The organism is Azospirillum sp. TSH100 (assembly GCF_004923295.1).
Classification (GTDB): Bacteria; Pseudomonadota; Alphaproteobacteria; order Azospirillales; family Azospirillaceae; genus Azospirillum.
In genome coordinates, this window is sequence record NZ_CP039635.1 from 1,082,501 (window position 1) to 1,138,177 (window position 55,677).

The 55,677-nt window shown below is 66.7% G+C and carries 55 protein-coding genes and 2 rRNA genes (2 of these 57 only partly in view); 29 read left to right on the forward strand and 28 right to left on the reverse strand.

What is annotated here, in order from left to right; genetic code table 11:
• The 4 genes from E6C72_RS17470 to E6C72_RS17485 all read left to right on the forward strand — a co-directional run.
• Nucleotides 1-1,367, forward strand: a 23S ribosomal RNA gene (locus E6C72_RS17470) (it extends 1,380 nt beyond the left edge of the window).
• A gap of 148 nt (nt 1,368-1,515) precedes the next feature.
• Nucleotides 1,516-1,631, forward strand: a 5S ribosomal RNA gene (rrf, locus tag E6C72_RS17475).
• A 218-nt stretch (nt 1,632-1,849) separates the two neighbouring features.
• Nucleotides 1,850-2,938: a bifunctional DNA-binding transcriptional regulator/O6-methylguanine-DNA methyltransferase Ada gene (gene ada / locus E6C72_RS17480; RefSeq protein ID WP_109865255.1), complete on the forward strand. Its 1,089-nt coding sequence runs from the start codon at nt 1,850-1,852 to the stop codon at nt 2,936-2,938.
• Complete coding sequence (locus E6C72_RS17485) at nt 2,935-3,633, forward strand: 2OG-Fe(II) oxygenase (RefSeq protein ID WP_247876140.1); 699 nt, start codon at nt 2,935-2,937, stop codon at nt 3,631-3,633. The genes ada and E6C72_RS17485 overlap by 4 nt, the downstream gene beginning before the upstream one ends.
• Before the next feature lie 4 nt (nt 3,634-3,637).
• Here the strand turns inward: E6C72_RS17485 and E6C72_RS17490 are convergent, their stop codons facing one another.
• From E6C72_RS17490 to E6C72_RS17505, 4 genes are read right to left on the reverse strand one after another with little or no spacing between them, the layout of a single operon-like run.
• Nucleotides 3,638-4,453, reverse strand: coding sequence for an ABC transporter permease (locus tag E6C72_RS17490; protein ID WP_109865254.1), 816 nt, complete (start codon nt 4,451-4,453; stop codon nt 3,638-3,640).
• Entirely contained in the window at nt 4,450-5,214 is a 765-nt protein-coding gene (locus E6C72_RS17495) for an ABC transporter ATP-binding protein (RefSeq protein ID WP_109865253.1), read from the reverse strand. Before E6C72_RS17495 ends, E6C72_RS17490 begins: the two co-directional genes overlap by 4 nt.
• Nucleotides 5,215-5,237: 23 nt before the next feature.
• A complete protein-coding gene (locus tag E6C72_RS17500; protein WP_109865252.1) occupies nt 5,238-6,215 on the reverse strand; it encodes a YVTN family beta-propeller repeat protein in 978 nt (325 codons plus the stop codon).
• Entirely contained in the window at nt 6,212-7,447 is a 1,236-nt protein-coding gene (locus tag E6C72_RS17505; RefSeq protein WP_247882126.1) for an ABC transporter substrate-binding protein, read from the reverse strand. Before E6C72_RS17505 ends, E6C72_RS17500 begins: the two co-directional genes overlap by 4 nt.
• Before the next feature lie 240 nt (nt 7,448-7,687).
• Here E6C72_RS17505 and E6C72_RS17510 point away from each other — a divergent pair, with 240 nt between their 5' ends.
• The 6 genes from E6C72_RS17510 to E6C72_RS17535 all read left to right on the forward strand — a co-directional run bounded on the left by E6C72_RS17510 (nt 7,688) and on the right by E6C72_RS17535 (nt 13,570).
• Nucleotides 7,688-8,563 carry a transporter substrate-binding domain-containing protein gene (locus tag E6C72_RS17510; protein ID WP_109865251.1) on the forward strand — a complete coding sequence of 292 codons (876 nt, stop codon included), beginning with the start codon at nt 7,688-7,690 and terminating at the stop codon, nt 8,561-8,563.
• A gap of 43 nt (nt 8,564-8,606) precedes the next feature.
• A complete protein-coding gene (locus tag E6C72_RS17515) occupies nt 8,607-9,461 on the forward strand; it encodes a quinoprotein dehydrogenase-associated SoxYZ-like carrier (RefSeq protein WP_109865250.1) in 855 nt (284 codons plus the stop codon).
• On the forward strand, nt 9,458-10,411 hold the full coding sequence (locus E6C72_RS17520) for a quinoprotein relay system zinc metallohydrolase 1 (protein WP_109865249.1): 954 nt from the start codon (nt 9,458-9,460) through the stop codon (nt 10,409-10,411). The genes E6C72_RS17515 and E6C72_RS17520 overlap by 4 nt, the downstream gene beginning before the upstream one ends.
• 237 nt (nt 10,412-10,648) lie before the next feature.
• Nucleotides 10,649-12,418: a methanol/ethanol family PQQ-dependent dehydrogenase gene (locus E6C72_RS17525; RefSeq protein ID WP_109865248.1), complete on the forward strand. Its 1,770-nt coding sequence runs from the start codon at nt 10,649-10,651 to the stop codon at nt 12,416-12,418.
• A gap of 207 nt (nt 12,419-12,625) precedes the next feature.
• Nucleotides 12,626-13,054, forward strand: coding sequence for a cytochrome c-550 PedF (gene pedF / locus E6C72_RS17530; protein WP_211100498.1), 429 nt, complete (start codon nt 12,626-12,628; stop codon nt 13,052-13,054).
• A 57-nt stretch (nt 13,055-13,111) separates the two neighbouring features.
• Nucleotides 13,112-13,570, forward strand: a complete 459-nt coding sequence (locus E6C72_RS17535) for a cache domain-containing protein (RefSeq protein WP_109086321.1) — start codon at nt 13,112-13,114, stop codon at nt 13,568-13,570.
• 120 nt (nt 13,571-13,690) lie between these two features.
• Here E6C72_RS17535 and E6C72_RS17540 read toward each other — a convergent pair whose 3' ends face one another.
• Nucleotides 13,691-15,487 (reverse strand): tetratricopeptide repeat protein, encoded by a 1,797-nt coding sequence (locus tag E6C72_RS17540; protein WP_109086322.1) that lies wholly within the window; start codon nt 15,485-15,487, stop codon nt 13,691-13,693.
• A gap of 244 nt (nt 15,488-15,731) precedes the next feature.
• Between E6C72_RS17540 and E6C72_RS17545 the strand changes: the two genes are divergently transcribed.
• From E6C72_RS17545 to E6C72_RS17560, 4 genes are all read left to right on the forward strand, one after another.
• Nucleotides 15,732-16,649, forward strand: a complete 918-nt coding sequence (locus E6C72_RS17545; protein WP_247882128.1) for a L,D-transpeptidase — start codon at nt 15,732-15,734, stop codon at nt 16,647-16,649.
• Between the two features lie 102 nt (nt 16,650-16,751).
• Entirely contained in the window at nt 16,752-17,621 is an 870-nt protein-coding gene (locus tag E6C72_RS17550) for a branched-chain amino acid ABC transporter permease (protein ID WP_109086324.1), read from the forward strand.
• The gene (locus E6C72_RS17555) at nt 17,618-18,637 is read left to right on the forward strand and encodes a branched-chain amino acid ABC transporter permease (protein ID WP_199228766.1); all 1,020 of its coding nucleotides are present in this window, start codon (nt 17,618-17,620) and stop codon (nt 18,635-18,637) included. The genes E6C72_RS17550 and E6C72_RS17555 overlap by 4 nt, the downstream gene beginning before the upstream one ends.
• Before the next feature lies 1 nt (nt 18,638).
• Nucleotides 18,639-19,367: an ABC transporter ATP-binding protein gene (locus E6C72_RS17560; RefSeq protein WP_109086325.1), complete on the forward strand. Its 729-nt coding sequence runs from the start codon at nt 18,639-18,641 to the stop codon at nt 19,365-19,367.
• Between the two features lie 14 nt (nt 19,368-19,381).
• On the opposite strand, the gene E6C72_RS17565 is transcribed toward E6C72_RS17560, so the two are convergent.
• The 4 genes from E6C72_RS17565 to E6C72_RS17580 form a co-directional block, all read right to left on the reverse strand.
• Nucleotides 19,382-20,080 carry a family 16 glycosylhydrolase gene (locus E6C72_RS17565; protein WP_247875764.1) on the reverse strand — a complete coding sequence of 233 codons (699 nt, stop codon included), beginning with the start codon at nt 20,078-20,080 and terminating at the stop codon, nt 19,382-19,384.
• Between the two features lie 254 nt (nt 20,081-20,334).
• On the reverse strand, nt 20,335-21,501 hold the full coding sequence (gene rodA, locus E6C72_RS17570) for a rod shape-determining protein RodA (protein WP_109086327.1): 1,167 nt from the start codon (nt 21,499-21,501) through the stop codon (nt 20,335-20,337).
• 191 nt (nt 21,502-21,692) lie between these two features.
• Complete coding sequence (locus tag E6C72_RS17575) at nt 21,693-22,886, reverse strand: GGDEF domain-containing protein (protein ID WP_109086328.1); 1,194 nt, start codon at nt 22,884-22,886, stop codon at nt 21,693-21,695.
• Nucleotides 22,887-23,069: 183 nt separating this feature from the next.
• Nucleotides 23,070-23,699, reverse strand: coding sequence for a TetR/AcrR family transcriptional regulator (locus tag E6C72_RS17580; protein WP_247875765.1), 630 nt, complete (start codon nt 23,697-23,699; stop codon nt 23,070-23,072).
• Between the two features lie 236 nt (nt 23,700-23,935).
• Here E6C72_RS17580 and E6C72_RS17585 point away from each other — a divergent pair, with 236 nt between their 5' ends.
• The 3 genes from E6C72_RS17585 to E6C72_RS17595 all read left to right on the forward strand — a co-directional run bounded on the left by E6C72_RS17585 (nt 23,936) and on the right by E6C72_RS17595 (nt 27,374).
• Nucleotides 23,936-25,042: an HlyD family secretion protein gene (locus tag E6C72_RS17585; RefSeq protein WP_109086330.1), complete on the forward strand. Its 1,107-nt coding sequence runs from the start codon at nt 23,936-23,938 to the stop codon at nt 25,040-25,042.
• Nucleotides 25,043-25,202: 160 nt separating this feature from the next.
• Nucleotides 25,203-26,756 carry a DHA2 family efflux MFS transporter permease subunit gene (locus tag E6C72_RS17590; protein ID WP_109086391.1) on the forward strand — a complete coding sequence of 518 codons (1,554 nt, stop codon included), beginning with the start codon at nt 25,203-25,205 and terminating at the stop codon, nt 26,754-26,756.
• 93 nt (nt 26,757-26,849) lie between these two features.
• Nucleotides 26,850-27,374, forward strand: a complete 525-nt coding sequence (locus E6C72_RS17595; protein WP_109086331.1) for a hypothetical protein — start codon at nt 26,850-26,852, stop codon at nt 27,372-27,374.
• 30 nt (nt 27,375-27,404) lie between these two features.
• Here the strand turns inward: E6C72_RS17595 and E6C72_RS17600 are convergent, their stop codons facing one another.
• Nucleotides 27,405-28,619 carry a homoserine O-acetyltransferase gene (locus E6C72_RS17600; protein WP_247875766.1) on the reverse strand — a complete coding sequence of 405 codons (1,215 nt, stop codon included), beginning with the start codon at nt 28,617-28,619 and terminating at the stop codon, nt 27,405-27,407.
• Between the two features lie 113 nt (nt 28,620-28,732).
• A complete protein-coding gene (locus E6C72_RS17605; protein WP_109086333.1) occupies nt 28,733-29,053 on the reverse strand; it encodes a heavy metal-binding domain-containing protein in 321 nt (106 codons plus the stop codon).
• Nucleotides 29,054-29,231: 178 nt separating this feature from the next.
• Between E6C72_RS17605 and E6C72_RS17610 the strand changes: the two genes are divergently transcribed.
• The 6 genes from E6C72_RS17610 (at nt 29,232) to E6C72_RS17635 (ending at nt 33,402) form a co-directional block, all read left to right on the forward strand.
• Nucleotides 29,232-29,867, forward strand: coding sequence for a hypothetical protein (locus E6C72_RS17610; protein ID WP_109086334.1), 636 nt, complete (start codon nt 29,232-29,234; stop codon nt 29,865-29,867).
• A gap of 289 nt (nt 29,868-30,156) precedes the next feature.
• Complete coding sequence (locus E6C72_RS17615; protein ID WP_109086335.1) at nt 30,157-31,131, forward strand: YqaJ viral recombinase family protein; 975 nt, start codon at nt 30,157-30,159, stop codon at nt 31,129-31,131.
• Entirely contained in the window at nt 31,119-31,988 is an 870-nt protein-coding gene (locus tag E6C72_RS17620) for a hypothetical protein (RefSeq protein ID WP_247875767.1), read from the forward strand. Before E6C72_RS17615 ends, E6C72_RS17620 begins: the two co-directional genes overlap by 13 nt.
• Before the next feature lie 74 nt (nt 31,989-32,062).
• Complete coding sequence (locus E6C72_RS17625) at nt 32,063-32,338, forward strand: hypothetical protein (protein ID WP_109086336.1); 276 nt, start codon at nt 32,063-32,065, stop codon at nt 32,336-32,338.
• A gap of 33 nt (nt 32,339-32,371) precedes the next feature.
• Nucleotides 32,372-32,632, forward strand: coding sequence for a hypothetical protein (locus E6C72_RS17630; protein ID WP_085083685.1), 261 nt, complete (start codon nt 32,372-32,374; stop codon nt 32,630-32,632).
• 134 nt (nt 32,633-32,766) lie between these two features.
• Nucleotides 32,767-33,402 (forward strand): LysE family translocator, encoded by a 636-nt coding sequence (locus tag E6C72_RS17635; RefSeq protein ID WP_109086337.1) that lies wholly within the window; start codon nt 32,767-32,769, stop codon nt 33,400-33,402.
• A gap of 3 nt (nt 33,403-33,405) precedes the next feature.
• Here E6C72_RS17635 and E6C72_RS17640 read toward each other — a convergent pair whose 3' ends face one another.
• From E6C72_RS17640 to E6C72_RS17660, 5 genes are all read right to left on the reverse strand, one after another.
• Nucleotides 33,406-35,766, reverse strand: coding sequence for a Tex family protein (locus E6C72_RS17640; protein WP_109086338.1), 2,361 nt, complete (start codon nt 35,764-35,766; stop codon nt 33,406-33,408).
• A gap of 372 nt (nt 35,767-36,138) precedes the next feature.
• Nucleotides 36,139-36,582: a periplasmic heavy metal sensor gene (locus E6C72_RS17645; RefSeq protein WP_109086339.1), complete on the reverse strand. Its 444-nt coding sequence runs from the start codon at nt 36,580-36,582 to the stop codon at nt 36,139-36,141.
• On the reverse strand, nt 36,579-37,007 hold the full coding sequence (locus E6C72_RS17650) for a hypothetical protein (RefSeq protein ID WP_109086340.1): 429 nt from the start codon (nt 37,005-37,007) through the stop codon (nt 36,579-36,581). The genes E6C72_RS17645 and E6C72_RS17650 overlap by 4 nt, the downstream gene beginning before the upstream one ends.
• The gene (locus E6C72_RS17655; protein WP_109086341.1) at nt 37,004-37,579 is read right to left on the reverse strand and encodes a sigma-70 family RNA polymerase sigma factor; all 576 of its coding nucleotides are present in this window, start codon (nt 37,577-37,579) and stop codon (nt 37,004-37,006) included. Before E6C72_RS17655 ends, E6C72_RS17650 begins: the two co-directional genes overlap by 4 nt.
• A 439-nt stretch (nt 37,580-38,018) precedes the next feature.
• Complete coding sequence (locus E6C72_RS17660; RefSeq protein ID WP_109086342.1) at nt 38,019-38,993, reverse strand: nitronate monooxygenase family protein; 975 nt, start codon at nt 38,991-38,993, stop codon at nt 38,019-38,021.
• Nucleotides 38,994-39,404: 411 nt separating this feature from the next.
• Between E6C72_RS17660 and E6C72_RS17665 the strand changes: the two genes are divergently transcribed.
• From E6C72_RS17665 to E6C72_RS17680, 4 genes are read left to right on the forward strand one after another with little or no spacing between them, the layout of a single operon-like run.
• The gene (locus E6C72_RS17665) at nt 39,405-41,624 is read left to right on the forward strand and encodes an ATP-binding protein (protein ID WP_109086343.1); all 2,220 of its coding nucleotides are present in this window, start codon (nt 39,405-39,407) and stop codon (nt 41,622-41,624) included.
• A 4-nt stretch (nt 41,625-41,628) separates the two neighbouring features.
• Nucleotides 41,629-42,102 (forward strand): response regulator, encoded by a 474-nt coding sequence (locus E6C72_RS17670; protein ID WP_109086344.1) that lies wholly within the window; start codon nt 41,629-41,631, stop codon nt 42,100-42,102.
• Complete coding sequence (locus E6C72_RS17675; RefSeq protein ID WP_109086345.1) at nt 42,102-43,595, forward strand: sensor histidine kinase; 1,494 nt, start codon at nt 42,102-42,104, stop codon at nt 43,593-43,595. The genes E6C72_RS17670 and E6C72_RS17675 overlap by 1 nt, the downstream gene beginning before the upstream one ends.
• On the forward strand, nt 43,592-43,960 hold the full coding sequence (locus E6C72_RS17680; RefSeq protein ID WP_109086346.1) for a response regulator: 369 nt from the start codon (nt 43,592-43,594) through the stop codon (nt 43,958-43,960). The genes E6C72_RS17675 and E6C72_RS17680 overlap by 4 nt, the downstream gene beginning before the upstream one ends.
• Here E6C72_RS17680 and E6C72_RS17685 read toward each other — a convergent pair.
• Nucleotides 43,926-44,393, reverse strand: a complete 468-nt coding sequence (locus E6C72_RS17685) for a PAS domain-containing protein (RefSeq protein WP_247882130.1) — start codon at nt 44,391-44,393, stop codon at nt 43,926-43,928. The two genes, E6C72_RS17680 and E6C72_RS17685, sit on opposite strands and share 35 nt — an antisense overlap.
• 305 nt (nt 44,394-44,698) lie before the next feature.
• Here E6C72_RS17685 and kdgT point away from each other — a divergent pair, with 305 nt between their 5' ends.
• The gene (gene kdgT, locus E6C72_RS17690) at nt 44,699-45,715 is read left to right on the forward strand and encodes a 2-keto-3-deoxygluconate transporter (RefSeq protein WP_109086348.1); all 1,017 of its coding nucleotides are present in this window, start codon (nt 44,699-44,701) and stop codon (nt 45,713-45,715) included.
• A gap of 85 nt (nt 45,716-45,800) precedes the next feature.
• On the opposite strand, the gene E6C72_RS17695 is transcribed toward kdgT, so the two are convergent.
• The 8 genes from E6C72_RS17695 to E6C72_RS17730 all read right to left on the reverse strand — a co-directional run bounded on the left by E6C72_RS17695 (nt 45,801) and on the right by E6C72_RS17730 (nt 52,777).
• Entirely contained in the window at nt 45,801-46,325 is a 525-nt protein-coding gene (locus E6C72_RS17695; protein WP_109086349.1) for a copper chaperone PCu(A)C, read from the reverse strand.
• 172 nt (nt 46,326-46,497) lie between these two features.
• The gene (locus E6C72_RS17700) at nt 46,498-46,887 is read right to left on the reverse strand and encodes a DUF2946 family protein (protein ID WP_247875771.1); all 390 of its coding nucleotides are present in this window, start codon (nt 46,885-46,887) and stop codon (nt 46,498-46,500) included.
• A 181-nt stretch (nt 46,888-47,068) separates the two neighbouring features.
• Complete coding sequence (locus tag E6C72_RS17705) at nt 47,069-47,746, reverse strand: ABC transporter ATP-binding protein (protein ID WP_247875772.1); 678 nt, start codon at nt 47,744-47,746, stop codon at nt 47,069-47,071.
• A 34-nt stretch (nt 47,747-47,780) separates the two neighbouring features.
• Nucleotides 47,781-48,548, reverse strand: a complete 768-nt coding sequence (locus E6C72_RS17710) for an ABC transporter permease (RefSeq protein WP_247875776.1) — start codon at nt 48,546-48,548, stop codon at nt 47,781-47,783.
• Nucleotides 48,549-48,551: 3 nt separating this feature from the next.
• On the reverse strand, nt 48,552-49,559 hold the full coding sequence (locus E6C72_RS17715; RefSeq protein ID WP_109086352.1) for an ABC transporter substrate-binding protein: 1,008 nt from the start codon (nt 49,557-49,559) through the stop codon (nt 48,552-48,554).
• 110 nt (nt 49,560-49,669) lie between these two features.
• The gene (locus E6C72_RS17720) at nt 49,670-50,374 is read right to left on the reverse strand and encodes an ABC transporter ATP-binding protein (RefSeq protein ID WP_109086353.1); all 705 of its coding nucleotides are present in this window, start codon (nt 50,372-50,374) and stop codon (nt 49,670-49,672) included.
• Nucleotides 50,375-50,418: 44 nt separating this feature from the next.
• Entirely contained in the window at nt 50,419-51,156 is a 738-nt protein-coding gene (locus E6C72_RS17725) for a sulfite exporter TauE/SafE family protein (RefSeq protein WP_109086354.1), read from the reverse strand.
• Nucleotides 51,157-51,160: 4 nt separating this feature from the next.
• Nucleotides 51,161-52,777 carry an acyl-CoA synthetase gene (locus tag E6C72_RS17730; protein ID WP_109086355.1) on the reverse strand — a complete coding sequence of 539 codons (1,617 nt, stop codon included), beginning with the start codon at nt 52,775-52,777 and terminating at the stop codon, nt 51,161-51,163.
• 180 nt (nt 52,778-52,957) lie between these two features.
• On the opposite strand from E6C72_RS17730, the gene E6C72_RS17735 reads away from it, so the two are divergent.
• Nucleotides 52,958-53,467 carry an RT0821/Lpp0805 family surface protein gene (locus tag E6C72_RS17735; RefSeq protein WP_109086356.1) on the forward strand — a complete coding sequence of 170 codons (510 nt, stop codon included), beginning with the start codon at nt 52,958-52,960 and terminating at the stop codon, nt 53,465-53,467.
• 4 nt (nt 53,468-53,471) lie between these two features.
• On the opposite strand, the gene pseG is transcribed toward E6C72_RS17735, so the two are convergent.
• The 3 genes from pseG to E6C72_RS32310 form a co-directional block, all read right to left on the reverse strand.
• Nucleotides 53,472-54,554 carry a UDP-2,4-diacetamido-2,4,6-trideoxy-beta-L-altropyranose hydrolase gene (pseG, locus tag E6C72_RS17740; protein WP_109086357.1) on the reverse strand — a complete coding sequence of 361 codons (1,083 nt, stop codon included), beginning with the start codon at nt 54,552-54,554 and terminating at the stop codon, nt 53,472-53,474.
• A 149-nt stretch (nt 54,555-54,703) separates the two neighbouring features.
• Entirely contained in the window at nt 54,704-55,429 is a 726-nt protein-coding gene (locus tag E6C72_RS17745) for a nucleotidyltransferase family protein (RefSeq protein ID WP_109086358.1), read from the reverse strand.
• Nucleotides 55,430-55,599: 170 nt separating this feature from the next.
• On the reverse strand, nt 55,600-55,677 hold the 3' portion of the coding sequence (locus E6C72_RS32310) for a tetratricopeptide repeat protein (RefSeq protein ID WP_136700801.1). It continues 1,521 nt past the right edge of the window; 78 of the gene's 1,599 nt are visible here — the last part of the coding sequence; its start codon lies off the right edge, out of view — the gene reads right to left on this strand; it ends in the stop codon at nt 55,600-55,602.

Genomic DNA, 55,677 nt, shown 5'->3' on the forward strand with positions numbered 1-55,677 from the left:
TATTCGTGGGCCTGGCGGAGGTGACGGATTGGAAAGCGTGTACGATCTTATCGGATTGATCGTGCTGTGGACCGGTTCCAGGAAATAGCCCCGCCTTATAGACCGTACCCCAAACCGACACAGGTGGACTGGTAGAGTATACCCAGGCGCTTGAGAGAATGGTGTTGAAGGAACTCGGCAAATTGCCCTCGTAACTTCGGAAGAAGAGGGCCCCGTTTGGACGCAAGTCCAGGCGGGGGGCACAGACCAGGGGGTAGCGACTGTTTACTAAAAACACAGGGCTCTGCGAAGCCACACAAGGCGACGTATAGGGTCTGACGCCTGCCCGGTGCCGGAAGGTTAAGAGGAGAGGTGCAAGCCTTGAATTGAAGCCCCGGTAAACGGCGGCCGTAACTATAACGGTCCTAAGGTAGCGAAATTCCTTGTCGGGTAAGTTCCGACCTGCACGAATGGCGTAACGACTTCCCCGCTGTCTCCAACACCAACTCAGCGAAATTGAACTCTCCGTGAAGATGCGGAGTTCCCGCGGTCAGACGGAAAGACCCCGTGCACCTTTACTACAGCTTTGCAGTGGTGCTAGGGACTTCATGTGTAGGATAGGTGGGAGGCTTGGAAGCCTGGGCGCCAGCCCGGGTGGAGCCAACCTTGAAATACCACCCTTGAAGTCTCTGGCATCTAACCGTGGCCCGTTATCCGGGTCCGGGACCCTGCATGGCGGGTAGTTTGACTGGGGCGGTCGCCTCCCAAAGTGTAACGGAGGCGCGCGATGGTGGGCTCAGAGCGGTCGGAAATCGCTCGTCGAGTGCAATGGCATAAGCCCGCCTGACTGCAAGACTGACAAGTCGAGCAGAGACGAAAGTCGGCCATAGTGATCCGGTGGCTCCACGTGGACGGGCCATCGCTCAACGGATAAAAGGTACGCCGGGGATAACAGGCTGATGACTCCCAAGAGTCCATATCGACGGAGTCGTTTGGCACCTCGATGTCGGCTCATCACATCCTGGGGCTGGAGCAGGTCCCAAGGGTTCGGCTGTTCGCCGATTAAAGTGGTACGTGAGCTGGGTTTAGAACGTCGTGAGACAGTTCGGTCCCTATCTGCCGTGGGTGTCGGAGTTTTGCGAGGATCTGTCCCTAGTACGAGAGGACCGGGATGGACATACCTCTGGTGCACCGGTTGTCACGCCAGTGGCATGGCCGGGTAGCTAAGTATGGACGGGATAACCGCTGAAAGCATCTAAGCGGGAAACCCACCTCTAAACCAGAGCTCCCTTGAGAGCCGTGACAGACCATCACGTCGATAGGAGGCATGTGGACGGGCAGCAATGTCTGAAGCTAAGCCTTACTAATCGCTCGATCGGCTTGATCTCGACCCCACAAACCGCGCCATGCGCAGCAGCAAGCCTGCTCACAAAACAGCAGCTTGACAGCACGCGCCGCAGTTCGATACTCCTCCCTCACTTGCACTGAACAAGCTACAAGCTTCGGAAAAACAGCGTCGGTCTTGAGCCTGGGTGACCTGGTGGTCATGGCGAGGTGTCAAACACCCGATCCCATCCCGAACTCGGCCGTGAAAAGCCTCCGCGCCAATGGTACTGCGTCTTAAGACGTGGGAGAGTAGGTCGCCGCCAGGTCACTCAGCCTCAAGAGACGCTCAACCAAACGCACTAAGCTTGCACATCTTCATGGCACAGACGAAACGCCCCGGCCCAAAAAGCCGGGGCGTTTGGCGTTTGGGATGGATCGCCGCAATTTGGAAGCAAGCGGCGGAGTGTGCCGGTCAGCTGGGTGGTCCAGATTGCTCCCTCATCACACCACGGAACCTGTAAGGTTCGTGCAGGGAGAGGGACAGATGACCGTCGCAACCGACATCGCCACCCATGACGCCATCGATCTGGAGGCGGACCGTTGGGCGGCATTGCGCCGCCGTGACCCGGCCGCCGATGGGCGCTTCGTCTATGCGGTCCGCAGCACAGGCGTCTATTGCCGGCCGAGTTGTGCCGCGCGGCCGGCGCGGCCGGAGAATGTCGCCTTCTATGCCACCAATGCCGAGGCCGAGCGGGCGGGATTCCGGCCCTGCAAGCGCTGCCGGCCGGATGGCCCGAGCCAGAGCGACCGGCGGGCCGAGGCCGTCGCCTCCGCCTGCCGCCTGATCGAAAAGGCGGAGGAGACGCCACGATTGGAGGAACTCGCTGCCGCGGCGGGGATGAGCCCGCACCACTTCCACCGCATCTTCAGGCAGGTCACCGGCATCACCCCGCATGCCTATGTCCAGGCTCATCGCGCCGCCCGTGTTGTCGATGCTCTGCAACAAACCGGCAGCGTGACCGAGGCAATCTACGAGGCCGGCTATGGCTCCTCCGGGCGCTTTTACGAGACCGCCGGGGCACGGCTGGGGATGACGCCCACCAGCTACCGTAAGGGCGGCGCGGGGGAGACGATCCGGTTCGCGGTGGGGGCGTGCTCGCTCGGCTCGATCCTGGTGGCTGCGACGGAGCGTGGAGTCTGCGCGATCCTGCTCGGCGACGATCCCGACATGCTGCTCCGTGATTTGCAGGACCGCTTCCCCAAGGCGGAGTTGATTGGGGGTGACCCTCATTTCGAGGTGACGGTGGCGCAGGTGGTCGGATTCGTCGAGGCGCCGGAAGCAGGTCTCACCCTGCCGCTGGACATTGGCGGCACCGCCTTTCAACAGCGGGTGTGGCAGGCTTTGCGCGCCATCCCGGCCGGTCGGACCACAAGCTATGCCGAGGTTGCCAGCGCCATCGGCGAGCCGGCGGCGGTGCGGGCGGTGGCAAGGGCCTGTGGTGCCAATCCGCTGGCGGTGGCGATCCCCTGCCATCGGGTGGTGCGGTCCGATGGTGGCCTCTCCGGCTACCGCTGGGGCATCGAGCGCAAACGCCACCTGCTGGCCCGCGAGCGCAAGGAGGCGGCGCAGTGACCGTGATCGAGGATCTGGACTGGATGCGCATCGAGGCGGAACTGGAGTCGGTTGGCCATGCCGTCGCAGGGCCATTGCTGGATGCGGAAAACTGCAAGGCGTTGGCAGGGCTTTATGAACAGGACATACCCTTCCGCAGCCGGGTGGTGATGGAGCGGCACGGATTCGGCAAGGGCGAGTACAAATATTTCGGCAACCCGCTGCCGGATCCGATCACGGCCTTGCGCGGACCGCTCTACCGCCGGCTGGAGCCGGTCGCCAATCGATGGGCTGCCGCGATGGGGCTCGAGACCCGCTATCCGGCGGAGCATACCGAGTTTCTGGAACGCTGCCATGCCGCGGGGCAGACGCGCTCCACGCCGCTGCTGCTGAAATACGGTCCCGGCGACTACAACTGTCTGCATCAGGATCTGTATGGCGAGACGGTGTTTCCGTTGCAGGTCGCCATTCTGCTGTCGGTACCGGGCGCGGAGTTCACCGGCGGCGAGTTCGTCCTGACCGAGCAGCGGCCGCGCATGCAATCGCGCGCTACTGTGGTACCGCTGGGGCTTGGAGAGGCGGTGATCTTTGCGGTGGACCAGCGTCCGGTTCAGGGCACCCGCGGCGCCTACCGCGTCCGTCATCGCCATGGGGTCAGCCCGGTGCGCTCGGGCGCGCGCTACACGCTCGGCATCATCTTTCACGACGCGGCGTGAGGCGTCACCCCGCCGCCGACGGCGCCCGCGATCCCATGCCGCGCACCGGGGAATAGCCACGCACCGCAAGCGCCGCGAACAGCAGGGTGGCGCCGGTGACGACCGCAAGCGCCAGCCCGTCGATCCGGCCATAGAGCGCGAAGCGGATCAGCTCCACCCCGTGGGTGAAGGGGTTGAGGCTGCACAGCCACCACAGCAGCGGCCCAGCCTCTTCCATGCGGTAGAGCGGGTAGAGAGCGGAGGACAGGAAGAAGAGGGGAAAGACGACGAAGTTCATCACACCGGCGAAATTCTCCAGCTGGCGGATGGTGGAGGCCAGGACCATGCCCAGCGCCCCCAGCATCAGCCCGTTCAGCAGCAGGGCCGGCAGCACGGTCAGCGGCGCCCATACCGGAAGGTCGATGCCATAGAGCCTGACGATCAGCAGGAAGGCTGCCACCTGAAGGATCGACACCACCACCCCGCCGAGCAGCCGCGCCACCAGCAGGAAGGCGCGGGGCAGCGGGCTGGTCAGCAGGATGCGCATGCTGCCCATTTCGCGGTCGTAGACCATCGACAGCGAGCCCTGCATGCCGTTGAACAGCTGGATCATGCCGATCAGTCCCGGCACGATATAGACCTCGTAGGGGATGTAGGTCTCGTAGGGCGGGATTATGGCAATGCCGAGCGCGGCGCGGAATCCGGCGGCGAAGACGAACAGCCAGACCAGCGGCCGGACCAGCGCGCCGAGGAAGCGCTCTCGTTGATGGATGAAGCGGAGCACCTCGCGGGCGACGATGCCGCGGAAGGCGATCCCCCAAGTTCCGAAGCGACCGGTCATGCTGCGGCCTCCACCTCGGCGGTGGGGCGGGCGGCGGTCAGCCGGTCGAAGCTTTCCGCCACGGTGGCGCAGCCGGCCTCGGCATTCACGGTGGCAACCGGCCCGCTGGCGCGCACCCGGCCGCGGTGCAGGACAACCACATGATCGGTGGCGGGATCGATCTCGTCGATCAGGTGGGTGGCCCACAGTACGGCGATGCCATCTTCCGCGCACAGGGCGTGGACATGGCGGATCAGGGTGCGGCGGGCGGGGATGTCCAGTCCGACGGTGGGCTCGTCCAGCAGCAGCAGCGTCGGGCGGTGCAGCAGGGCGCGGGCGATCTCCACCCGCCGGCGATGGCCGCCGTTCAAGGCGCGAACCTTCTCCCCCCGGCGTTCGAACAGGGACAGGCGGGTGAGTTCGGTTTCGATCCGCCGGTCGGCCTCGCGCCGACCTATGCCATGCAGGGCCGCGAAATAGCGGAGATTCTGCAGCACCGTCAGGTCGAGATCGAGCGTCGGCTGCTGGAACACCACGCCCAGGTGAGCCAGGGCGTCGCCCGGCGCCCGCGCGATGTCGTGGCCGTGGATGCGCACATGACCGGCGGTGGCCCGCAGCAGGCCGGTTGCGAGCGCGAACAGCGTGCTTTTCCCCGCCCCGTTGGGCCCAAGCAGGCAGGTGAAGGCGCCGGGCATCACGCGGAAGCCGACATCCTCCAGCGTGAAGCGGCTTTCGCCATAGCCATGGCGCAGCCCCTCGACCTCCAGTGCCGGCACCGTCATTCCGCCGTCCTTTCCCTGTACCCTCAGCCCTTGACCGCCACGCCCCAGGGGTAACGGCCGACCTTGACGGTCTTGGTCACCTTCAGGCTTTCGACGTCGATCACCGACACGTCACCGCTGACCCCGTTGGTGGTGTAGAGCATCTTCTGGTCCGGCGTCAGCGCCAGATGCCAGACGCGGCGGCCGACCAGCAGGTAATCCTTCACCTCGAAAGTCTTGGCGTCCACCACCGCGACATGGTTGGCTGGCCCCAGCGCGACGAAGGCATAACGGCCATCGCCGGTCAGCTTGACGCCCACCGGCTGGATGCGGTCCTTGGCGACGCCCTTGATGTGGAAATCGATGACCTTCTTCACTTGGCGCGTGGCGGTGTCGATGACGCTGACGGTGCCGCCGATCTCCGACGACACCCACAGCTGTGAGCCGTCCTTGGTAAACTGGGCGTAGCGCGGGCGGGGGCCGACCAGCGTGTTGTCGACCACCGCGCGCTTTTCCATGTCGATCCAGTGGACCATGCTGGTCGTCTCTGAGGTGTTGACACCCCAGCGGCCGTCGGGGCTGACGTCCATCCCTTCCGGCTCCACCCCGACATCGACCTGGAAGGCGACCTTACGGGTCGACACGTCGACCACGGTGACGATGTTGCTGTCCTCGTTGGCGATGATCAGGCTCTTGCCGTCGGGGCTGAGGGCGAACTGTTCGGGGTCCTCGCCGGAGGGCAGGTTATGGACCACCGTCTTGCTGGCGAGGTCGAAGACCTGCACCGTGTGGTCGTCGCTGGCGCAGATGAACAGCTGGGTACCGTCCCTGGACAGGGTTATGCCGCGCGGGCGCTTGCCGACCTTGATCGTGTCGGTGACCGCCATGGTCTTGCCGTCGATCACCGACAGCGTGTTGTCCTTTTCGTTCGACACATAGATGGTCTGGGCCGAGGCAGCCGACGCCAGTGTGGCGGCGATCAATGCGGCCAAGGAAATGCCAGTGAAGCGGGCGGCGGTCATGGCGTGGTTTTTCCTCGCGTCTTGCAGAGCGTTTCCGGTTGGTCGTAGCCCAGGCTGTCCAATTCGGTCCGTGGGTGGAGGAAGCCCTCCTGCGGCGATACTGACACCAGCGAGCGGTCGGCGGCGAGCAACACCGGCTGGCGCAGCTGGCCGTCCCAGGGTCGCAGGCTGAGCGGTGCGCCGCGGAAGGCGGACATGGTGAAGTCGGGCGACTGGATGAAGGAGATCAGGCGGTCGGGGTCGGCGGTGCGGGCGCGGGCGGCGGCCTCACCCACCACGCGGACTGCGGTCCAGTCATTGTGGTCGCGCGCCGTCATCGGTCGTTTGGCCAAAGCCTTGAAGCGGGATTGCAGCTGCGCCGCCCCCCATTGCTCGTGGGTGCGGTGCCAGACGGTGGGGACCAGCCCCTGGGTGCCGGCGACCGGGCGGGGGTCGGCGGTGCGGTAGGACAGGTAATCGCCGAACTCGCCGACCTCGTCGGCGACGACCAGCACGTCATAGGCCTTGGTCTGGGTGAAGACCGGGATTTCGGATTCGGCCGTGCGGTTGACGTCGCTTTCGGCGGTCCAGTTCTTTTCCGCCACGATCTGGGCACCGAAGCGCTTGGCGGCGCGGCGGACGGCATCGGCATAAAGCTTATCCTCCGGCCGGCGGCCGGTGACCAGGAACCAGCGCGGCCAGCGCTTCTTTACCAGATATTGCCCGAGCGCGTCGGCGAGCATCGCCCGGCTGGGGGCCACATGGACTAGATTCGCCGCGCAGGCGCTGCCGCGCAGGGCGTCGTCGGGGGCGGTGGCGTTCAGCAGCAGCAGGTTCCGCGCCTCGGGCAGCCTCGACAGCGCCTCCACTGTGGCGCCGGGGGCGTCGATGATGACGAAGCGGTCACCGCGGTCGGCCAGATCGCGCAGGGCGGCGGCGGCATCACCGTCCGGCGGCACCTCCACGCTGTCCAGTACAAAGGATTGCTTCAGGAACTTGCCGGTCGTGTTGTTGTCGGCGATGGCGAGCGTGGCGCCGGCCAGACCATCGTCGGCCGTCGGCTCGTCCGGGTTGGCAACGGAGGGCGGCGGTTCAGGGGTCTGCGACAGAAAGCCGATTCGGATCTCGCTGACGGTTCCCGCTGCGGTTTCGGTGGCCGCACCGGCTCCCTGCGTGACGGCCAGCAGGACGGTGCCGAGTACCGCCAGCGATACGCTGCGGAGAAGGCGGGACAGGAAGGGCTTGGTCATCATATCCGTCGGAGCGCCAACAGTTTGGCTCACAGCCTATCGGGTGAACTCTGCTGGCGGAATGCGACTATCGATGCATGGACAGGAAGGAGAGCGGCTGTGGCGGCAATCCGGCGGAGTGCCGGGCGGGGCCGCGGCATCTTGTACGAAAGTCCAATTATTGGCATGGCGGAGTGGTGCCTATCCTGGAAGCCCGTTGTCCGCCGCCTCTACCAGACGACTCCACCACTGCTGGAACCTGTCATGGCGTTTATGACCCGCCGCCGATTCCTGTCCGGACTGGCCACCAGCTGCGCATCCCTCGGGATCATGTCCCCGCTTGGCGTCAAACAGGCTGCCGCCCGGCCGCTGGACGAGGTGATTGAGCGTGGACGGCTGCGCGTGGCGGTTTATCGCGAGTTTCCGCCCTTCTCCTTCCAGCGCGATGGTGTCCTGGTCGGGATCGACGTCGATCTGGCGCGGACCATCGCCGAGAAGCTGGGCGTCAAGGCCGACATCTACGAGCAGATTCCCGGAGAGACGGTGTCGGACGACCTGCGCGTCGCGGTGTGGCGCGGCAGCCTGTTCGGCGGCGAACTGGCCGACATCATGATGCACATCCCATATGACAAGCGGTTTGGGTTGATGAATCCCGAAGCTGTGCTGTTCGGACCCTATCACCAGGAGGTCTTCGCGCTTGCCCGCGATCCGCAGCGGGTGCGCTCCGCCGTGCTGGCGACCCTGCCGGACGAGCCGATCGCAGTGGAGATCGACAGCGTTCCCGACTTCTTCCTGCTGGGCTTGCAGGGCGGGCGTCTGCGCAGCCGCATCATCCATTGTCCGACGCCCGAGGCCGCCATCGCGAAGCTGACCATCGGCGAGGCTGCAGCGGTGTTGGCGCCGCTGAGCCAGATACAGGCGGCGCTGGGGGCGAAGATGGAGCAGTTCCCGGTCACCACCGTGACCCTGCCGGGCATGATGACCTCCAACTGGAACATCGGCATGGCAGCCAAGGAAAACTCCCGTGACCTTGTCTACAGCATCGGCGATGTGGTGACGGCCCTGACCGAGGACGGGACGATCGCGAAGATCTTTGCCGCCTACGGCGTCACCCACACCCCGCCGCCGCTTGTGGAGTGAATCCGGGGGGCAAGCGGACGGATCGGCTGTCGGGAGGGGATAGATGAGATACGCGCTGCACCAGATGGCGCTTACCGGTGCGATGCTTGCCGTTGCCGGCTCCGCTTTTGCCGCAAGCTCTCCGGCCGACCCGCTGAACTCCGTGATGTGGGACGCGTTGCGCGACCAGTATTTCGCCGGGGCGCCGGTTGTGTTCGACAACGCTGTCAAGGTCACCGCCCCTGCGTCGGCGGAGGATACCCGCGCGGTGCCGCTCTCCGTCGATGCCACGGCGCTTGGGCGGGTGGTGGAGATGGTGGCGATCGCCGACCTTAATCCATTCCCACTGGTGCTGCGCTACCATCCGGGCAATGCTGCGCCCTACATCGCAACCCGGATCAAGATCCAGCAGGCCACCGCCGTGCGTGGTGCGGCGCGGACGACCGACGGGGTGTGGCATGTCTCCGGCGTTATGGTCGATGCGGCCGGCGGCGGGTGCAGCGCGCCGCCGGCGTCCTACGCCCAAAAGGACTGGGCCGACCATGTCGGCGAGGTGCAGGCCCGGCTGTGGCCGGCGGCGGAGGATGGGGTGGCGCGGCTAAGGCTGCGGATCCGCCATCCCAACGACACCGGGCTGGTCGATGGCATCCCCGCCTATTTCGTCGAGACCTTGCAGGTGGATGCGCAGACCCCCGGCGGCTCGCCGACGCTGGCGCGCATCGACAGCCTGGAGCCGGTGTCGGAGAATCCGATCTACTCGCTGGATGTCCGCCCGCCGCCGGACGCTACCGCGCTGATCCTGCGCGGCCGGGACAACCAGGGCGGCGAGATCCGGGCGACCATCCCGATGCCGCCGCCCGGCGCCAAACCGGCGATGTCGCTGAAACCTGTCGGGCAGCCGTGGAGTGTCGGGCAATGAGCGTGCCGCTGCTGCGCCGGCTGGTGCTGTCCGCCATCCTCGCCACCGGGCTGATGTCGGGTGGGGCAAATGCCGCAGGGACGCTGACCTACGATCTGAAGCCGACCAGGATCGCCCCCGACACCTATGTCTTCGAAGGCTCGACCAAGCATTTCACCCGTGCCAACGGCGGCAACATCCTGAATTCCGGCTTCATCGTCACGGCGGACGGGGTGATCGTCATCCAGGCCGGTCCATCCCGCCGTTATGGCGAGGAGATGCGCGCGGCAATCCGCAAGGTCACCGAAAAGCCGATCCGCAAGGTCTTCGTCAGCAACCTGCACCCGGATTACTGGCTGGGAAACCAGGCCTTCGCCGATGTGCCCATCGCGGCGCTGCCCGGCACCATCGCCGGCATCCAGGAGGAGGGCAACGGCATCGCCGAGAACATGTACCGTTTGGTCGGTGACTGGATGCGCGGAACCGAGGTGACGCTGCCGACCGAGCCGGTCTATGGATCGACCGTGAAGTTCGGCGACCACCGCCTGCGGCTGATCCCACTGACCGGCCACACCGCTGCCGACCTGATGATCCTCGACGAGACGACCGGCGTGCTGTTCGCCGGCGGTGTCGTCTTCTGCGACCGCACCCCGACCACGCCGCACGCCACCGTCGCCGACTGGCTGAAGGAGCTGGATGCGGTCGATGCGCTGGACATCCGGCTGCTGGTGCCCAACCACGGCCACATCCGTCCCGACAAGGCCTGCGTCGCCCAGACCCGCGACTGGCTGACCTGGCTGGACGGCACGCTGCGCCATGCCGTCGAGTCTGGGCTCGACATGGCGGAAGCGCTGGACCTGCCGATTCCCGATCGGTTCCAAGTGTTGGATGTGCTGCGGGAAGAGTATCGCCGCTCCGTCGCCCATCTTTGGCTGAAGATCGAGCAGGCCGCTCTGCCGCGGGTCAATTGACGAGGTGGTGACGTGGAGGGGAACTGACGCTTACGCCTGCTACTATCCGACAATTTACCCAACCGATCATCCGTCTACACTGCCGAATATCGTAGAGCGACGCGGTCCCTTCGGCCGCCAAAAGCTTGAAAAAGCCGCCCCGATTCCGTTCGCACCGCCGGACCAGCCCGTCCGGCGGCAACGGGCGGGTCTTGCCCGGGCGGTGCCGTCATCATCAGTTTTGGGAGGCAACCGCACATGAAGCGCCTGGTTACAAGTCTCGCCCTGGCAGCCTCGCTGACCGCGTTCAGCGCCACCGGCGTCCTCGCCGCCGCCGACGCCGCTGGTGGCCCGTCCAGCGACGATCTGCTGAAGAGCGCCACCAACACCGAAGCGGTCCTGACCTATGGCATGGGGCCGCAGGCCCAGCGCTTCAGCCCGCTGACCGACCTAAACGCCGACACGGTCAAGAAGCTGGTCCCGGTCTGGTCCTTCTCCTTCGGCGGCGAGAAGCAGCGCGGCCAGGAAGCCCAGCCCATCATTTATGACGGCACCATCTACGTCACCGGCTCCTATTCCCGCCTCTATGCGGTCGATGCCCGCACCGGTCACAAGAAGTGGGAATACAACCACCGCCTGCCCGACGGCATCATGCCCTGCTGCGACGTGGTCAACCGCGGCGCTGCGATCTACAAGGACAAGATCTACTTCGCCACGCTGGACGCCCGCCTCGTCGCGCTGAACCGCGAGACCGGCAAGGTGGTGTGGAACAAGAAGCTGCAGGAATACAAGGAAGGCTATTCCAACACCGCCGCTCCGCTGATCGTCGACGGCAAGATCATCACCGGCAATTCCGGCGGCGAGTTCGGCGTCATCGGCATGGTCGAAGCCCGCGATGCCGAGACGGGCGAGCTGGTCTGGCAGCGCCCGACCATCGAAGGCAACATGGGCACGCTGAACGGCAAGGACTCGACCGTCACCGGCAAGACCAACGCCAGCTGGCCGGGTGACATGTACAAGACCGGCGGCGGCGCCACCTGGCTGGGTGGCACCTACGATCCGGAAACCAAGACGCTGTTCTTCGGCACCGGCAACCCGGCGCCCTGGAATTCGCACCTGCGTCCGGGCGACAACCTCTACACCTCCTCCACGCTGGCCATCAATCCGGACAACGGTGAGATCAAGTGGCACTACCAGACCACGCCGCATGACGGCTGGGACTTCGACGGCGTGAACGAGTTCGTGTCCTTCGACCTGAAGAAGGACGGCAAGGTGATCAAGGCCGGCGGCAAGGCCGACCGCAACGGCTTCTTCTACGTCATCGACCGCAACACCGGTAAGCTGATCAACGCTTCGCCCTTCGTCACCAAGATCACCTGGGCGAAGGGCATCGACATCGAGACGGGCCGTCCGATCTACATCGACGACAACCGTCCTGGCGCTCCGGCGACCGGCGACGCGCATGACGCCAAGGGCAAATCGGTCTTCGCCGCCCCGGCCTTCCTGGGCGCCAAGAACTGGATGCCGATGGCCTACAACCCGCAGACCGAGCTGTTCTACGTCCCGGCCAACGAGTGGGGCATGGACATCTGGAACGAGCCGATCACCTACAAGAAGGGTGCCGCCTATCTCGGTGCCGGCTTCACCATCAAGCCGCTCTATGACGATTACATCGGCGCCCTGCGCGCCGTCGATCCGAAGACCGGCAAGATCGTCTGGGAATACAAGAACCCGGCCCCGCTGTGGGGCGGCGTGCTGACCACCGCCGGCAATCTGGTCTTCACCGGCACGCCGGAAGGCTATCTGAAGGCCTTCGACGCCAAGTCCGGCCAGGAGGTCTGGAAGTTCCAGACCGGCTCCGGCGTGGTCGGCAGCCCGGTCACCTGGAAGATGGATGGCGAGCAGTATGTCGCCGTCGTGTCCGGCTGGGGCGGTGCGGTGCCGCTGTGGGGCGGCGACGTCGCTAAGCTGGTGAAGGACATCAACCAGGGCGGCTCGCTCTGGGTCTTCAAGCTGCCGAAGGCCTGATAGCAGGCAGACACAGGCGCAAAATCGGCGGACCGGAGCAATCCGGTCCGCCCATTCCCGTTTTCGGGACTCGCATAGTCATATCAAAGCATCCATTTGATGGTGTCCTACCATAGTCCAATTATTCGTAGGTTGCTCTGCTGATAACATCTGATCATGCGAAGCAAAAGCCGCATGGCGGCTAGAAACAGAGGGAACGTCTTTCTCATGAATGCACGGATTGTTCGGCTTGCAGCCGCGATTGGTCTGATCGGCGCCGTCTCTCTTCCCGGTCTGGTTTTCGCCCATGGCGATGTTGTCCCGCAGCCGGTCGACACCAGCGGGCTGGAAAAGCTGGGCGACAAGTGGCGGGACAGCAACCCCTACCGCGGCAACCCGCGCGCCATCGAGATCGGTTCGTCCGCCTTCAACCAGAACTGTGCACGCTGCCATGGTCTGGGCGCGGTGTCCGGCGGCATCGCCCCCGACCTGCGCTACCTCGAAAAGGGCGATGCCGGCGACGAGTGGTTCAAGGAGCGCGTCACCAACGGCTCGATCCGCAACGGCGTGACTTACATGCCGCAATTCGGTGAGGCTTTGGGCCAGGAGGCTCTGTGGTCGATCCGCTCCTGGCTGGAAACCGTGCACGAGGACTGACCCCCTGCCGGATCCTTGGCTCCTTTCCTCCATTCCTCTCTTCCAAGGTGGTCATCCATGATTCGCAGAACCGCATCCCTGGTCGCCGTCGCGGCCGCCCTGCTGACCGCACCGGCCTTCGCCGCCGATCACGCCACTCCGGAACAGGCCAAGTCGCTGGTCGCCGAGGCCGTTGCCTATCTGAAGGCCAAGGGGCCGGATGAGGCGGCCAAGGCCTTCCAGGATCCCAAGGGCAGTTTCCGCCGCGGCGAGCTGTATGTCTTCGTCTTCGACACCGATGGCCGTTACGTCGCCTCCGGCGCCAACCCGAAGCTCGCCGGCTCCGACGCCGCCCAGTTGAAGGATGCCGAAGGCAAGCCCATCGTGCAGGCGATGATCACCGAGACGAAGGACAAGCCGAACGCCGTCATCGACTATGTCTGGTTGAACCGCCAGAGCAACAAGGTCGAGCACAAGCATTCCTACGTCACCCGCGATGGCCGCTACATCGTCGGTGCGGGGACCTACGACCAGTGATCGTCTGATCCTTCGGCCACCATCGAGGCTCTCAAACAGTTCCGCCCGGCTCCTGCACGAAGACTTGCTTCGTGCAGGGCCGGGCGGAAGGCGTTTGGGAGGGCGGGGGAGGGGGCGGCTTCAGAACAGCCTCTGCGCCTCGCGCGCATAGTGCAGCAGCTTTTCCGCCGACCGTGCGCGATCCGCGGTTTCGGCAAAGCGGGTGCGTGCGGCCTCGACCGCCTGCGCCCGTGCGGTGCTATCCTGTCCAAGCGTCACGGCGCGTTCCAGGAAGGCGGTTTCGTCGGCGACTGTCATGGCCGCACCGGCGATCCCGGCGATATCGCCTTGGGCATAGGTCACCACCGGCAGCCCGTCGGCCAGGGCGAAGGCGGCACTGCCGCCGCCGCCCTGTCGCGGCGGATTCAGATAGGCGGTCGCCACGTCGTACAGTCCGCGAATGGCCTCGACATTGCCAAGCGCGCGCATTCGTGCCGCGTTGCGGGCGGCGGCAATGCGGCCGGGCAGTTCCGTCACCGCGCCGGCAAAGGCGACATGCCCATCGGGCACACGGTCGAGCAGGCGGTCGAGCGTCTCCACGAACTCCGGCCCGACCTCCTGGTCCAGGCGGTTGCCGACGACGACATAAAGCGGACCATCCGTGGGAAGGCCGAAATCGGCGCGGCTGCGGGTGGGACCGGCATCCGGCAGGGTCCAGCCGAAGGAGAAGGGACGGAAGCGTGCCCGCGCCTCCTCCGGCCAGCCGGCGGCGCTGTCTTCCGGCGCATAGCCCAGCAGAAGCGTGGCGAGCGAGGGCGGCAGGCCACTTGAGGTCGGCAGGAACACCACTGGTCGGCTGCGGGCGAACAGGTCTGCCACCGTGTTGGAGCCGCCGAAGGCGACGATCACGTCCGGGTCGAAACGCTCCACCGCATCGACAATGGCGGTCAGTTTTTCCTCGTCGAAACGCGGCTGGGGGAAGGACAGCATGCGGACCTTCGCGCCATGGGCGGCCAGGGTCTGTTCACCGTCATACTCTTGCGTGACGTTGTAGCTGTATTCGGGAACGAAGCCGTTCTCGCCCTCCACAGCCATGGCGTTGGGGTTGACGATCAGCACCTCGCAGCCATGGTCGTCCTGCAGCCGGCGGGCATAATCGAAGGCGTCGGCGGTCGGCTGGTGCCCCTCGCCCAACATCTGGTTGGTGATCAGCGCCACCCGCTTTACCGCGGCGCGCGGCGCCGCGCGGCGCAGGCGGGAGTCCAGGCCATAACGGCGGGCCGTTTCCTCCACCAGAAGCCGGTAGAAGCGGCGGAAGTCGCCCTGGGTGAAGGCACCGATGTCGCCCTTGCGTGCATCGCCCTGGAACAACCGCATGGCGATGCCCCAATAGGCGTAATGCATCGACGGCACGGAGAAGCGCAGAGGGTCGTCCAGCGCGGCGGTCACCAGATTGCTGTAATAGGCGATGTCGCCGGTCAGCAGGAACAGCAGCGACTGGCGCCGCATCACGTCGCCCATGGTGTAGCGGGCATCGACCTCCGCGGCGGCGGCGGCGCGGATGTCGTCGTCGTAACGGCGGATCAGGTTGGCCAGCGCGCCGACATTGCCCCAGCCATCCCCTTCGTTGGTCAGCAGGGTCAGGGCGCGGGCGAAACTGAGGGCCGCCTCGCGATAGCGGCCGGAGGCATGCAGGGCGTGGCCCAGATTGGCGTGGAACAGCGGGGAACCGTCGTCGCCGGCCACGGCCTGGGCGATGCGGTCGACCGCCTCCTCCGCCCGGCCTGATTGCAGCGCGATCACCCCCAGCAGATGCAGGGCGTCCGGATGGCCGGGCGAAGCGTCCAGCACGTCGCGGTACAGCCGTTCGGCCTCCGCTGTGCGGCCGGCGCGGTGGTGTTCCGTGGCGACGGCCAACGTCTGCTCGATCTGGTCCATGATGCGCGTCCTTGCTGTCCGGGGCGGCCCCGTTCCCCGGCGACCGTCGTCCCATGCTGTTTACCCTGTTTTAGGGGACACGCGATCAACTTTCAGCATGCATGGATTTACGACCATCCGGGGAGACCGCGGCTGCGGCATCGTCCTCCGACCGACAACAGCCGTCACCGGCATCCTGGCACGGTGTCTTTTTCTGGCTTTCCTCATCGTCGTCGCGATGAGCGGCGCAGAAGATGCCCTGGCGATGGACGCCGCATCGAATGGCCCATCCATCGCCATCAGCCTTGCCGACCGGCGTCTCTACATGACAGGCCCTGATGGTGGCACCCGCAGTTTCCCGGTCGCCATCGGCCGTCCCGGCGTGCCGATTCCCGTTGGCGACAGCAGCATCCGGCGCAAGCGCCGCGACCCGACGTGGCGGCCGACCGCGAACCAGCGGCGCGACAATCCCGCCCTGCCGCGGGCGATTCCGCCCGGGCCGCACAACCCGCTGGGCAAATTCGCGCTCGACCTTGGCTGGCCGGCCATCGCCATTCACGGCACCAACGATCCGGAGTCGATCGGCACGCGGGCCAGCGGTGGCTGCTTCCGCATGCTGCCCGAGGACATCGAAACCGTTTTCGCGTTGGCGGAGGTCGGCACGCCGGTCCGGGTGGTGCGGGACTCGTTGGGGGGAGGCGCGCCGGAGCTGCCGGTCTCCCGGCCGGTCAAGGCGGTTCCGGTAGCGGTTCCGGCCGCTGTCAAGGCTGCGCCGACCTCTCCGCCGCCGCCGGCATCGCCTCCCCCGGAGGAACCACCACCGGCACCGGTCGCCGATCCGCGCTGCGGCACGGTGACGGCGCCGCTGCGCCGGATGATCTGCGACGTTCCGGCGCTTGCCCTGCTCGACGGCCGGGCCCGTGGGACGCAGGAGCGGTTCCTGGCCGGCATCGCCGATCCGGCGGCCCACGCCGCCGCGGCCTATGAGCTGATCCAGGACGAGCGGCGCTTCCACGAGCGGATCGCCGCACTCTGCTGGATTCGCAGTGGAACCGAAGGCGATCCGGCGCTGGCCGCCGCGGCGCAGTCCTGCCTGACGACAGCTCTCGACCGCCGGTTGAGCGATGTCGCGGAGCGGACCGCGGCCTTGCGCGGCGGCACCCGGATTGCCGGCCGGCCATAGCGGGAAGGGACGAATCGCATTGCCGGCGGTCATTCTGGCTTGCCTGCATCCCCCTTGGGCTGCTAACCCGCAGAACCCAACCGTTCGGACAATCCGCCGCCCATGCCGATCGACTATTATCTGAACATCGCGGCTTCCGGCCTGCTGACCGGCCTGGTCTACGGGCTGGCGGCGCTGGGGCTTTCGGTCATCTTCGGCGTGGTGCGCGTCGTCAACTTCGCCCATGGCGAAATGATGGTGGCGGGCATGTACGGCGCGGTGCTGCTGGGCGGCTGGCTGGGTCTCGACCCTCTGCTGTCGGCTCCGATCATGGCGGCGCTGCTGTTCGCCTGCGGTTGGCTGCTCCAGCGCGGCCTGGTGAACAAGTTCGTCGAGCGGCCGGAGCACATGCAGTTCATTCTTCTGCTGGGCATCGCCACCATCCTGGTCAACGCCATGCTGATGCTGTTCGGCCCGGATGCCCGCAACGTCCAGGTGCCCTACAGCTTCGACACGGTGGAGATCGGGCCGATGCTGCTGGACGCCGTCCGGCTGCGCGCCGGGGCGGCGGCCATCGTGGTGGCGGCGGTCCTGTTCGCCTTCTTCCGCTTCAGCCGAACCGGGAAGGCGATCCGCGCCTGCGCCGACAATCCGCTGGGCGCCCGCGTGGTCGGTCTGAACATCGACGGCCTCTATGCCCTGACCTTCGGCATCGGTGCCGCGGTGGTCGGGGTGGCCGGCGCGCTGATGACGCTGCTGGTCGATGCCCGGCCGCAGCTGGCGCCCGAATACACGCTGCTCAGCTTCATCATCGTCATCGTTGGCGGGCTGGGCAGCCTGCCGGGCGCGCTGCTGGGCGGCGTGCTGATCGGCATGTCGGAGGCGCTGGCCGGCTTCCTGCTGACGCCGTCCCTGAAATCCCTGTTCAGCTACGGGGTGCTGATCGTGGTTCTGCTGCTGCGCCCGCAAGGGCTGTTGAGGAAACGGTCATGAGCGGGCCATCGGGAATGATGCCTTCGGGAGTGACTGGACGCGGCATGATCCTGCTGGTCCTGTCGGCACTCGGGCTGGCGGTGGCGCCCTTCATCGCCGACCGCTATCTGGTGTCGGTGCTGACCACGGTGCTGTGGTTCGCCTATGTCGGGCAGGCCTGGAACGTGATGATGGGCTTTTCCGGCCTGCTGTCGCTGGGCCATGCGCTGTATGTCGGGCTCGGCGCTTATGTCAGCGCCGCGCTGTTCGTCCATTTCGGCATCGGCCCCTGGGCCGGCATGGTCGTGGCGATGCTGGTCGCGGTGGTGGCTGGCTGCATCATCGGTTTCCTCGGTTTCCGCTTCGGGGTGAAGGGCGTGCATTTCGCCCTGCTGACCATCGCCTTCGCCGAGGTGGCGCGCATCGGCTTCGACCACATCACCTGGGTCGGCGGCTCCGGCGGCTTTTTCCTGCCGGTGGAAGCCGGGGCGAGCGACCCGCTGAACCTGCGCGGCTCGCCGGTGCTGTTCTATTACGTGGCGCTGGCGCTGGTCGTCGGCGCACTGTTCATGTCGCGCGCGCTGCTCCACAGCCGCCTGGGCTACCAGTGGCTGGCGGTGCGCGAGGAGCCGGACGCGGCGGAGGCGTCGGGCGTCGACCTGTTCCGCGCCCGCATGACGGCGGTGGCGGTGTCGTCCGCCCTGACGGCGCTGGGCGGGGTGTTCCAGGCCTTCTATTTCAACAACCTGTTCCCGGAACAGGTCTTCTCCATGGGCCGCTCCATCGAGATCATCCTGCCGGCCATCGTCGGCGGCATCGGTACGCTGGTGGGCCCGATCCTGGGCGCCTTCATCCTGACCCCGCTGGGCGAGGCGCTCACCTTCCTGATCGAGGCCGGCGGGCTGGACCTGCCCGGTCTGAAGCAACTGTTCTATGGTGCGGCGCTGGTGGTGATCGTGGTGTTCCGGCCGGAGGGCGTGTGGCCCTGGCTGGCCCGCCGCCTGCGTCTGGTCCGCCAGCCGGGGGAGGGCGCCTGAGATGACCGCCTTGCTTGAGGTCGAGCGTCTGTCCAAGCGGTTCCGCGGGCTGAAGGCGGTGTCCGAGGTCAGCTTCACCGTGCCGGAGGGGCGCATCCTGGCGCTGATCGGCCCGAACGGGGCCGGCAAGACCACCACCTTCAACCTGATCGCTGGCGTCTTCCCTCCCGACGAGGGGCGGGTGACGCTGAAGGGCCGCAACTTGACCGGGCTGAAGCCCGACCGGGTCTGCGCCGCCGGGATCGGCCGCACCTTCCAGATCGTCAAGCCCTTCGGCCAGCTGACGGTGGAGGATAATGTCGTGGTCGGCGCGCTGGCCCGCGAGCGGTCGGTGGAGGCGGCACGGGTGCAGGCCCGCGCCGTGCTGGAGCGGCTGGAACTTGCCGATCAGGCCAATCGGCCGGCCCGCAGCCTGACCCTGCCCGACCGCAAGCGGCTGGAGGTCGCCCGCGCGCTGGCGACCCGTCCGACCCTGCTGCTGCTGGACGAGGTGCTGGCCGGGCTCCGCCCGACCGAGGTCGACCGCATGGTCGAGGTCCTGCGCGACCTGAACAGGCGCGAAGGGCTGACGATCCTGATGATCGAGCATGTCATGCGGGCGGTTATGGCGCTGTCCGACCGCGTCGTGGTGCTGGACCATGGCGAGAAGATCGCCGACGGCGCCCCGGCTGAGGTCGTCGCCGACCCCCGCGTCGTCGAATCCTACCTGGGCGCCGAAGCTCTCGACTGAGCGGCTCCCCCCCTTTAGTTGCTGAGGTTGGCCGGGTCCTCGCGGTAGGTGACGGAGGCGACCTCGGCGGCCAGGGGATGGCCGGGATAGCTGAAGCGGCGCAGCCATTCGGTGTCGCCTGACGCGCTCCAGAAGCGCAGCATCAGACGGCCGGGCATGCGGGGCAACTCACCCAGCTTGCCGGACACCTGATGGACCGGCTTGCCGTCGACGGTCCAGACGATGCCATTGGGCTTCCAGTCGAAGCCGTAGCTGTGGAAGCCCTTGGCAGCGTCGAAGCCCAGATCGACCACGGTGTTGCGGTGCCCGGTGCCGTTGGCGACGTAGCTGATTTCCAGCTTGGTGGTGTCCTTACCGGCGATGCCCATGGTGATCTCGTCCCACGGATCGCCGAAGGGCGGGCCGGTATAGTGGGAGACAGAGGTCATCACCCCATCGGCCTTCACCGCCTTCAGCGACACCGTGTAGGCGCCGTAGCCGTAGAAGCGGTGGGTCGAATATTCACCGCAGGAATAGCGGTCGCCGCCGGAGATGCGGTCGCTGACCGACAGGGCGAGGTGGCCCTTCTCGGCGGTGACGTTGGCGCGGCTCCAGGTGCAGCTCATGTGCCCGCCGGATTTCCAGCCGTCCGACCGTTGCCAGCGCGAAGTCTCGAAAGACCCGCCAGTCTCGCTGAAGCTGCCGCCGATATGGCTGAACAGCGACTCTGCCATTACCGGCGCGCTGCCGAAGAAAAGGGGACCGGCAAACAGGGCCGCAACTCCCGCACCGATCAGAATACGCGTCCGCACACGCCGGGCGTCTCTCCGCATGGCTGTTCCTCCCGCTGCAGCGGACCTACCCGCAAGATGGGTCGGTCTCCACCCCGATATCGCGAGAGCGGGGCAGGGTGGCAACGGCGCGGCCGGGGTGCGACGGGGCCTGCCCGGCGTACCCCGGCCGAATGACCGAAACGAAAGAGGGCAGGTCAGACGTCGGTAACGCCGCTTTTGGGGATGCGCACGTCGCGGTGGACCGACATGCTCAGCAGCAGGCCGACGCCGATCATCAGCGTCATCATCGCCGATCCGCCATAGGACACCAGGGGCAGCGGAATGCCGACGACGGGGATCAGACCCATCACCATCGCCACATTGACGAAGACGTAGAGGAAGAACTGTGCGGTCATGCCGACCGCGACCAGCCGGCCGAACTGGCTGCGGCTGTTCAGCGCGATCACCCAGCCATAGATGAACAGCAGGACGTAGAGCGCCAGCAGCGTGGCGGCGCCGACCATGCCGAACTCCTCCGCCAGGACGACGAAGATGAAGTCGGTGTGCTTTTCCGGCAGGAACATCAGCTGGCTCTGCGAGCCGGACATGAAGCCCTTGCCGAACAGCCCGCCGGACCCCAGCGCGATCTTCGACTGAAGGATGTTGTAGCCGGCGCCGAGCGGGTCGGTTTCCGGTTCGAGGAAGGTGTAGACACGCTGTTTCTGGTAGTCGTGCAGGAACTCCCAGGCGATGGGGATGGCGCTCAGGCCGCCGCCGATCACCAGGAGAAACTTCCACACCCGGACGCCGGCGGCGAAGAAGATGGCGCCGCTGCCCATGATCAGCAGCAGCGAGGTGCCGAGATTGGGCTGGAGCAGCACGAAGGCCACCGGGGTGAAGACCAGCAGAAGCGGCGGTATCAGCAGAAGCGGCCGGCCGATCTGGTCCAGCGTCACCCCGTGGAAATAGCGGGCGAGCGCCAGCGTCAACGCCGGCTTCATCAGTTCCGACGGCTGAAGCTGGAAGAAGCCGAGGTCGATCCAGCGCTGGGCGCCCATGCCGATGCGGCCCATCAGCTCCACCGCGATCAACAGGCAGAGCACCATGAAGAAGATGACGTAAGCCGACTTCATCAGGTGACGGATGTCGACCAGCGCGATGCCCAGCATGAGTACGAGGCCGGGGATGGCGCGGACCAGCTGGGGCTGCGCCCACGGCTTCCAATGGCCGCCGGCGGCGGAATAGAGCAGCCCGACGCCGACCCCTGTGATCGTGCAGATCAGCAGGACCAGCCCCCAGTTGATGAGCCTGAATTTCGTGCCGAGCGTCAGCTGCGACCGCTGCGGCTCGAGGCCGCCGGAGCCGAGATGGGAAAGAACCACGACCTTATGCCGATGTTGCCGGAAGGGACGGAGCCGGATCGGACCGGCCCCGGACGAACGGCCGGGTTAAGCCGGCCGGCGGGGACCGGTGCGGATAATGCTGCAAGCGGCCCCGCTGGTAAAGGCGGCCGTGCGCCATTCTCCGTGGCGCCACTTTTTCTAACCGGTTCTGCCCGTCGACCTTTCGCCGGTCAGGCGTGCAGCGCAGGAGTCAGCGACACTGTGGGGAAGAATCGCACCTGATTGCGTCCGGCATGCTTGGCGTCGTAAAGCGCGCTGTCCGACTGGGCCATCAGGTCGGAAAACTCGCTGTGCTCCCGGGTCAGGCTGACGCCGCCGATGCTGCAGGTCACCGTCACGCCGCCTTCGGCACCAAGCTGGGCCAGTTGCCGTTCGATGGCGCTGCGCAGCCGCTCGGCCAGCAGCCGGCCGGCCTCCAGGCCGGTTTCCGGCAGCAGGATGGCGAACTCCTCCCCGCCGATCCTGCCCATTGCGTCCTCGCGCCGGATCTGACCGGCGCAGCAGTCGGCCACCGCCTGGATCACCCGGTCGCCGAACGGATGGCCGGCGCGGTCGTTGATCGATTTGAAGCGGTCGATGTCAAGCACCAGCACGGTCAGGTCGCGGCCATGGCGGCGGGCGCGGCGGAATTCGATCTCCCCCATCTCGAACAGGCGTCGCCGGTTCAGGCTGCCGGTCAGCCCGTCGGTGTGGGCAAGCTTCGCGAGTTCGCGGTTGAACTCGTCGCTGGCCATCAGGACGTAGTTGATCGCTCCGGTCACGGTGCCGAGAAGCGTCAGAAGGAAGGTGGTCCGCTCCACCCGGTCGTCCAGCATGTAAGCGGTGGGCGTCTCCTCCTGCGTCAGGCCGGCACCCATCCGGACCAGATAGACCATGGCCAGTGTGGCGCAGAGCACTCCGGTGACATAGTGGGGAATGCCGCGTCCCTCGTAGCGCACAAGCACCTCGAAGGCGATGCCCAGCAGCACCGCCGCCGTCGTGAAGCTGACCAGGGTGCGGACCGAGGCGATGCCGGCGTCGACAAACAGCAACAGCAGGCACGCGACGGCCACCGCCAGCCCGACGGCGGCGGGTGCGAGGGGCGAGACCGGCCTGCTCTGGAGATGGCGGACGCTGGTGTAGTTCATCGCGAGGCCGGTGATTCCCAGCCCGTTGGCCAGCGGCACCAGCAGGTCGGGAGCCGCACTGCCGCGCAGGCCCGCTATCAGGAAGCCGAACCCCAGCAGGAATTTCCCATAGGCATAGGCACGCAGGGAGTTGCGGATATGGCGCGGATAGCGGCCAGAGGCCACGACGATGGACAGACCGACGGCAAAGCCGATCACGGTGATGACCTGCGCGATGAAGGTCGTCTCGAAATCCATCCGCAAACCCGCCACGCACCGTTACGCCGGTATGTCCCCGGCACGCTATACGAAGCCTTAGCCGGTGACAAGTCAGAGGGGGCGACGTTTGCGTCAGGAACCCTGACTATTGGATCTCGATTGCCCCTGGTGCCAATTTCAGATTGCCGACCTTTCGCTCAGCGACTTTGAGACAGTCGCCGCTCAGCGCTTTTCGGGCGCATAGCCTTTGACGAACAGGTCGACGGCGGCGTCGACGAACCGCTCCAGATCCGCGTCGCTCGGCCGCTCGCTCAGGCACAGCAGCAGCTTCATGTGCATGTTGGCCTTCAGCAGACCGAAGAACTGGTGGGTGGCGAGATCGCAATCGGTGATCGCCAGTTCGCCCCTTTCCGTCATATGGGACATGAACTGGTAGGCACGCTGGAAGGTTTCGGCCGGTCCGCTCTCATAGAAGGCCTGGGCGAGCTGGGGCTGACGCAGCACTTCGCCCAGCACCATGCGGTAGAGGCCAAGCGCCTTTGCCGAGGCGATGAAATGGACGAAGGTCCGGCCGATCAGACGCAGCCCGTCCGCCGCCGGAAGGCTCATCGCCTCGTCCCAAATGCCGGCCATGACGGAGTTCGCGCATTCGCAGGCGACCATTGCCCGGAACAGTTCCTCCTTGCTGCCGAAATGCGCGTACAGCGTCGCCTTGGACACATTTGCCTTCTTGGCGACCGCGTCCATGCTGACGGCGCTGTAGCCGTGCTCCAGGAACAAGGTACCTGCCGCGTTCATGATCTGAGCCGGCTTCGATCCTGCTTCGGGAGTGGGGGCCACCAATGTGGTCATGCGCGCCTCGCCTGAGTCCATGTGCTTGGCCCCTACCGCGTTCCGCATCGTCCGACAAGCCCCCTGACATCAATTGCCAAAAACTAAACCGTTCAGTTCGGTCTTGACAACAGATAGGCCGTCCTCCATCTTCCGACAAGACTAAACTGAACGGTTCAGTTTCTTTTCCGTGGCGGTGCCGACAAGAGCGATCGGCGGAAGGCGGACCGGACCGCGGTGGATTGGGGATAGAGACAATGGCGAATGGCGTGCGGAAGATCGTGCTGTCGGGCGTTGCGCTGGCCGTGCTGGCAGGTGGCGCCGTCGCCGGCGAACATTGGTGGACGGAGGGCCGGTTCCTCGAATCGACCGACAACGCGTATGTGCAGAGCGACATCACCGTCGTCAGCCCGAAGATCTCCGCTTATGTCCGCGACGTGAAGGTTGCCGAAAACCAACTGGTCCGGACGGGCGACGTGCTGGCGATTCTGGACGATCAGGATTTCCGCGCCAAGGTGGCTGAAGCCGAGGCGGCGGTGACCGCGCAGAAGGCAGCGCTTGGCACGTTGGACAGCAAGCTTGAGCTTCAGCGCACGGTGATCGACCAAGCCGCCGCCACGCTGGCGAGTGCCGACGCCGAGCAGCGCCGTGCCCAGCAGGAGTATGACCGCAGCCGGTCGCTGGCCAGCGACAGTTGGACCAGCCGGCAGAAGCTGGAAACCGCCGACGCCGACCTGCGCAAGGCGGTGGCCCAGGTGGCGAAGTCGCGGGCGGCGTTGGCGTCGGAGAAGGAGCAGATCAACGTCCTGCGCGCCACCCGGACCGAGACGGAGGCCCATCTGGCCCAGTCTGAGGCAACGCTCCAGACCGCGCGCATCGATCTCGACAACACCGTGATCCGGGCGCCGGTTGACGGCGTGATCGGCAACCGTGGCGTCCAGGTCGGCCAGTATGCCCGGCCGGGCGTGCAGATGCTGTCGCTGGTACCGCTGCCCGACGTCTATGTCGTCGCCAACTTCAAGGAAACGCAGCTGTCGCGCATGCGCCCCGGCCAGCATGTCAGCATCTCCGTCGACGCCTTTCCCGATCGTGAGCTGATCGGCACGGTGGAGAGCTTTGCTCCGGCATCGGGATCCAAGTTCTCGCTGCTGCCGCCGGAGAATGCCACCGGCAACTTCACCAAGATCGTCCAGCGCGTTCCGGTCCGCATCGCCCTGCCGCGTGACAATGCGCTTGCCGGCCTGCTGCGCCCCGGCCTGTCGGTGGTGGCGGAGGTCGACACCCGGGGTGCCGGCACCCAGCCCCATCTGGCCGGCGGCGTCTTTGGCGCGCTGACCGACAAGCAGGCGGTGGCCGCCCGATAAAGGCGGTCACGGCTCCGACGGGAGCGCCGCTCCTTCCCTCCCCCTTCGGGAGCGGCGTTCCCGTCAGCAATCCATTTTTTGACAGTTTGGGCAGCATATCGGCCGGCTCCGCCCGTTTGGTGGCGGAAATCGTTCGGCCATGACGGAAGGCAGCGGTTCCATGGCGACACCGGCCCAGGGCATGCGCCCCCTCACCCCGCGCGACATCGCCGGCTTCTTCGCGATGGTCGTCGGCATGTTCATGGCGATCCTCGATATTCAGATCGTCTCCAGCTCGCTGTCGGAAATCCAGGCCGGCCTTGCAGCCAGCGCCGACGAGATTTCCTGGGTGCAGACCTCCTACCTGATCGCGGAGGTCGTGATGATTCCGCTGTCGGGCATCCTGTCGCGCATCATGTCGACCCGCGTGCTGTTCACGCTGGCCGCCGCCGGTTTCACCCTGACCAGCGTCGCCTGCGCCTTCGCCGGCGGCATTGAATCGATGATCGTCTGGCGTGCGCTCCAGGGCTTCATCGGCGGTGCGATGATCCCAACCGTGTTCGCCACCAGCTTCCTGATCTTCCCGCCGGAGAAGCGGGCCGGCGTGTCGGTGATGATGGGTCTGGTCGCCACCATGGCGCCGACCATCGGCCCGACGCTGGGCGGTTACCTGACCCAGCATATGTCCTGGCACTGGCTGTTCCTGGCCAACGTCATCCCCGGCATCCTGGTGACCTCGCTGGTCTGGTTCCTGGTCGATGTCGACCGGCCCAATCCGGAACTGCGCAAGGGCTTCGACTTCCTAGGGCTGGCGCTGATGGCGTCCTTCCTGGGCAGCCTGGAATATGTGGTGGAGGAAGGACCGCGGAACGACTGGTTCGATGACGAGGCGATCTTCGCGCTGGCCGTGGTTGCCGCCCTCTCCGCCGTCGGTTTCTTCTGGCGGGTGCTGTCCTATCGCAACCCGATCGTTGAGCTGCGCGCCTTCGCCGACCGCAACTTCGCCATCGGGTCGCTCTACAGCTTCATCCTGGGCATCGGCCTCTATGGGTCGGTCTATCTGCAGCCGCTGTTCCTCGCCCGTGTGCGCGGCTTCAACAGTTTGCAGATCGGCGAGATCATGTTCGTGACCGGCGCCTTCCAGTTCATGTCGGCGCCAATCGCCGGCGCCCTGTCGAAGCGGATGGATCTGCGGGCCATGCTGGCGCTTGGGCTGATCCTGTTCGGCACCGGCGTCTGGCTGAACAGCCATTTCACCGCCGACACCGGCTTTTGGGAGCTGTTCCTGCCGCAGGCGGTGCGCGGCATGTCGCTGATGCTGTGCTTCATCCCGATCAACAGCGTGGCGCTCGGCACCCTGCCGCCGGACAAGCTGAAGAACGCGTCCGGCCTGTACAACCTGATGCGCAACCTGGGCGGCGCCATCGGGCTGGCGGCGATCAACACGGTGCTGACCGACCGCAACGCGCTGCACCTGAACCGTCTCGGCGACAATGTGAACCTTGCCCGGCCGGAGGTGCAGCAGATGGTCGACAACCTCAGCCAGCGTTTCGACGGGCTGGTGGCCGACCCGACCGCAGCAGCCATGTCTCGGCTGGTCGGGCTGGTCCAGCGCGAGGCGCTGATCCTGACCTTCAACGACGCCATGCTGTTGATGTCGGCGGTGTTCTTCGGCGCGCTGCTGTTCATGCCGCTGGTGCGGCGTCCGGGCGGTCCGGTGAAGGCCGACCATTGAGCATGGGATAGGTTGCAGCCCATGGGTTGTGCTATAGCTTGACGGACGGTCCGAACGCCTGCCCGAACGCCTGTACAACCCCTGCCGAGTCCCATGAGCAAGCGCCAATATACCCGAGCCGAGGTCAAGGAACTGCTGGGCGCGCTGGAACGCCAGTGCCGTGAAGCCTCCAAGCTGGCCCAGTTGGCCGAACATGAGGCCAGCAAGCACAGCTTCGGCGCCTATCGCGATTTCCGCGACAAGGTGGGCGAGTTCCAGGCGCTGGTCATCCTGATCGAGCAGCGCATGCGCAATCTGGTCGATGCGCGATCCGACGACCTGCGCGACCAGTTCGAGAAGCTGGATACGGTGATGCTGGCCCTGTTGGTGAGGGCCAGCATGCGCTTCTTCTTCGTGCTGTCAGCCAACCCGATCCTGCCGATGGGGGCGCGCGAGATCTTCGTGGCCGAGTTGCGCAGCCTGCACGATGCGGCGGAAAAGCTGCGTCGTCCCAACTATGCCGGCAAGCTCGGCCCGGAACTGGAGCGGGAACTGGAAACCGCCTCGCTCATTCTGGAAGAGATCATCGACAAGGCGCCGAGCCTGCTGAACTTCCGCGGAACGCCGGTCACTGAGTAGGGGCACCCTCACGGGCGCCCCCCGCACCATTCACTTTGCCAGGAACTGGGCGATCGTGTCGCCGGCCTTGCCGATGTTCGCCACGCCATCGAGATGGCCGAGGGTCGAGGTGATCGACTCGGTGTACTCGACGCCGTTCCCCTGCTTCTCAAGCCGGTCCTTCAGCGGACGCATGTTGCGGTCGGGCGGGAAGACGAGATCATCGGCCGACGGGATCAGCAGGACCGGGGCCTTGATCTTCGTCAGCCCATCCTCCAGCGAGGCGCCGTTGCCGGTGACGAAGGTCTGGTTGGCCTTCACAAGATAAAGGAAGTGATTGGCGTCGCTGACCGCGGCGCGGCCGGCGGCCGCCTTGTCCAGCCACGCCTCAATGGCGTACTGGTTGCCCATCGCGGCCTTCGGATCCTTCCCGTCCTCCGCCCATTTGCGGCCGAAGGCGGCGTCGGCCCATTTCCAGTGGCGGGCTTGCAGGGTGACCAGCTTCAGCGCCTCGGTCAGGCCGGCCTTCGGCTCCGCCTTGCCGTAATAGTCGCCGTTGTTCCAGTTGGGGTCGAGTTTGATCGGCGCCGCCCACAGGTTCAGCCAGCCGATCAGGAAGGGATCGGCCTCCGGCCCGCCGATGGCGGCGATGACGCGCTTGACCATCTCCGGATGGTCGGCCCCCCATTCGAAGGCCTGGAGCGAGCCCATCGAGCCGCCCATCACCGCCTGCAGCGTCTTGATGCCCAGGCTGTCGACCAGCGCCTTCTGGACATTGACGAAGTCCTGGATGGTGACGATGGGGAAGCTCATGCCATAGGGCTTGCCGGTGTCCGGGTTGATGCTGGCCGGGCCGGTGGTGACGACGGTGGGGTCCTTGGGCGACAGGTTCACCAGCGTGTCTGAGCTGATGATGAAGTATTTGTCGGTATCCAACGGCTTGCCGGGGCCGATGATGCTGTCCCAATAGCCGGGGGCGGCATCATCGGCCTTGTATTTTCCGGCGGCGTGGCTGTTGCCGCTGAAGAAATGGGTGATGAGGATGACATTGTCCTTGGCGTCGTTCAGCTTGCCATAGCTTTCCCAGCCGATCCGGACGTTCTTGATCGTTCCGCCGCCGGTCGTGGTGTAGGACGGCATCTCGAAGACCTTCTTCTCGACGATTCCGTCGAGCGCCAGCGCCGGCAGGGTGCCGAACAGGCACGCCGCCATGGCAAGGCCGCCGATGCAGCCTGACCAGATGGAACCGCGGACAACCCCACGCATGTGCATCCCCCTCCCGATTGCTTGCTGGCCCATTGCTTGCCGGACCGGCAGTCTACCCATACGGTGGGGTCTGTCCAGGCGCCTTCGGTGACGCTTAGGGTCAGGGCCCGCCTTCAGCGAAGACGCACGGCCGTGCCGTTGACCGACACCATCAGCATGCCGTTCTCCTTGCCCAGCACCTCGTAATCGACATCGACGCCGACCACCGCATCAGCGCCCAGCGCGCGGGCCGACTCCTCCAGATCGGCGAAGGCGGCCTCGCGGGCGTCGCGCAGCGCCGCCTGATAGCCGCCGGCCCGGCCGCCGACGATGTCGCGGACCGACGAGAACAGGTCGCGGAACACGTTGACGCCCATGATCGCCTCGCCGGCGACGATGCCGAGATACTGGGTGATCTGGCGGCCTTCGACGGAATCGGTGCTGGTGACGATCATGGCTGCAACTCCCTCTGTTGGCTTCGATGTGCCGTCTTCGATGCCGCACAGATGGGGCTGCCACGGCAGAGTCCAAGGCGGCACTGCAAAATCGCAGCGGGCTTGAGTCCATCGCGCCTTTCTCCACCCCGTCCGGACCGTGTAGGACAAGGTGGGGGCACGGTTGAGGGGGAGACCGATGGACGACACGCGGCGAGCCATCCTGCGCTGGATGACCGGCGTCATGGAGGCGAAGGGCTGGAGCGCCGGTGGCTGGGCGCGGCTGGCTGGCGTCACCGCGACCAACCTGACCCGTTTCCTGCGCGATCCGGTGATGGGCAGCGTGCCCAGCGCCGATACCCTGGCGCGGCTGGCCCGCATCGCCGGGTCGGAGCCGCGCTTCCTCGACGATCATGCCTATGCGCCGGTCTCCCGCGTGCCGGTGCTGACGCTGGAGCAGGCGCACATCTTCCTCGACCTCGGCCCCAGGGCAGGGGAGGCGTTCCTGACCGGGGCGCTGAAGGACGGCGCCGCATCGGTCGCCATGGATGGCCAAACCTCCCGCCGTGCCTTCGCGCTGCGCATCCTGTCCAAGAGCCTGGATGCCGCTGGAGTTCTGCCGCGGGACTGCGTGGTGCTGGAGCCGCTGGACGTGCTGACACCGCAAACAGGCGACGTGGTGGTGACGGTGGGCGAGGGCACCATCTGCGGCTATCGCTTCTTCCCGCCCCATCTGATGCCGGTTTCGACCGATCCCGACTGCCGCCCGACCGCCTTCGACCGCGCTCACGTGGCCGGAGTAGCAGTGCACGTCGTGCGAGCGCTTCGCATGTAAAAGTCTGCTATTTCCCGAGTCGCGGCGCGTGTTCCGATTTTCCGTTGCTCGCAAAAACGGGGGGGCTCTACTCCGTCCGTTTTGACTTGCGGTGACTCTCGTTAGAAGACGCCAAATATAGCCTGTTTCCAAGACCTTGTTCTGGTCTGCGGCCAAGCCAAAGGTTCATGTTTTGTTCTTGAAAACTGCGTATTCGCATCCCATATCCAGGGTCCGGTGAGGTGGTCTGAAAACATGCTGCGAAGTCGCAGCAAAGGCCCCGCTTTGGAGCTGGAGAAGTCGGAACGGCATGGCGATCACTCAGGCACAACGGGACTTGCGGGCGGGGCGGATCGGGTCGTCGGACGCGACGCGCGTGATGGCCGGCGACTGGCTGTCGCTGTGGCGCGAGAAGACCGGGCGGGTCGGGCCTGAAAACCTCGACCTTGTCGCCGCCGTCCAGATCGGCATCGCCACCGAGCATCTGCACCCGCGCTTCGTGACCCATGCCACCGGCCGCGCCTGTGTGGCCGCACCCGACACCTACCGCCATGCCGAACATGACTGGATGGTCGCACACCCCGACTTCCTGACCGGCAGCGCGGCCGACGGCGTGCTCGACACCATCGTGGAGGCGAAGTTCAACAGCGGATTCCAGAGCGATGCCGATCTTGCCCGCCGCTATCACTGGCAAATCCAGCACCAGTTGGAGGTGGTCGGTCTGGACCGCGCGCTGCTGTCGATCCTGCGCCCGACCGGGCACAGCCTGATGACGGTGGATCGCCGCTCCGACGATGTCGAACGGCTGCTGGAGACGCTGGAGGCCTTCTGGTGGCACGTCGTCAACGACGTCGAGCCGGTGGATCCGCTGCCGATGGACGCTCCGTCCTATGAGAGCGGCCGAGTCTTCGACATGGGACGGCACAACCGCTTCCGCGCGCTGGCCGACCGGCTGGTCGCCAACCGGGCGGCGGCTCTGGAGGTGAAGGAGGCGGAGGCCGCTCTCAAGGCGCTGATGCCCGACGACGCCCGCATCGCTTTTGTCTCCATGGATCAGGCCGATGGCCGGTCCGGAGGCCTGTATCTGGCGCGCGACCGCGAAGGCCGGCTCAGCCTGCGCTACGGCGCACCGCCGCGCCGCGCCCTGGCCGAAGCGCAATCCTGGAGCCCCTCCGCTGACCCGAACGCGGTGGAATTCAGCCTGGAAACAGTGCTGACCGCCGGCTGGGGTGAGGGGAGAGCCGAAACGTTTGGACAAGAAGGACCCAAATCATGGGACGCATGAGCAAGACCGACCACGTCGTTGCCGAAACCGAAGCTGTTGAGTCGAGCGTAACCGAATCCAGCGTGACGGAAACCGCTCCGGTCGAACCGAAGTCCGGCGGCAGCCGTGGCTCGCAAGGGTCCAAGGGCTCTACCGGCGGCAGCGGGACGGGGGAGCCGCAGCGCATCGACACCCTGTTCCTGTGGAACCGGCTGAAGCGCACCGATCCAAAGGCGACCAAGCCCTTCACCCGCTCCGGCGGCTTCCGCGGCACGCAGATCGACCCGACCTGGCGCTTCCAGATGATGACGGAGGTTTTCGGCCCGATCGGCAAGGGCTGGGGCTATGAGCAGGTGGACTGGACCATCGCGGAACGGATGATCTTCATCTGCGCCCGCGTCTGGTACATCGACCCGGAGACGAAGGAGAAGTGCTTCACCGGCCCGCAGTGGGGCGGGACCGAGATGGTCCGCCGCCGCAATGGCGTGGAGATGCCGGACGACGAGTGCTTCAAGATGTCGATGACCGACGCGGTCGGCAAATGCCTGCTGCAATTGGGTTTGGCTGCCGACGTCTATATGGGCCAGTTCGACGACAGCAAGTATCGGGAGGAGTCGGAGGCCTTCTATGCCGCCAAGTCCAACCCGGACCTGCAGCCCGCCGCCGTCGAGGCCTTCGAGGCGGAGGTGAAGCGTCGGCTGGGAGCCTGCCTGGATCTGGATGATCTGGAGGAGGTCTGGCGGTCCGGCGTCGGCATCCGCCTGCGGGAGATCGGCGCTGTGGACCGTGCCGCCCAACACCGCATCACCGGCCTGTTCGCCCAGAAGAAGGCCGAGATTCTGAAGCGCGAGGAAGAGGACGGGCGGGAAGCCGCCTGACGGACGCCATGAACCGAACGACTCCCCGGACGACTGATGACATCGGCGACCGGTCGCCCAGCGGACTGTTCCGCATGAGCGCCTGGGAAAGCGAGTTCGAGCGCGCCAACGCCCAACTGCCGCGCTGGTACTGGAATCGCGACCAACGCCGCCGCCACTATGCCCGCTGGGTGGAGGCGGAGGCCGAGACGCTGGCGATGCGGCTGTCGGGACTGCTGCGGTCCGACACGCCGGCAGAAACCGGGAGTGCGGCCCGCGTGCTGGTCGAGTCGCTGGCGCGTGACATCGACTGGGCTCGATGGTTGGAAGACTCTGAATCGGAAGACGGGAAGTTCGCCCACGCCGCCTGATGGCAGGCGGCATTTAGGGAAGGAAATCATCTCATGACGATAGAAGAGGTCCAGGCGCGTCTGCGCGCCGCTCAAGCCCGCATCGGGCGTGAGGGCCGCTTCGCCCTCACCCTCAGCCTGGATGGGCGCGAGGAATGCTACATCACCCATTGGTTCCGACCCGAACCGCACGCCTTCGAGGACTGCCGCGCGGTCGGTTCCGGAACCCTGGCCGAATGCCTGGACGCGCTCGACCGCTATGTTGCGGTGAACCGGGTACGTGACGAGGCTCCGGTGCTGATGGCCGCCGAATGACATCCCCGTAACGGTCCGGTCATCGGCCTTCGTCCCCTCGTTCCCCTCGCGGACGAGGGGACTTTTTTGTCCGGGATTCGCAGGCTGTCGCGGTTGTGTTATCGTCCCCACCTTCCAGTTCAAGGGGAGCGATCATGGATCCCGTACTTGCCTTCGTCAGCATCGCCGGTGCCATCGCGGTCGGCGCCGCCAGTCCGGGACCGAGCTTCGTGCTGGTCGCCCGCACCTCCATCGCCGTGTCCCGCCAGGCTGGTCTGGCCACTGCGCTCGGTATGGGAATCGGTGGCGTGTTCTTCGCGTCCCTGGCTATGTTGGGGCTGCATGCCTTGCTGTCGCAGGTTGGTTGGCTCTATGCGGTGCTGAAGCTGGTGGGCGGCGCCTATCTGCTCTATCTCGCGGTCCGCATCTGGCGTGGGGCTGCCGAGCCGCTGGTGATGGCGGAGGAGGGGCAGACGGCGCCTGCCGGGTTGATGCGGCCGCTGTTGTTCGGGCTGCTGACCCAAATGAGCAACCCGAAGACGGCGATCGTTTATGGCAGCATCTTTGCCGCGCTGATGCCGGCCGAAGCGCCGCTCTGGCTGTCGATCATCCTGCCGCCGGTGATCTTCCTCATCGAGACCAGCTGGTACGCCATCGTCGCCGCGGCGTTTTCTGCCGGCCGGCCGCGCGCCGCCTACCTGCGCTCCAAGCATCGGGTCGACCGGGTTGCCGCGGCGGCCATGGGCGGGCTCGGCGTCCGTCTGATGTCGGACGCTCTGCCCCCTCCATGACCCTTACTTCTTCTTGCCCGACTGCGCCCTGGCGAACGCTTCGGCGAAGGCGCTGTTGACCGGCTCCGGTGCCTTGGCCGGCTTCGGCGCAGCCTTGGCCGCAGGCGCCCCCGGGCGGCGATCCTGCTGCTGCGGACGCGCCGGACCACGGTCGTCACGGCGGTCCTCCCGGCGCTCCTCACGGCGGGCCGGACGCGGGGCCTCCTCGCCCATGCGCATGGTGAGTGCGATGCGCTTGCGGGGGATGTCCACCTCCAGCACCTTCACCTTCACCACGTCACCGGCCTTCACCACCGTGTGAGGATCCTTCACAAAGCTGTTGGCAAGCTGGGAAATATGCACTAGCCCATCCTGATGGACGCCGATGTCGACGAAGGCACCGAAGGCGGTGACGTTGGTCACCACGCCTTCCAGCATCATTCCCGGCTGAAGGTGCTTCAGCTCCTCCACACCCTCCTTGAAGGTGGCGGTCTTGAACTCCGGACGCGGGTCGCGGCCGGGCTTCTCCAGCTCCTTGATGATGTCCTCGACGGTCGGCACGCCGAAGCGCTCGTCGGTGAACTCCTCGGCGTTCAAGCCACGCAGGAAGCGGGCGTCGCCGATGACGCTGCCGAGGTCGCGGCCGGTGGTCTTCACGATGCGCTGGACCACCGGATAGGCTTCCGGATGTACGGCGGAACCGTCGAGCGGCGTCTCGCCGTCACGGATGCGCAGGAAGCCGGCGGCCTGCTCGAAGGTCTTCGGCCCCAGCCGTGCCACGTCGAGTAGTTGCTTGCGCGAGCGGAAGGCGCCGTTGCGGTCGCGATGCTCGACGATGTTGCGGGCGATGGTCTCGTTCAGGCCAGACACGCGGGTCAGCAGCGGGACCGACGCGGTGTTCAGATCGACGCCGACGGCGTTCACGCAATCCTCCACCACCGCGTCCAGCGAGCGGGCCAGCTTGCCGCCGGCGACGTCATGCTGGTACTGGCCGACGCCGATTGACTTCGGCTCGATCTTCACCAGCTCGGCCAGCGGGTCCTGCAGGCGGCGGGCGATGGAGACGGCGCCGCGCAGGCTGACGTCGAGGTTCGGGAATTCGTGCGCCGCGGTTTCCGAGGCGGAGTACACCGAGGCGCCAGCCTCGCTGACCACCAGCTTGGTCAGGGACAGCTCAGGATGGCGCTTCATCAGGTCGGCGGCCAGCTTGTCGGTCTCGCGCGAGGCGGTGCCGTTGCCGATCGAGATCAACTCCACCTTGTGCCGCGCCGCCAGCGCCGCCAGCACGGCGATCGAGCCGTCCCAGTCGTTGCGCGGCGGGTGCGGATAGATGGTCGTCGTCTCCACCAGCTTGCCGGTGGCGTCCACCACCGCCACCTTGACGCCGGTGCGGATGCCGGGGTCGAGCCCGATGGTGGCGCGCTGCCCGGCCGGGGCGGCCAGCAGCAGATCGTGCAGGTTGCGGGCAAAGACGCGGATCGCCTCGTCCTCGGCCCGTTCGCGCAAGCTGCCCATCAGGTCGGTCTCGATGTGCGGGCCGATTTTCAGCTTCCAAGTCCAGCGCACCACGTCGGACAGCCACTTGTCGGCCGGACGGCCCTGGTCACGGATCCCGGTGTGGGCGGCGATGGTTCCCTCCGCCGGATGCGGCTGGCCTTCCTCGACCGGCAGATCGAGGCGGATGTCGAGCACGCCCTGCGCCCGGCCGCGGAACAGCGCCAGCGCCCGGTGCGACGGCAGCTTCGACCAGTTCTCCGAGAAGTCGAAATAGTCGGAGAATTTGGCGCCCTCGGCCTTCTTCTCCTCGATCACCTTGGAGGTGACGACGCCTTTGTCCGCCATGGCGGTGCGCAGGCGGCCGACCAGTTCGGCATCCTCGCCGAAACGCTCCACCAGGATATGGCGGGCGCCGTCCAGCGCCGCCTTGACGTCGGCAATCCCCTTGTCGGCGCTGACGAAGGCGGCGGCTTCGGCGTCCGGCTGTTTCCGCGGATCGGCCAGCAGCGCGTCGGCCAGCGGCTCCAGCCCGGCTTCGCGGGCGATCTGGGCCTTGGTGCGGCGCTTCTGCTTGTAGGGAAGGTAGAGATCCTCAAGCCGGGTCTTGGTGTCGGCCTGTTTGATCTGGCGCTCCAGCTCGGGCGTCAGCTTGCCCTGCTCCTGGATGGTCGACAGGATGCTGGCACGGCGGTCCTCCAGCTCCCGCAAATAGCCCAGCCGCTCCTCCAGGGTGCGGAGCTGGGTGTCGTCCAGGCCGCCGGTCGCCTCCTTGCGGTAGCGAGCGATGAAGGGGACGGTCGATCCCTCGTCGAGCATGGCGATGGCGGAAGCGACCTGGGGCTCGCGGACCGACAGTTCGTCGGCGATGCGCTGGCTGATGGACAGCATGAGGCAGGGGTCCTGCGGACTTGTGACGAAACAGAGGGCGTCTGTCATAGCGCGTCGGGGTGGGGTGACGCCACCCCGGCCTTTCGGCAGAGGGTCAGGGCTCGCCAAGCTTGAGCGAAGCCGTTCGCGGAAGAATTGCGCAAAAAGGTGGTAGGGAAAGATTTCCGTCCGCCATTCATTGGCCGTTAACCATATCGGCCATATGCCTCTGCGTGCAACTTGGTTGCGTTTCCTCCCGAACCGACTTAAGGGCGGCCCGACGGCGATACCGTCAGGCCGCCTTTTTCTTTTGGGCCAATAAAAAGGGCCGGGACGGACATGCCGTCCCGGCCGACCCCCGGAAGTGTCTGCCACCGGTCGAAACCGAAAGGATCAGGGAAGGCGGCTTTCAGCCAGACGCAGGCGGCCTTCGGGGGAAAGACGGGAAAGGGTATCGACGAATCGTGCCTCGATCTCGCTGCGCAAGGCGGCGTCGTTGGCATGGACACGGTCGAACAGGGCCTTCAGGCCGACCGCATCGAAGGGCTGGGCCATCAGGGCGGTGCGCAGACGGGGGGTGAACTCCTCGCGGCTGACCCGCACGCGGACGAACAGCGGACGGGCATCGTCCAGCGCCTTGCGCAGAACCGTGGCGTCGGCCGGCGACAGGCGTTGCGACACGTCTTCGACGAAGCGCTCCAGCATCTGGTCCGGCCCCATCGGCGGCGGCGGCGGGCGGAAGCTGTGGGCGACGACGAAGCCGCCGGCCAGCATGTTGAGCGCAAGGGACCCGACCAGAAGGAACCAGGGCCAGCGGCGCCGGATCGACGGCGTCATCGCGTGTCTCCCAGATAGCTGACGATCATCACGCCAGACAGGCTTGGCGTGCTCGTCTTTTCGAAGGAAATCACGCCCTGGCTGTAGCTGAGGAAGCCGACCAGCGCCATGCAGGCCAGAAAACCCGCCAGCGGGGCAGGGCGGAAGGGCGGCCGCGACAGGAACCACGGCACGAATTCGGGCACGACCCGCTGGGCCAGGCAATCGGCGATGCGGTCATAGACCCGAGCCTCGCGCCGGGATGAGACCAACGGAGTCGAGCCGGCATCCAGCAGCGCGTCGGTGACGGCGGCATCGGCCAGAAGATCGCGTGCCTCGGCGCTGTCGTCCAAGAGGGCCAGCGCATCGGCCTGGGTGGCCACCGGCCAGCGGTCCAGATCGGCACCATAGGCATCGGCGTAGCGTTTGAACTCTTTGAGCGTCATGACCGTACACCGTCCTTCTGACGGATCAGGGGTTGAAGCCGGGCCCGCACGACGCGGCGTGCCCGGACCAGCAGACTTTCCATGGCCGAAACAGACACCTGCAGTATTTCCGAAGCCTCGGCGCACGTCATCTCCTCATGGTAGCAGAGGCTGAGCGCCGCCCGCTGCCGTTCGGGCAATGCCGCAATCGCCGCATCGACCGCGGCACCGATCCGGATGCCGTCGATCACCGTTTCGGCGCTCCAGGCCGGATCGGCGATCTCGTCGGCGGCATCCAGGGGGGAGAAGCTGCGCCGCCGTTTGTAGTCGATGGCACGGTTCACCACGATCCTGTACAGCCAGGTCGTGAAGCGGGTTCCGTCACCACGCCAGCGGTCGGCGTTGGCCCAGATCTGCAGGAAGGCGTCCTGCGCGACCTCTTCTGCGTCGGCGGCGTTTCCGACAACCCGTTGGGCCAAGGCGATGCTGCGGCGCAGATGTCGGCGCGTGAGTGTCCCAAACGCTTTCCGGTCGCCGGCCGCTGCGTCCGCCATCAACGCCTCGTCCGACACCGTCTCCTCGGTAGGCTTCACGCCGTCTTCCGCCCGCTCCCGGTTGCTGTCAGGGAGTTATACGCGGTCGGTGATGAAAGTCCTGCGCGGCAGCGGGCAACTTTCCGATAGGGGTATTCCCTGAGATGCGGCCCTCTCCCGCAAATTTATTTCCATAAGTATAGTTATGTGTTTTTTTAATGCGCTCTTTGGCGGGTGCTCTCCCGGCACCAAGGTAGCCCGGTATCCGTGCCGGTCCGATGGGAACCGGTGCGGGGCTGGCGGGTTCTTCCAAGCATGACCGTGGCGTCACCGGACTCCGATGACGCAGTGAACGAGGCTATCGAAGGACCGATACCATGCTCAAGATTCTCGGCTGGGCCATCCTGATCATCTTCATCATCGGCCTGCTGGTCGTCACCGGCATCCTGAAGCTGATCTTCTGATCCCCGATTGGAGCCGAGCGCCCCGCCCTGCCCGCCTACTCCTCGGCCAGAGCCAATGCGCGGCGCAGATGGGCACGGCAGTCGGCGACCATCCGGCGGATCAGCTCGTCGCAGGTCGGGATGTCGTCGATCAGGCCAATCACCATGCCGGCCGACACGATCCCGTCCTGAACGTTGCCGGATTGCAGGGCCGCCCGGCCGCGCTGGCCGGCGACCAGTGGCCGGACCTCCTCGAACCGGGCGCCGTCGGGACGTGTTTCCAACGCCACGACCTCGTCCGACACCGCGTTCTTGAAGACACGGGCGGTGTTGCGCATGCTGCGCAGGATAAGGTTGGTGTCGCGTTCCCCGGCGGTGACCAGGGCCTGCTTGATGCTGTCATGCACCGGCGCCTCACGCGTGCAGAGGAAGCGGGTGCCCATGTTGACGCCCTGGGCGCCCAAGGCCAGAGCCGCCGCCATGCCGCGGCCGTCGGCGATTCCGCCCGAGGCGATCACCGGGATGCGCAGCGCCCGTACCGCCGCCGGGATCAGGATCAGTCCGGGGATGTCGTCCTCGCCCGGATGGCCGGCGCATTCGAACCCGTCGATGCTGATGATGTCCACCCCGGCCCGCTCGGCGCTCAGCGCATGGCGGACGCTGGTGCATTTGTGGAGGATGCGGATGCCACTGGTCTTCATCCGCTCAACGAAGGCACGCGGGCTGTTGCCGGCCGTTTCCACGATGGTGATGCCGCTGTCGATGATGACGTCCAGATAACGTTCGTAGGGCGGCGGCGTCACCGCCGGCAGCATGGTCAGGTTGACGCCGAACGGACGGTCGGTCATCGCGCGGCAGCGCTTGATCTCGCGTGCCAGATCCTCGGGCGTCGGCTGGGTCAGCGCGGTCAGGATGCCGAGTCCGCCGGCGTTCGAGACGGCGGCAGCCAACTCCGCCAGCCCGACCCACTGCATCCCGCCCTGCACGATCGGATAATCGATGCCGAGCAGGCGGGTCACCTCGGTTCTCATGCCGTCCCCTTCCCCATCAATGCCTTTTTACCGTCGGCAGTCATCACTCGCTGCGGCATACTATCTTATAAGCGAAGCCAAACTTGAATTCGGAATATGATCTTAGGCGTATGATGAAAGAGCGTGGTTCGGCAAAAACCAAGGACGATCGCGAAACGTATCCTATGATAATGAAGTATAGTGTCTGACGGGATATCCTGTCGCTTCGTTCACCTCCACGCGGTGTGCGCGGCGATCGCAGGGTTTCTACGCCGCTGATTGTGCTGAATACAGGCGGAAGCCATTGGCCGACATCAGCGGTCCCTAGCCGAAAGCGGGTCTGATGCAAGAGCGGCCCGTAGACTGAGTGACCGAGACGAGCAAAGGACGATTGTGACGCCTGCAACCGGACCGGAACCGTGGCCCCAGACCATGGCGGGCACGCTCGACCTCGACGCGTGCGCGCGCGAACCGATTCACATCCCCGGCAGCATTCAGCCGCACGGCCATCTCCTGGCTCTGGAGGCGGACGGCCTTCGCCTCGTCTGTGCGAGCGCTGACGCCGGTGCGGTGTTGAACCGTCCGCCCGCCGACGCCTTCGGCGTGGCTGTCGACCAGTTGATCGACGCCGCCTCGACCGGCTCTCTGGTCCATCGCCTGCGCGCCGCGCCAGCCGAACCGGTCCAGCTGGACATCCTCACCCTGCGGAGTGGTGCCGACTATCAGGCCATCGCCCACCGGTCCGGCGGGTTGGTGATCCTGGAACTGGAGGAGCTGCCCGCCACCGGTGCCGGCACGCTGGAGGCGCTGTATCCACAGATGCGCGAAGGCATTCGGCGCATGCAGGCCGCCCATGACTTCGACGCGCTGCTGGCCAGCACCGCGGAAGAGGTGCGGGCGCTGACCGGGTTCGACCGGGTGCTGATCTATCGATTCGACGAGCAGTGGAACGGCACCGTCATCGCCGAGGACAGCAACGGCCGCCTGCCCTCCTACCGTGGCCTGCGCTTTCCGGCTTCCGACATTCCGCAGCAGGCCCGGCGGCTTTATGCGTTGAACCGTCTGCGGCTGATCGTCGACGCCCGCTACAAGCCGGTTCCGCTTCTGTCCGGCATGCGGGATGCGTCGCCGCTGGACCTCAGCTTCGCCGTTCTGCGCAGCGTGTCGCCGGTGCATCTGGAATACATGCGCAACATGGGCACACCGGCGTCCATGTCGATCTCCGTGATGGACGGCGACCGGTTGTGGGGGCTGATCTCCTGCCACCATGCCGAACCGCGGCAGGTCTCCTTCGCGGTGCGCACCGCCTGCGATCTGTTGGGGCAGGTGCTGTCGAGCCAGATGATCGCGTTGGAACGGGTGATGGATGCCGATCACCGGATCCGCTCCAAAGGCACGCAGGCGCGGCTGCTCGCCCATATGGCGGCGGCGGAGCGCTTCATCGACGGTCTGGGCGAGGACAGCGAGGATTTGCTGGGGCTGGTCAATGCCGATGGCGCCGCGATCCTGTTCGACGGCGAATGCCGGCTGATCGGCCGCACCCCGCCGCAGGAAGTGGTCGTGGCCATCGCCGCCGAACTGGCGGGCCGGGGCATCAAGGATCTGTTCGCCAGCCACCGGCTTCCGGCCGAGATGCCGGCCGCCGCCGGGATGGAACGGACCGCCAGCGGCTTGCTGGCGATCTCCATCTCGCAACTGCACCCCAGCTATCTTCTGTGGTTCCGGCCGGAAATCGTGCAGTCCATCGACTGGGCCGGTGATCCCAGCAAGCCGCTCGAAGCCGGCGGTCGGCTGTCCCCGCGCAGTTCCTTCGAGGCATGGAAGGAAACGGTGAGCGGCCAGTCCCTGCCCTGGCGCCATGGCGAGATCGAGGCGGCCGGCGATTTTCGCAACGCCATCGTCAGCATCGTGCTGCGCAAGGCGGAGGAGATGGCCGCCCTGAACGAGGAACTGCGCCGCAGCAACGGCGAGCTTGCCGCCTTCTCCTACTCGGTCTCACACGATCTGCGGGCCCCCTTCCGCCACGTCACCAGCTATGCCGAGCTTCTGCGCTCCCGCGCCGCCGACAAGCTGAACGAGCGGGAACGCCACTATCTGGACAGCATCATCGAGGCGGCGAGTTCGGCCGGCCGGCTGGTGGACGGGCTGCTGCACTTCTCGCAGCTGGGCCGCACCACGCTGTCACGGGTCGAGGTCGATGTCGGCCGGCTGGTGGAGGAGGTGCGCCACCTGCTGGAGCCCGACCTGCAGGGCCGCAACCTGCGCTGGACGGTGCACCCCCTGCCCAGCGTGACCGGCGACCCGACCATGCTGCGGCTCGTCGTGCAGAATCTGCTGTCCAACGCCATCAAATACACCCGCGACAGCGCCGTGCCGGAAATCGAGGTCGGGTGTCATGACACCGCAGACGCGCACGAGTTCTTCGTGCGCGACAATGGCCGTGGATTCGACATGGCCTATGCCGGTAAGCTCTTCGGTGTCTTCCAGCGCCTGCACCGCGAGGAGGAGTTCGAGGGCATCGGCATCGGCCTTGCCAATGTCCGCCGCATCGTGGAGCGCCACGGAGGGCGGGTTTGGGCGGAAGGCAGGCTGGACCATGGTGCGACCTTCCATTTCTCCCTGCCGCGGTGCGCAGCCGCCGAATCGAGGTAGCCCCATGGCCACGCTGAAACCGATCCTGCTGGTCGAGGACAACCCCAAGGATCTGGAGCTGACGCTGGAGGCGTTCGCGGAGGCGCAGCTCGCCAATGACATCGTCGTCGCCCGTGACGGGGCGGAAGCCTTGTCCTACCTGTTCCATTCCGACGGGCAGGCGGTGTCGAAGCCGACCGACCCGAAATATCCGGCCGTCATCATCCTAGACATCAAGCTGCCGAAGGTGGACGGGATCGAGGTGCTGCAACGGATCAAGGCCAATGACAGCACCCGCGCCATCCCGGTGGTGATGCTGACGTCCTCGAAGGAGGAACAGGATCTCGTCCGCAGCTATCGGCTGGGGGTGAACGCTTTCGTGGTCAAGCCGGTCGGCTTCAAGGAGTTCTTCGACGCGATCCGCGACATCGGCAGTTTCTGGGCGATCCTGAACGAGCCGCCACCCGGCTGCCATCCCCGCCGGCCGCGCGGTGCCTGATGGCGCAGGTGATCGACCCTTCCGCCGGTTCTGCCGCAGGTCTGGACCCGCCGACGCCCTGCCGTGTCCTGCTGTTGGAGGACAGCGGCATCGATGCCGATCTGGTGCGCGAACATCTGCTGATGATCGACGACCATGATTTCGACATCCAGCGGGTCGAAACGCGGCAGGCCTTCATCGACGCCGTCATCGGTGGCGGGCCCTTCGACCTGATCCTGTCCGACTTCGACCTGCCGGACTTCGACGGCATGTCGGCGCTGGCGATTGCCCGAGACCGGCTGCCGCGGGTGCCCTTCATCTTCGTGTCCGGGATGCTGGGCGAGGAAAACGCCATCGAGGCGCTGAAGAAGGGCGCCACCGACTACGTTGTGAAGCTGCGGATGGAGCGGCTGCAGGTGGTGGTCCGCCGCGCCCTGGTCGAGGCGCGCGATCGCAACGAACTGGCCGACAAGCGCAACGCCCTGGCCGAAAGCGAGGCGCGGCTGCGCTTCGCATTGGAGGCTGGCCGGCTCGGCTCGTGGGAGCTGATCCTGGCGAGCAACCGGCTGCGCGTCTCCTCGATCTGCGCCGCCAATCTGGGGCTTCGTGATCCGTCCGAACTCCTGACCTATGACGCATTGCTGGAACGGGTCCATCCCGAGGACCGCGATCATCAGCAGGCGATGGTCCGGCAGGCTGTGACCAGCGGCTCGCCGCTGGACATGGAATACCGCACGATCTGGCCCGACGGCTGCGTCCATTGGGTGCAGGTGCGTGGCCGCGCCGTCTATGACAAGAACGGCACGCCGACCGGGTTGGCCGGGGTCTCGCTGAACATCACCGACCGCAAGAAGGCCGAGGAACGGCAGCTGTTGCTGCTGGAAGAGCTGAACCACCGGGTCAAGAACACGCTGGCGATGGTGCAGTCGATCGCCAGGCAGACCCTGCGCGCAGCCCCATCGGTGGAGGCCTTTCCCGACGCCTTCCAGTCGCGGCTGCGCGCGCTTGCCCAGGCGCATGACCTGCTGACCCGCCGCCATTGGCAGGGCGCCTCGCTGAGCGAGATCGCCGCCCTGACGCTGGAGCCCCACGTCGATGCCGGCCGCGTCAGGGTCGGCGGCCCGCCGGTCAACCTGACCACCGGGGTGGCGGTGTCGCTGCACCTTGCCTTCCACGAGCTTGCCACCAACGCGGCGAAATATGGCGCCCTCTCGGCCGAAAATGGCCGGGTCGACCTTGATTGGGAAATCGCGCAGCCGGGACAGATGCCAGCGCGGGAGGCGACGGGCTCCACCGTCTCCGGTCACTTCGCCCGTGGCGGCGCGCTGGTGCTGCGCTGGCGCGAGAGCGGCGGCCCTCCGGTGGTACCGCCGACCCGGCGAGGCTTCGGCTCCCGCCTGATCGAGCGTGGTCTTGCGCATGAATTGGAGGGCGATGTCGCCCTTGCTTTCGATCCCGCCGGCGTGCGATGCCGGCTTGTCATTCCCCTGTCGTCGCGAGTGAGCCCGCAGTGACCGACGCTGATCTGTCGAACCTGACCGTCCTGATTGTCGAGGACGAACCGCTGATCGCCATGAGTCTGGAGGACGCCCTGATGGATCAGGGCGTGACCTGCCTCGGCCCCGCCGGTTCCGTGTCCGCGGCGCTTGAAATGATCGAAGCGGGCGGTTTCGATATCGCGCTGCTCGACGTCAACCTGCGCGGCGAGCGGGTGGATGCCGTGGCCGATCGGCTGGCGGGTGCCGGCATCCCCTTCATCTTCACCACCGGCCATGGGGCAGAAGGTCTGCCGGACGCCCACCGCACCCGGCCGGTGATCGGCAAGCCGTTCCGCGATGTCGACATCACCGACGCCCTGGCCCGCCATCGGCCGCGCTGACCATCGATCCGTTCGGGCTCCCCGCCGGAAGCGGCTGCCCTAGCGGTTCCGATACGATGAGCCAATGGGGCTGGCACGCATCCGCATCGACATAGCGGATGCCCGTGACCGCGAAGCGGTGATAGCTGCCGTCATACCGCCTGTAGCCCAGCTCCAACCGGTAGGCGGCGTTCTCATAGACCGCTTTCAGCCAGGCGCTGGCTGCGTTCAGTTGGTCGTCGGGATGGATCACCGAAACCCACCCGCATCCCAGCATCTGTCCCGCCACCGGTCCGAAATACCGTCGGGTCGTTTCGCTGAGCGCCAGATTGCTGCCGTCAGGGCCGCACAGAACCAGCAATGCGCCATCGGACATCCCCATCCGCAACAGCTGGTCCCGGAGTTCTGGGTTCCGCGCGATCCCGCGCCTGATCGGATCGGGTGACTCTGTCACGATTCCGCTCTTGCCTCTCCCTCGGTGGTCGGTCTGCAAATGCCGCAACTGTCGGATTATTTTACTTCAAAATCGTCTGGAATCGAGTCCTATCCGTCGACATCCTTCCCCGTCTCCCGCCTTTGCCGCGACAACCTGTCGCGGCTGACAATCAGCCGCTTTGACAATGACAGACTAACTTGTATACTAGTATGCACAAAGCGGCGACATGACTGCCGTCCCGAACAGAATTGACGGCCGCTGACACATGCCCGATGGCGAAGGGGTGCGGCGGCGACGGGATGAAATTCGAAGGAGTGTCTTCCATGAACATCAAGTCCCGGATCGACCGCATCCCCGGCGGGATGATGATCGTCCCCCTGTTCCTCGGCGCCTGCCTGAACACGCTGGCTCCCAATACCGGCAAATTCTTTGGATCCTTCACCAACGGGCTGATCACCGGCACATTGCCGATCCTGTCGGTCTGGTTCTTCTGCATCGGTGCCAGCATCAGCCTGAAGGCGACCCCGCTGGTCCTGCGCAAGAGCGGCGTTCTGGTTTCGGTGAAGATCCTCACCGCGGCGATGGCGGGCGTCATTGCTTCCTGGTTCATCCCGGCGGAAGGCATCACCTCGGGCTTCTTCTCCGGCCTGTCGGTGCTGGCGATCATCGCGGTGATGAACGACACCAACGGCGGCATGTACATGGCGCTGATGCAGCAGTATGGCACCAAGGAGGAGGCCGGCGCCTTCTGCCTGATGTGCCTGGAATCCGGGCCTTTCATGACCATGGTGACGCTGGGCATCGCCGGTCTGGCCGCCTTCCCCTGGCAGACGATGGTCGGCGCGCTGCTGCCCTTCCTGATCGGCTTCGCGCTGGGCAATCTCGACAAGGATCTGCGGGCCTTCTTCACCCAGGGCGTCTCGGTGATGGTCCCGTTCTTCGCCTTCGCGCTCGGCAACAACCTGAACTTCTCGACGATCCTCAACACCGGCCTGCTGGGCATCGTGCTGGGTCTGGGCGTCATCGCCGTGACCGGCGTCATGCTGGTGCTGGCCGACATCCTGCTGGCGAAGGGCAATGGCACGGCCGGCATCGGTGCGGCCTCCACCGCCGGTGCCGCGGTGACCGTGCCGCCGATCATCGCCTCGATCGAGCCGACTTTCGCGCCGGTCGCCCCGTCCGCCACGGCGCTGATCGCCACCAGCGTGGTCGTCACCGCCCTGCTGACGCCGCCGCTGACAGCCTGGTGGGCGCGCCGCTTCGGCGTGCTGTCACCGCGTCACCAGGCGGCCGAAGCGGCCAAGCTCGCCCAACCGGTTGGCGTCGCGCCGGCCGAGTGACTGAGCCGAGTGATTGAGCGGAGCGACTGGGGCCTATGGGAAAAAAAGGGCCGTCGGCGGGTTCTCCTGCCGACGGCCCTTTTCATTACTGCTTCTGGGCCGGCGCGGCGTTGTGGTCATGGCCGGCAGCGGTGGCACCCATGTGGCCCTCGGCCTGGGGAGCGGCCTGCCCGGCCGCCTCGACGGCGATCTGGACCTCGACGCTGCCGGCCTTTTCGAAACGCAGGGTCATCGGGATGCGGGCACCCTTCTCCAGCGGCTGCTTGAGGCCGAGCAGCATGATGTGCAGTCCGCCCGGCGCGAACGTCACCGTTTCGCCCGGGGCGATGGCGATGGGCGGAACCTCCCGCATCTTCATCACGCCGTTCTCGTTCAGGTGGGTGTGCAGTTCCGCCTTTCCCGCGGCCGGGGTGGAAGCGGCGACCAGATGGTCTTCCGTCGTCCCGGTGTTGGTCAGCGACAGATAGGCGCCGCCATTCGGCGCGGACGGTGCGGTGGCGCGGGCCCACGGATGGCCGATTTCGATCGGGCCGGCCTTGTAGCTGTGGGCCAGGGCAGTGCCGGCACCCAACAGGGCGAGGGCGGTGGCGATGCCGAGAATGCGCTTCATGAAAGCTTCTCCTGAAATGGGCAGTGAACAGCAAAGGGGGGCCGCCACGGCGGACGAGGCCGGCGGTCGTTGAGCGGGCAGGCGGTCCGACGCCGAGATCCGGACAGGGATCGGACGTGGCGACGCGCAGTGGTGTGACGGCTAACGGTCGGGGGAAGTCAGGCGAGCGGCATCAGACGAGATGCGGGGGCGCCCGGGCCTGAAGGGTCGACAGGAACCAAGCGGCGGCGATCCGCTCGGCTGGCAGCAGGCGGGTGTCGCGGGCCATGGCAAGGGCCGGTCCGACGCTCAGTGGCGGCGGCGGCAGGGCAAGCCCGGCAACCAGCGGGCAGAGCGGGCAATGGCCGGTCACAGAGTGGCCCGGGGTCGGCGGCTGTCCCTGATCGTCGTCGTAAGCGATGCCGAATTCGGCGATGCCGTAATCGGCCGCATCGGCCTGGATGGTCGTCAGGCCGCCGGACGAGCAGATCGGCAGGGATACCGTCGTCTCTCCGGCCCTGGCGATGCCGGTGCCGATCGGCATCCAGCTCCAGGCGATGACCTGCAGCAAAAGGGCAGCCATCCCGACCACAAGGCCGAGGCGCCGTAACCGCTGCACTGTCATCCGACCGAAGACCATCCGGCTCCGTCGCCTTCCGCAAGTACCGGCTCTATCCGGCAAGGAGGCGCCACGATAGCGCAGCATTTGTGAACGGACGAGCGGCAAATGAACCCACATCCGGCGAAGGGTTGAGCCGATGGTCTCAGGCCAGAAGGCGGAAGGCCGGGTCCGGCCGGGACAGCAGGTCACGACGCAGCGCCTCGATGGTGGCGTCGTCGCGGGCGGCACGGGGAACGGACAGTGGCACCTCCGCCACCACCCGGCCGGGCGAGGGTGCCAGCAGAAGCAGCCGATCGGCCAGAGCCAGCGCCTCGCGCAGATTGTGGGTGACCAGCAGGACGGTTGTCGGCCGCCGGTCCAGCAGGTCCGACAGCAGCCCGCGCAACCGGAGCGCCGTCGGCTCGTCCAGCGAGACGAAGGGCTCGTCCATCAGCAGCAGGTCCGGCTCCACCACGAAGGCGCGCGCCAGTGCCACCCGCCGTGCCATGCCCAGCGACAGCTGGGTCGGGAACCGGTCGGTGAAGGGCAACAGTTCCAGCGCCTCCAGCATGGCGTCGACCGCGGGGCCACGGCGCTGAGGTCGCGGCAGCACCAGCGCCAGATTCTGCCGCACGCTGCGCCAGGGCAGCAGGCGCGGTTCCTGGAACACATAGCCCAGCCGCGCCGGTCCGCCGTCCGGCCGCGGCCCGACCTCCACCACGCCGTCGAAGGCGCGGTCCAGCCCGGCGACGATGCCGAGCGCGGTCGTCTTGCCGCAGCCGCTGGGACCGACCAGCGCCACGACCTCCCCCGCCGCGGCGGACAGGGTCAGGCCGCGCACCGCCTCCAACGCGCCGAAGCGCTTGGACCGGATCTCAAGCCTCAGCGGGCATCCGCCGCCAGCGCTGGCAACGCCGTTCGACCGGCTGGAGGACGCCGTATTCCAGAAGCTGGACCACGGCCACGAACGCGATGGTGTAAGCGAGGATTCCTGCGACATCGAAGGTCTGGAAAAGGAGGTTGATCTGGAATCCGACACCATCGCTGCGGCCCAGCAGTTCGACCACCAGCACGATCTTCCAGATCAGGGCGAGGCCGGACCGCGCAGCCGCGGCGATGGTGGGGGTGAGTTGCGGCAGCAGCACATGGCGAAGCCGGTCCGCGGGCGACAGGCGGTAGACGCGGGCCATGTCGATCAGCCCCTCATCGATGGCGCGGGCACCGGCCCGGACCAGCACCACCGTGTTGGGAATCTTGTTGACCGCGACGGCGCCGATGGCCGCCGCCTCGGTCAGGCCGAACCAGACATAGGCCAGCACGATGACCACCAATGCCGGCAGGTTCAGGAAGAAGACCAGCCAGGGGCCGAACAGCCGATCTACGAAGGGCGAGCGTCCCATCGGCAGGCCGAGCCCGACGCCGATGGACATGGCGAGCGCGAAGGCCGCCAGCACCCGGAGCAGCGTGACGCCCATGTGATGGAACAGCACCCCGCTCTCCGCCTCGCGCAGCAGGGCGTGGGCCACCACCAGCGGTCCCGGCAGCAGACGCCCGCCGACCGCCAGCGCCGTGCCCTGCCACAGCGCCAGCAGCAGCAGGATCGACGCCACCGGCATCACCACTGGCATCAGGCCGCGGCGCACCACTCAGGCTCCGCCGGTCCAGAAGGTGCCGGGCGCAATGGTGGGCGCGTCGCCGACCAGTTCGGGGCCGCCCAACCGCGCCAGCAGCGCATAGAGCTTCGCTGCCCCTGCCCGCTCCTCCTCCGTCCAACGGCGTGGAATGCCGTCACGGTAGCGGTCGCGCAGCGTGCGGAAGGTGGCGCCATCCTCCGCCTGCATCAGCGGGGCGAGCCGCTCCCACGCTGCGTCCGACTGCGCCAGCAGGGTCTTTGCCTGACCGGTGGCGGCCTGGAAGCCGGCGAGGGCCGCCGGGCTGGTGCGGGCCCACTCCTCGCGGAAGACATAGCCGATGGCGGGCACCGTCGCCGGCTGGCCCAGCGCCTCCAGCATATCGGACACCGTCATCGACACGCGCATGCCTTTCGCCTCCAGCCGGGCGGCGAAGGGCCAGAAGGTCAGCACGGCGTCGAGGCCACCGTCGGCGATCTTGCTGTTCAGCAGCGGCGGCGCGGCGAAGAAGGGCTGCGCATCGCGGTCGAGCGACAAGCCGTGCCGGTCGGTGGCAAGCGCCTTCAGCAGCAGCCAGCTCTTGTCCAGCGGGCTGCCGGCGACGCCGATCCGCTTGCCCCGCAGGTCGCCAACCCCGGCGATGGCGGAGCTGGCCGGAACCACCAGCGCGCCGACGGCGGTCGAGTAGGGGATGAAGCACAGCGCCTCCCCCTTGCTGCGCATCCGCGACACCCACAGCCAGTCGGAAACGATAACCTCGACCGCTCCGGCTTGGAGCGCCACTTGGGTGGCAGGATTGCCGGCCAACTCGACCAGTTGCAGGTCGATCCCGGCCTGTTTGTCGAAGCCATTGGCGCGGACGGTGTCGAGTTCCCAGCTGACCGTGCCGAACTTCAGCACCCCGGCACGGACGACCGGCCGATTGGAAGCGGGATCTGCGGCCGCAACGGGTCTCAGCGCCACCGACGCCAGAAGCGCAGCGGCCGCCAGCAGTGTCGTCCGTCTGGTGCAGCCTGCCGCCATGGTCCCCGTCCGCTCAGTCTTTGGACTGCCAGCTTAAGGGGACTGTAGATGGTTCGTATATTCAACGATAGGAGGATAAGAGGGGTATCGCCGGCGGAAGCGGAGCCGCCTCACAGCCCCAGATAGGCCTGCTTCACCGCGGGGTCGGCCAGCAGTGCCTCCCCCGTTCCCGACAGCACCACGCGGCCATTCTCAAGCACATAGGCCGTCTGGGCGATACGCAAGGAGGCCGCGACATTCTGTTCGACCAGGATGATCGTCATGCCTTCGGCGGCCAGCGAGCGGATGATGCGGAACAGCTCCTGCACCAGGGCGGGCGACAGGCCGAGCGAGGGCTCGTCGAACATGATCAGGTCCGGCTTGCCCATCAGGCAGCGGCCGATGGCGAGCATCTGCTGCTCGCCGCCGGACAGGGTGCCGGCCGCCTGATCCAAGCGTTCGCGCAGGCGGGGGAACAGGTCCAGCACGCGATCGTAGGTCTGGCGCGCGCGAGCGCGAGCGCGTGGGATGACGGCGCCCATCTCCAGATTCTCGCGCACGCTCAGCGTCGGGAAGATCTGCCGCCCCTCCGCCACCTGACCGACGCCGAGGTCGCAGACGACGTGGCTGGGCAGGCCGGCGATCTCGCGGTCCTTGAAGAGGATGCTGCCGCGTGCCGGCTTCAGGATGCCGGCGATGGCCCGGATCAGCGAGGTCTTGCCGGCCCCGTTGGCACCGACGATGGCGGTGGTCTGCCCCTCCGCCACCCGCAGCGTGACGCCGTCGAGCGCCTGGGCGTCACCATAGTACAGGTCGAGGTCGGATACGGTCAGCATGGCGGGAGTCCAAACGGGCGCGACGTTCGCCCTCTATAGCGCGATCATTTCAGGAAGAACACCGCACTCATCACCAGCCCGACGGCGATGATGCCGGTTCGCAGAACCGGCTTTGGAATCTTCCGCCCCACACGGGCGCCGACATAGCCGCCGGCGACCGCCGCTACGGTCATCAGCAGCGCCTTCGGCCATTCCACCGCCCCGCCCGCGGCATAGGCCACCACGGCGATGGCGGTCAGCACGGCGGAGAACAGGTTCTTCAGCCCGTTCATGGCGTTGAGGTCGGTCATGCCGAACAGGCTCAGTTGCGCCAGCAGGAGGATGCCAAGCCCGCCGTTGAAATAGCCGCCATAGACCGAGACGGCGAACAGCGTGCCCAGCATCGCCCCGTTGCCGTGCAGGCCCAGGCTGCGCAGCCGCTGCGCCAGTACGGTGCCGAAGGCGAACAATCCGGTTGCCAGCAGGAGAAGCCACGGCACGATGCCGCGGAACACCGAATCCGGCGTCACCAGCAGCAGCCCGGCCCCGGCCAATCCACCCACCAGGCTGACCGCTGACAGCAGCGGCAAGCTGAGCGTGCCGACCGGGGTCAGGTCCTGGCGATAGCCATAGACCCCGCTGGCATAGCCGGGCAGCAGGGCGACGGTGCCGGTCGCGTTGGCGGCGACCGGTGGCACTCCGGCATAGATCAGCGCCGGCAGGGTCAGGAAACTGCCCCCGCCGGCAACGGCATTCATAGCCCCGGCGAGGAAGGCCGCAGCCAATAAAATCAATTCTGTCATGATATTACGAGCGGTTCCTCAACTCCCGGCGAATGATCTTGCCGGTGGTGGTCATGGGCAGGCTTTCCATGAATTCGATGGCGCGCGGATATTCGTGGGCGGCCAGCCGGGTCTTCACATGCTCCTGAATCGAGGCGACCAGCGCATCGTCCGGCGTCACTCCGTCCTGCAACACGACGAAGGCCTTGACGATCTCCGTGCGCAGCGGATCAGGCACGCCGACCACTGCCGCCATGCGGACGGCGGGGTGCCCGATCAGGCAATCCTCGATCTCGCCGGGGCCGATGCGATAGCCGGCCGAGGTAATGACGTCGTCGTCCCGTCCGACGAAGCGGATGTAGCCGTCCTCGTCCAGTTCTCCCTGGTCGCCGGTGACCAGCCAGTGCCCGATGAATTTGGCGGCGGTGGCGCCGGGGTTGTTCCAGTAGCCGAGGAACATCACCGGATCCGGCCGGCGCACCGCGATCAGGCCGAGTTGGCCCGGGGGCAGCCGGTTGCCCTGCCCGTCGATCACCGCCACGTCATGGCCGGGAACCGGACGCCCCATGATGCCGGGCTTCGGCGGCATCAGCGTGGCGGCCGAGGAGACGATCATGTTGCATTCGGTCTGGCCGTAGAACTCGTTGATCGTCACCCCAAAGGTCTCGCGCCCCCAGTCGAGCAGCCCGGCGCCCAGGGTCTCGCCGCCGCTGGCAACGGACCGCATGGCGATGGCATGGCGCGCCCGCGGGTTCTTCACCGCCCGCATCATCTTCAGTGCGGTCGGCGGCAGGAAGGCGTTGCGCACCTGGAATTCGGCCAGCAGGGCGAAGGCGGCCTCGGCATCGAACTTCTCGAAGCGATGGGAGACCACCGTCACGCCATGGTGCCAGGCCGGCAGCAGGACGTCGAGCAGCCCGCCGATCCATGCCCAGTCGGCCGGCGTCCAGATGCGGTCGCCCGGCTGCGGGAACAGGTCGTGCGACATCTCCACCCCCGGCAGATGGCCCAGCAGCACCCGGTGGGCATGCAGCGCCCCCTTCGGCTGGCCGGTGGTGCCGGAGGTGTAGATGATCAGCGCCGGATCGTCCGGGCCGGTGTCGGCCGGGGTGAAGCTGTCGGACGCTGCGTCGCACAGCCCATGCCAGTCCAGACAGCCGGGACCGGAGCCGTCGATGCGGAAGACGGCGCGCAGTTCCGGCAGGCGGTCGCGGATCTCGGCGATTTTGGCGGCGCCGGCGGCGTCGGTGACCACCGCGCGGGCGCCGCAGTTGGCCAGCCGGTATTCCAGCGCCTCCACCCCGAACAGCGAGAACAGTGGCACGGCGATGCCGCCCAGTTTGTAGACCGCGACATGGCTGATGGCGGTTTCCGGCGCCTGTGGCAGCAGGATGCCAACCCGGTCGCCGTGCGCGACGCCCTGCGCCGCCAGTGCGTTGGCGAAGCGGTTGGACAGGGCGCGGATGTCGGAGAAACGGTATTCCTCGACCCCGCCGTCGCGCCGCTTGTTGATCAGGGCGATGCGGTTCGGATCCGCCTCCGCCCAACGGTCGCACACGTCGACGCCGATGTTGTAGCGATCGGGCACGCGCCAGGCGAAGGCGCGGGACACCCCGTCCCAGCTGTCCGCTTTGGGCAGCATGTTCGTTCCCTCCCAAGGGTTTGTCGTCGATTCCTTTGTGGAACCGTTGAGACGATCATAGGAGCAAGCGAGGCACCGCGTCACGCACCGGGAATAAGATGCGGGGCAGCCATGTTGATGGCGTCAGGAACGAACAGTTTCGTGCCGATCCAAACAGGATCCAACAGGACGAGAGCCACCATGAAAGCCAGCCCCTTCCTCGCCGCCGCGCTGTCCGCCAGCCTGCTTGCGGCCCCGCTTGCCGGCTGCGCCCAGCCCGGCTATGGCGATTCCTATGGCGGCATCAGCGCCAACAAGCAGACGGCCGGCACCGTGCTGGGCGGTGTGGTCGGTGGTCTGGCAGGCTCGCGCTTTGGCGGCGGCAGCGGAAAGCTGGTGGCGGTGGGCGTCGGCACGCTGCTGGGTGCGGCGCTGGGCAATGCGGCCGGCGCCTCGCTCGACCGGGCCGACCAGACTTATGCCCAGCAGGCGGCGGTCAACGCCTATAGCGCGCCGACCGGCAGCACCATCCGCTGGAACAACCCGGAAACCGGCAATTACGGCAGCTATACGCCGGTACGCGAAGGCACCGGGCCGCAGGGCCAGCTTTGCCGCGAATACCAGACCACCATCGTCGTGCAGGGCCGCACCCAGCAGGGCTTCGGCACCGCCTGCCAGCAGGCGGACGGCACTTGGCGTGTGGTCAGCTGATGTTTCAGGCGAGCGCCGTCCGCTTTCGGGCGGCGCTGCCTGACTTCGGCGCCGGCCCGGTCAATGCGGAAGCGATGCGCAGCGCCCCCTGACCGTCCAGCGGCAGGGCTGATGCCGCGTCCTGCATCCGCTGGCGTTTCCCGATGTCGTTCCATAGAGCGAGCGCTCGCTCGGCAATCAGTGTGGCTGCCTTCTCCGGGGCGCAGCCGCGGGCGTCCACCGCGCTGCTCCAGCCGAGTTGGGCGGCATCGCCGCTGGCCATCGCCTGATTGTCGGCGGTGACCACCAGCAGGGTCGGCACCGCCAGTGCAGCCAGCTCGCCCATGGTGCCGCCGCCGGCCGACACCGCCAGTCCGGCATCGGCCATCAGCACCCCCATGCGGGGACAGTCGATCTCCACGGAAATGCCAGTGCCGGCGAGCGCCGCAACCTCCGCCGCGCGCGGGTTGCTGCCGCCGACCACGGCGACGATCCGGCAGCCATCGGGGCGAGCCTTGCCAAGCGCTTCCAGAACCGGACCGGTCAGGCCGAGCGGATCGGAACCGCCGAACGTCACCAGCAGCACCGGGCGGTCGGCGATGGCCCGCCGCGGCGCCTGGGCCGCCAGCCTCACCTCTCGCCGCAGGGGGGCATAGCCGGGGCCGAGCAGCAGAACGGCGCCGGGCGCCATCGCTTCATAGGGAAGGGCGGCTGCCTGCGGTGCCGCGTTGACCACGAGGTCGGCGTGCAGCGGCGTGCCGTCGCCCAGATCGTCCCAGGCCAGCACCCGCGCGCCCGCCGCCTGAAGCCCGGCGCGGTAGGCCTCGCCGAAGCGGTAGCCGTCCAGCATCACGGCACTGCCATGCTCCCGCCGCAGCAGCGACCGTGTGGCGGCCAGATCCGCCGCCTCCCCCACCGGGCCGGCGATGGAGACGTGGCGGAAGCCGTCCGCCGTCAGGCGTCGGTCGATGCCGGCGGTGGTCTCAACGGTGGCGAACAGCACTTCGTGACCCTGCTCGCGCAAGGCCTCGGCCACGGCGAGGCAGCGCATGACATGGCCGGTACCGATGAGGGGCGAGGCGTCTGCGCGGATGAGAATGACGGCCATGGCGCTGGTCCGAAGAGGTCGGTGCGGCGGGCCGGCACCGGGTCTGGTCGACGCGCATCTTGGCCCGGCACTTTGCGCCTGTCCAGCGACACGCCGCCGGGGGCACGGGAGCAAATTGCGGCGGTCGGGATAACCCGTCGTGCTGCCCGTCAGGATTCCCGGCCGGCGATGACGCTGGCGGCGGTCGCAAGGCTTTCCGGCGTGCCGATGTCGAGGAAGCGGGCCTTGGCGACATGGGCGTTCAGTGTGCCGGACGGCAGCTTTTCCAGAACGTCGCGTTCCAGCGACACCGCCCCCGCCGCGACGAAGCGGTCGAGGAAGGCAGCGGAGAACAGGTAGACCCCGGCATTGATGGTGCCCGCCCCCGGTGCCTTGTCCAGAAAGCGGCGGACCCGGCTGTCGGGACCGATCTCCACCCTGACGAAGCGGGATGCGTCCTCCACCGTCACGCACAGCACCGAGGCCTCCGCCCCGGACAGTCGGTGGGAAGCGATGAAGGCGCGCAGATCGGCGTCGAGGAAGGTGTCGCCGTTCACCACCAGGATGGTGCTGCTGCGCAGTTCCTTGCGCACATAGCCCAAAGCGCCGGCGGTGCCGAGCGGGCGCGGTTCGATCTGGCAGACCACGTCGATGGTGCCGGCCGAATCGCCACGGGCGAGCCAGGCGGTCACCCGGTCGGCCAGATGGCCCAGGCACAGCACCACGCGGCGCGATCCGTAGGTGGACAGGTAGTCGAGGAGATGGCCGAGGAAGGCGCGGCCCGCGATCGGGGCCAGAACCTTCGGCGTGTCACCCAGAACGCCCCGGATGCGCGTGCCCAGCCCGCCGGCGAGCACCGCGACGTCTATGTTGGCAAGAGCGTCCTCAGACCGCACCGACCGTCCTTTCCCTGAAGCCCCGCTGTCGTAGACCGGCTTGTGGGCGCAGCTTACGACGGAGCGGGCGCCGGGTCATCCACCCTGCGCGGGACCCGGCGGCCATAGTCGATAATGGGGGAATTCGGGAATCGCAATGCGGAATTGCGCCTAGGGGCTTCTCCCGATGGTCATGGGGTGGTCCGGCGAGCCTCGGCGAGGCGGCTCAGGCGACGCGCGACTGCGGCCAGGGCGCCGTCTTGGTCGCC

Bases quoted from the DNA above. Each gene is read 5' to 3' on its own strand.
- ada (WP_109865255.1), top strand. From the start codon at position 1,850: ATGACCGTCGCAACCGACATCGCCACCCATGACGCCATCGATCTGGAG.
- E6C72_RS17630 (WP_085083685.1), top strand. From the start codon at position 32,372: ATGACGATAGAAGAGGTCCAGGCGCGTCTGCGCGCCGCTCAAGCCCGC.
- kdgT (WP_109086348.1), top strand. From the start codon at position 44,699: ATGAACATCAAGTCCCGGATCGACCGCATCCCCGGCGGGATGATGATC.
- E6C72_RS17515 (WP_109865250.1), top strand. From the start codon at position 8,607: ATGAGATACGCGCTGCACCAGATGGCGCTTACCGGTGCGATGCTTGCC.
- pedF (WP_211100498.1), top strand. From the start codon at position 12,626: ATGAATGCACGGATTGTTCGGCTTGCAGCCGCGATTGGTCTGATCGGC.
- E6C72_RS17625 (WP_109086336.1), top strand. From the start codon at position 32,063: ATGAGCGCCTGGGAAAGCGAGTTCGAGCGCGCCAACGCCCAACTGCCG.
- pseG (WP_109086357.1), bottom strand. From the start codon at position 54,554: ATGGCCGTCATTCTCATCCGCGCAGACGCCTCGCCCCTCATCGGTACC.
- E6C72_RS17525 (WP_109865248.1), top strand. From the start codon at position 10,649: ATGAAGCGCCTGGTTACAAGTCTCGCCCTGGCAGCCTCGCTGACCGCG.
- E6C72_RS17545 (WP_247882128.1), top strand. From the start codon at position 15,732: ATGGACGCCGCATCGAATGGCCCATCCATCGCCATCAGCCTTGCCGAC.
- E6C72_RS17720 (WP_109086353.1), bottom strand. From the start codon at position 50,374: ATGCTGACCGTATCCGACCTCGACCTGTACTATGGTGACGCCCAGGCG.
- E6C72_RS17565 (WP_247875764.1), bottom strand. From the start codon at position 20,080: ATGGCAGAGTCGCTGTTCAGCCATATCGGCGGCAGCTTCAGCGAGACT.
- E6C72_RS17605 (WP_109086333.1), bottom strand. From the start codon at position 29,053: ATGATCGTCACCAGCACCGATTCCGTCGAAGGCCGCCAGATCACCCAG.
- E6C72_RS17645 (WP_109086339.1), bottom strand. From the start codon at position 36,582: ATGACGCCGTCGATCCGGCGCCGCTGGCCCTGGTTCCTTCTGGTCGGG.
- E6C72_RS17535 (WP_109086321.1), top strand. From the start codon at position 13,112: ATGATTCGCAGAACCGCATCCCTGGTCGCCGTCGCGGCCGCCCTGCTG.
- E6C72_RS17665 (WP_109086343.1), top strand. From the start codon at position 39,405: ATGGCGGGCACGCTCGACCTCGACGCGTGCGCGCGCGAACCGATTCAC.
- E6C72_RS17735 (WP_109086356.1), top strand. From the start codon at position 52,958: ATGAAAGCCAGCCCCTTCCTCGCCGCCGCGCTGTCCGCCAGCCTGCTT.
- E6C72_RS17635 (WP_109086337.1), top strand. From the start codon at position 32,767: ATGGATCCCGTACTTGCCTTCGTCAGCATCGCCGGTGCCATCGCGGTC.
- E6C72_RS17670 (WP_109086344.1), top strand. From the start codon at position 41,629: ATGGCCACGCTGAAACCGATCCTGCTGGTCGAGGACAACCCCAAGGAT.
- E6C72_RS17505 (WP_247882126.1), bottom strand. From the start codon at position 7,447: ATGATGACCAAGCCCTTCCTGTCCCGCCTTCTCCGCAGCGTATCGCTG.
- E6C72_RS17500 (WP_109865252.1), bottom strand. From the start codon at position 6,215: ATGACCGCCGCCCGCTTCACTGGCATTTCCTTGGCCGCATTGATCGCC.
- E6C72_RS17640 (WP_109086338.1), bottom strand. From the start codon at position 35,766: ATGCTGTCCATCAGCCAGCGCATCGCCGACGAACTGTCGGTCCGCGAG.
- E6C72_RS17590 (WP_109086391.1), top strand. From the start codon at position 25,203: ATGGCGACACCGGCCCAGGGCATGCGCCCCCTCACCCCGCGCGACATC.
- E6C72_RS17650 (WP_109086340.1), bottom strand. From the start codon at position 37,007: ATGACGCTCAAAGAGTTCAAACGCTACGCCGATGCCTATGGTGCCGAT.
- E6C72_RS17700 (WP_247875771.1), bottom strand. From the start codon at position 46,887: ATGGCTGCCCTTTTGCTGCAGGTCATCGCCTGGAGCTGGATGCCGATC.
- E6C72_RS17490 (WP_109865254.1), bottom strand. From the start codon at position 4,453: ATGACCGGTCGCTTCGGAACTTGGGGGATCGCCTTCCGCGGCATCGTC.
- E6C72_RS17600 (WP_247875766.1), bottom strand. From the start codon at position 28,619: ATGCGTGGGGTTGTCCGCGGTTCCATCTGGTCAGGCTGCATCGGCGGC.
- E6C72_RS17610 (WP_109086334.1), top strand. From the start codon at position 29,232: ATGGACGACACGCGGCGAGCCATCCTGCGCTGGATGACCGGCGTCATG.
- E6C72_RS17575 (WP_109086328.1), bottom strand. From the start codon at position 22,886: ATGGATTTCGAGACGACCTTCATCGCGCAGGTCATCACCGTGATCGGC.
- E6C72_RS17730 (WP_109086355.1), bottom strand. From the start codon at position 52,777: ATGCTGCCCAAAGCGGACAGCTGGGACGGGGTGTCCCGCGCCTTCGCC.
- E6C72_RS17495 (WP_109865253.1), bottom strand. From the start codon at position 5,214: ATGACGGTGCCGGCACTGGAGGTCGAGGGGCTGCGCCATGGCTATGGC.
- E6C72_RS17555 (WP_199228766.1), top strand. From the start codon at position 17,618: ATGAGCGGGCCATCGGGAATGATGCCTTCGGGAGTGACTGGACGCGGC.
- E6C72_RS17510 (WP_109865251.1), top strand. From the start codon at position 7,688: ATGGCGTTTATGACCCGCCGCCGATTCCTGTCCGGACTGGCCACCAGC.
- E6C72_RS17715 (WP_109086352.1), bottom strand. From the start codon at position 49,559: ATGGCGGCAGGCTGCACCAGACGGACGACACTGCTGGCGGCCGCTGCG.
- E6C72_RS17695 (WP_109086349.1), bottom strand. From the start codon at position 46,325: ATGAAGCGCATTCTCGGCATCGCCACCGCCCTCGCCCTGTTGGGTGCC.
- E6C72_RS17615 (WP_109086335.1), top strand. From the start codon at position 30,157: ATGGCGATCACTCAGGCACAACGGGACTTGCGGGCGGGGCGGATCGGG.
- E6C72_RS17550 (WP_109086324.1), top strand. From the start codon at position 16,752: ATGCCGATCGACTATTATCTGAACATCGCGGCTTCCGGCCTGCTGACC.
- E6C72_RS17580 (WP_247875765.1), bottom strand. From the start codon at position 23,699: ATGACCACATTGGTGGCCCCCACTCCCGAAGCAGGATCGAAGCCGGCT.
- E6C72_RS17540 (WP_109086322.1), bottom strand. From the start codon at position 15,487: ATGGACCAGATCGAGCAGACGTTGGCCGTCGCCACGGAACACCACCGC.
- E6C72_RS17595 (WP_109086331.1), top strand. From the start codon at position 26,850: ATGAGCAAGCGCCAATATACCCGAGCCGAGGTCAAGGAACTGCTGGGC.
- E6C72_RS17660 (WP_109086342.1), bottom strand. From the start codon at position 38,993: ATGAGAACCGAGGTGACCCGCCTGCTCGGCATCGATTATCCGATCGTG.
- E6C72_RS17585 (WP_109086330.1), top strand. From the start codon at position 23,936: ATGGCGAATGGCGTGCGGAAGATCGTGCTGTCGGGCGTTGCGCTGGCC.
- E6C72_RS17675 (WP_109086345.1), top strand. From the start codon at position 42,102: ATGGCGCAGGTGATCGACCCTTCCGCCGGTTCTGCCGCAGGTCTGGAC.
- E6C72_RS17620 (WP_247875767.1), top strand. From the start codon at position 31,119: ATGGGACGCATGAGCAAGACCGACCACGTCGTTGCCGAAACCGAAGCT.
- E6C72_RS17725 (WP_109086354.1), bottom strand. From the start codon at position 51,156: ATGACAGAATTGATTTTATTGGCTGCGGCCTTCCTCGCCGGGGCTATG.
- E6C72_RS17520 (WP_109865249.1), top strand. From the start codon at position 9,458: ATGAGCGTGCCGCTGCTGCGCCGGCTGGTGCTGTCCGCCATCCTCGCC.
- E6C72_RS17560 (WP_109086325.1), top strand. From the start codon at position 18,639: ATGACCGCCTTGCTTGAGGTCGAGCGTCTGTCCAAGCGGTTCCGCGGG.